Consider the following 57,671-nt stretch of genomic DNA (forward strand, 5'->3'; position numbering starts at 1 on the left):
GCAGATTGACCCCCATTGAATTCGAGACCATCATCAACCACGAGGCCCCTCAGGCCGCGTGACTAACCCTGTCACCTATCCGTGCACCAGGCCCATGTGATCATGATCGGCACTATGAACACCGCCGACCGATCTATCGCACTCGTCGACGCCGCGATGCGACGCCGCTTCGCCTTCCTGCCACTCCATCCTTCGGAGCCACCCACCGACGGAATCCTGCGCACATGGCTCGCGCGCACCAACCGTCCAAGTGAGACCGCCGACCTACTCGACGAACTGAATCGGCGTATCGACGATGACGACTTCAAGATCGGGCCGTCGTACTTCATGCGGGACGCCGTGTTCGAACCCCAAGGTCTCGAACGTGCGTGGAAAACTGCGATCCTCCCGTTACTTGAAGAGTTTCACTACGGAGACCGCGGCATGGACGTTCAAGCGACGTACGGCCTCGACGCCATACGTAAGTCCATCGCGCCGTTGAGCGCCGAAGACGTGCCATACAACGAGTCAGATGACAGCGATGCCGCCGCCCCTGATCCTGACTGAGGGCGCGCCACCACAGCGCTTCGAACTATCGCCCGCAGAGTTCGAAGCACTTGGCCAGCTGGCGATCGCCGACGTCAGATTGACACGGGAGAGCGGTGTCTACGAGGTTGCCGCGGGACGCAAGATCGGCGCGGTCTCGATTGGTGACCGGCAAGTGGTCGTACGCCCGAAAATCGTCGACCTCAACCGACTCGTCTTCTTGCTGGGTTTCTCGGTCAATCGCGACATTTGGCGAGACGATGTCGTCAGGTTGACCCAAGCCGACGAGCTGTTGCCGGCGCTTGCCGAAGCGTTCTCGCGATTGGCGTCGAGGGCAACCGAGCAGGGTCTGATCCAGGGCTACCGGACTGTGCAGGAATCGTTGCCGGTCCTACGTGGCCGGCTGCTTGTCGGCGAGCAGATAACTCGTAGGTTCGGCCTTCCCGTGCCGCTCGCCGTCGAATACGACGATTACACCGTCGATGTCGCCGAAAACCGACTGCTGCTCGCGGCTACGCAACGATTACTGAAAGTGCCGGGCTTGTCGCGGCCCGCGCGACAGCATCTTCAACGGCTGCGAGTGACCATGGCCGACGTTGGTTCGCTCACCCGTGGACAGCCACTCCCAATCTGGCAACCCACCCGCCTCAACCATCGCTACCACGATGCACTCCGGCTCGCCGAGGTGGTGCTGGCAGCCCAGTCGTTTGAACACCGTGTCGGCGACCTTGTCGTCACGGGCTTCATGTTCGACATGTGGCGGATCTTCGAGGACTTCGTGTGTTCAGCTCTCGGGGAGGCGCTCGATCGCAGAAATGGTCGAAGTGTGGCGCAGTGGAGGACCTTCCTGGACATCGCCGATGAGGTCCGGATGAAGCCCGATCTGGTGTGGATGGGTGAGGGTCGGGACGTGCGTGCGGTCATCGACGCCAAGTACAAGGCCGAGCGGCCCGAAGGCTTCCCTGACGCCGATCTCTACCAGGTGCTGGCCTACTGCACTGCGCTCGGACTCGGTGATGGTCATTTGGTGTACGCGCAGGGCAATGAAGTCGGCCGCGTCCACACCGTGCGACGCGTCGGGATTACGATTCACTGTCATACTGTCGACCTCGCGCAATCTCCTGCCGACCTTCTCGCGCAGATTGAAACCATTGCAAACAAGGTCGCGACGAGCAGCACCCGCCCGCCACGTTGACAACAATTACCGAGTAACAGCCGGGTCACTATCCCCCAGTCGCACAAGCCATTAGGAATCAGCCACCCCGGCGAATTCGAAGCGATCATGACCACCCCGGCCAGTCAGGCCGTGTGACCGAATCTGTCACCTATCTGTGCAGCAGACCCGTTCGTCCTGATAGGGGTTGTCGACAAACAGCAGCGATTTTCACTCCACTTGGCGATGGGCAGGTCAGTGAATCTCCTCACTCCCCTTGCTCATTTAAAGATGGTCATTGTGAACGGTCAGCCAGGTTGGCGACCATCTGTCACACCTCGATCACGTCGACTAGGTCATCGAGGCCAACAAGGTCCGATGCATTGCGGGTGTAGAGGCGGGCGGAGTGGGCGTGCGCGGTCGCGGCGATCAGCAGATCCATCGACCGTGCACGCGGTTGTCGACCCGCCGCAACAACTGCTGCGGCGACGATCCCGTAACTTGCGGACACTGCCTCGTCAACGGGCAATGCGTCAAACATCTTCTCGATCAACAACAATCGTCGCAGTCGCTCGGCGCGGACAGCGCCGGTCTTGGCCACCAGCACGCCAAAGTGCATCTCCGCGAAGGTGATCGAGCTAAGCGCCAGTGATCCCGCGATCGGTTCGACATTGTTCGCAACGATCACACTCGTGTCGAGGATGCCTCTCAACGACGTTCCCACGGATCTGCGATCGTGTGATCAAGCATGTCGCGATCATCAGCCCAGGCGGGGTCTGCGGAGCCGACGAATAGCTGCTGCACGTCGGCCCACTCCCGCCAGATGCGTGGGGCCGCGGGAACAAGCCGGGCACTCGGGCGACCAGACACGGTGATAACGATCTCGGCGCCCGCCTCAACCCGACGCACCAATTCGGATGCATCTTGACGCAGTTCGCGCAGCCCTACGGTGTCGCTGCCCATGACGCCATGGTAGCACCTGTGCTACAGAAGTGGCGCGCGGCGGCACGGTGGAGTGCGTCGATACTCCTTCGTCGGGGGTGAGGGCGTCGCCATTCGCCACTCCCGTTGCTGATTCACACGGGCTGTGAACAGTCACGCCGCACCTACGGGTTTGTGACCCGCTTGCTACCCAGATTGCGGCGAGCGTCGGTGCTCCTGCACAAGTTCTTTGGTGCGGAGCAATCGCAAGGCGGTGACCAGCACAATGCCACCGATCAAGTTGAACACCACGGCATACCAGAACCACGACAGCCAGTCTGTGTAAGTCACATCGGCATGCACTTGGATTGCACCGAAGACGAGCAGCGAGTCCAGGACCGAATGAAACAGCTGTAGTCCGGCAAGCAAGAATGCGGCGCCCACCGCTGCCGCGATTTTGGCCGGGTCGGACGTGGTCCCCTGTTGCATCCGAGTCAGCAAGGTCATGGTGCTTCCGCCGAGCACCGCCAGACAGATGCTCTGTAGCGATAGCGGCGCGTCGACAAAATGATGCGCAGAATCCGACAGCGTCTTATTCCATTCGGGAAACGACCGGGTGATCAACCACATGATCGCCCAGCCGCCCACAAGATTCGCGAGTAGCGTCCCGCTCCAGAGCTTGATCAACTGCGGTACGGAACCGTGTCGAGCCGCTACGGCGGCGATGGGCATGAGGAAATCCTCGGTGAACAGTTCGCTGTGTGCGAGGTAGATCGCGATGAGTCCGATGCTGAACGCGAGACCGGCAAGGAGATGGTTGCCGGTCTCGTGCAGCACGGCAAGCATCGCCATCACGCCTAGACCGATTTCGAGCCCGCCGAACAGTCCGGTGATCAGTACCGTGCGAACCGTGCGGTGCAGGCGTTGGGCTCCTTCGGTCACTACCTCGTCGAAACTCTCCTCGAGTTCCTCCTCGACGGGGCCGTCGTTCTTGCCCACTTCGCGACGGACATCCTCCGGGTCTCGTTCGTTCGCGTTAATCCGATCCCCTTCATTTCGTGGCTGACTCGGCGTGTCAGAGGTCGAGCACAATTCGCAGCGCCTGATCAATCGCTTGCATGCGTTCTGGGCCGAGGATAGTTAGTTGAGACGACAATCGTTCAACGGATACGACTCGCAATTGATCGCAGCGTGCGTATGAGGTGTGGTCGAGTCCGCTGCTGTCTGGGTCGAGTTCGACGTGGCTTCGCAGACCGTAGCCTACGGTGGTGATCGGAACGACCACTACCAGGCCGCCGGGTCCGTTGTTGAGGATATCTACTGACACCACGACCGCCGGGCGGCCGAAGGCCGGCTCGTGGCCGGCCGGCTTGCCGAGATCGATGAGGTAGACCTCCCCTCGCCAGATCACGCCAAGCGGTCCCATTCTTGGCGTTCGTCTAGGTACTGTTCCCACAGTTCGGGATTGCTGCGCAGTCGCTGGTAGTCGCCGTTGAGTCCGCGAAGGAACTCCTGTCGTTCGAGGGCGTCGATTGCCGCGTGCACGACGTCGACAACGGCGGTCTGGCGGGCCTTGGCCAGTGATTGGAGGCGCTCGGAATCTGGTCGACGTACGCGGACGGTCGTGGTTTCGGCAGCCATCTCGCCAGTGTAGACGAATTGTAGACACGGAGATGGATCGCCGGTCGTGGCGGATCGCTCGGCATACGTCCTCAGCCGGGCATCACATATGCGCCGTCGAGCCCTTTGACCTGCTGCCAGACGCGGTCGAACGAGTCGGCATCGGCGACTGGCCGTCGAACGGCGCCGAGTGCCCATGACTGCTGCTCCGTTGTGGCCGTCGGCTTGCCGTACAGCGACACGGCGTAGCCGGAGAAGTCGCGGATCTGGAAATCGAAGATCCGGTTGAGGAGATCGGAGTCGAGTCCGGTGATCGCGGCCTGTTCGAGGATCAACTGCCCGTAGACGACCAGCGAGAACAGATGTCCGACGGTCAGGACGAAGTCCAAGTCCTTCTGCTGCTCCGCGCTCGGTGCCGCAGTCTGCAACAGCGTTCGCAGGGCTTTCGCCTGCTCGTAGAACACCCCGACGTTCGGCACATCGGTGCGAGCTTCATACGGCGTCGTCCAGTCGGCAAAGCGGACTTTACCTGCGCCGCCGACGGGCCCCTGTGCGAAGAAGAACGTGTCATCGGTGGCGTCGAGTCGAGTCCCGATCTCCGGGTATTCGACCGGCCCGAACAGGTAGTTCGGCATGAACTTCAGGATCTGGCCGACGTTGACGTGCACCGTCCCCTCCAGCCGCGGTAACCAGCCGATGAATCGGTTGGCCTGATGGAAGTAGGTGTTCTTCTCGTATCCCTTGGCCGCGACAACGTCGAGCAGCAGCGTCATCACCGTCTCACCCTCGGAGGTCACCTTCGATTTCGTGACCGGGTTGAACAGCAGGTAGCGGCGGTCGTCGAGGCTCGCCGACCGGAAGTAGTCGACGGCGCGGTCGCTGAACAACTTCATCGCCGACAACCGCGCATACGCGTCGACAAAATTGCCCTGCACGTGCGAAAAGTCGGTGACCGGTTTGCCGTACAGAATTCTGTTGTTGGCGTGGGTGATCGCCTCGAACAGCGAATGCGTGCACATGCCGACCGACCCGTGACACAGGTTGAACTTGCCGACGTTAACGGTGTTGAGCGCGGCGGAAAACGCCTCGGGGCCGGTGTGCAGGATGTCGTCGGCACCGATCGGATAGTTGTCGAGTTCGAAGGTCGACACAAACATCTGCCCGTGCACCACGTTGTCGATGAGGCGGTAGTTCTCGTGCCGAGAGTCGACGGCGAAGAACACGTAACCGTCCGGCCCCTCGACGTCGGCGCGGCGGCCGAACACCGACACCATGCCCGCCACGTTGCCGTTACCGATGTAGTACTTGGTGCCCGACGCGGTGAAACCGCCTGCGCGATCGCCCGTGAGAACCATGTCGGTGCTGTACACATCCGCGCCATGCGACCGTTCGGACAAGCCGAAGGCCATCACTTCGCCGTCGAGAAGCTGCTGTGCCGCTTTGGTCTTCGCGACTTTGTTGTCCGACATCCAGATCGGCCCGAGGCCGAGGATGGTCACCTGCTCGGCGTACCAATAGGACAGGCCGTAGAAGCCGAGGATCTCGCTGAGCGCGGCATTGCGAGACCCGTCCCAGCGACGGTTGTCGTCACCGTCGGCATAGGCGGCCGGCGTGAGAAATGTCGCGAACAGTTTCTCCTTCTTCTCGAACTCGAGGAAGTCGGTGACCCACTCGGCGTTCAGGTCGGCCTGCAGCAGGCGCTGCTTCCCGTAGGACTCGAAGAAGTCGATCGTCGCGCGCAGCAACCTGCGTGTCTCGGCGTCGAACCGTGAGTAGTCGTCGGTGGCGGGGTTCAGTAGCAGGCCCATGTGGCAAAGCGTAGTCAGTGGAGCGTTGCCCGGAACCACGTCCCTCAGATCGTCCTCGCCCGCGTCGACAAATTTGTGACGTACAACGCCGAATAGCGTGCCGACGACTCGGATTTCTACAAAAGGCAAGGCTTCCTTTTCGAGTGGATCTGAACGAGATCTCGGCTGTCACCTGATCGGACTAATTGCCGAAATCGGGCACATTTTTGTTCACATGACGCGGATTTGTTTGCTTAACTATCTGGGCAATCCGGCTCGCGAGAGGACATGAATCATGCTGACCGACAACCGAACACAACGTCGCGCACGCGAACGCGCAGAGGCACGCAAGTCTCGCCGTTTGCAGAAAGCCGTCGTCGCGCTCGGTGCAAGCCTGGTAGTGGGGGCGGGAGGTGCGGGAGCCGCATTTGCCGAATCCCTCGATTCGCAACAGATTGCGGAAAACAGCTACAGCACGGCCGAGAACCTGATCGCGATTGCCGACAACCTGGGTCGCACCCAGATCGCGCTCCTCGCGCCCGCCGGCAAAGCCCTCCCGGACGGCTGGGTTCCCGTGGTGACCAGCGACCGCACAACAAGTTCCCGCCAACTCAGTTTTATCGACGCGCTCACCGAAGGCGGCAAACTGCTCCTTGCGGTTCCCGACACCAGTTCGATTCCCGGGGCGTCGACCACTCTCTCGGGGGTCAGCCCTCAGGCCGCGCAGGCGCTCGCAGCCCTCCCCGTTCTCGACACGGTGGGCTCGGGTGCTCAGGTATACGTGAAGATGGGCTCGGCGCTGGTCAAGCTCAATGCGATCAACCTGCAGACCGTGCTCAAGAACGGAGTGGCAGACGTCACACAGGGACTCGGGGGCGACAAGGTGTCCCAGCATGCCGGCGATCTGAAGGGTATTCCGACGATCGATGACGCCCTCGGATTCTGGACAGGGACGCAAACGACGTCGCAGTGGACCGGAACCGTGAATTACCTAGGTGCCAAATCGAATTCCTGGATCAGCCAGGACCGGGTCACCATGAACGGCATCGACTCCGATCAGCTCAAAGCGCTGTTCGCACAGAATCTCAACACTCCTGACGCGTTGATCGTGGCCAACGGACAGAAGCAGCTGGTGCAGACCGGCACGAAAAAGGTGTGCACGATCTTCGGGTGCGTCACGGTACCCGTGTACGACACGCAGTGGGTCGGCGAGACGGACAGCAACGGAAACCAGGTCTACACCACGACCTATAACCCGAATGACGCCATTGCGGGCGCTCTGTCGTCGCTCGACGGCATTGATGTCGCCGGTTTCTCGGTGATCTCGCGCCAGGTGGGGAGCACTTTCACCGGTCCGAAGGGCGGGACCGCGGCCTGGCAGGGTGCGGCCACGCAGGTCATCGTGCCCGGGGTCGACGGCGCGGACGATTACGTGGCGACCGTGCCGCTGTTCGCGGCGGGCGTCGCACTGCCCGATGACCTCTTCACGACCGGGATGCAGCTGACTCCAGGTCTGGTCACCGCCAGTGGACAGTCGGTGAACACGGTGCTCGGTAGCCGATCGGCAACCGCATCGCTTCCGATGCTGGAATTGTCCGCCGAGAGGACATCGCTTCTGGAGTCGAGTCATCTCGGACCCGACGGAATCGCCTACAACTCGGGGTGGACGATCGCGATGATCAAGGTCGGGGACACCACGGTGCCGCTGGTGTACTCGCGCGGATCGTTCAACGCCGGGCCCAACGGGTTCGGATTCACCGGTCCGTCGTTCCTGGGTGTCGGATTGCCGGGCTTCCAGGTGGGAACGGGTCCAAACACCTCGTCGACACTCCCCGATGCCGTGTCCGGACTGTTGGGCGATATTCCCACCTCGGTCATCACCCTGACACCGTCGCTGCTCTTCCAGCTTGCCCAGATCGAGGACCCGTCCGGCGGAGTGCTCAGCGATCCCATCGGCACGCTGGAAAAGGTCCTCACTCCCCTGTTCAGCAAGTACGTGACGCCCACCGCCACCCAGATCTCACAGGCCATCGCCGACGCCACGACCAAGGCCGTCAACGACGTCTCGGACGGGGCGAAGGCGCTGTCCGACGAGGCGGTCGACGCGTCTGACTCTCTCGCCGATACCGCAGAACAAGCTGCAGTGGACATCGAGTCGGTGGGGACACAGACCCCGTCGGCCTATGGGGCCGAGACGGAATCGGTCGATACGGCGGACACGTCCCGCGGTCGTCACGCGCTCCCCGAGGGTTCCGCGCCGCAATTCGCCCCCAAGTCGCCGACCCTACCGCGGCACGCGGCTCCACCCTCGAACTCGAAGAAGTCTGAGGACGCGACGCCAGGCAGCGACGACTCGCCGGAGCCGAACACCACGACCGCGGGTTCACACTCCGGGCCGACCCTTGGCGGCACAAAGGATTCGGGGTCGAAGGCCTCGGAGGCCTCGGACTCAAATGACTCGACGACCACCTCGGACTCGACGGACTCGACAGACACCTCATCTGATACGTCATCGAGCCCGTCAAGCCCTTCAGAATCGTAGGCGAGTGCCGGTGCCGAATCGGGGTTCTGCACCGGCACCACCTGGTGGTCACGCATGACCACCGGTAGCCGCGGATGTTCGCTGCCCGTCACTAGTGTGAGAGATGAGAACTGATCTCGCAGACGCCGTGAAGGGTGGACCGCATGGACCTACCGAACGAACTCGTCGAACTGTTGCGCACTCCGGCGCTGTGTTACGTCGCCACCGTCATGCCCGACGGGTCGCCTCAGCTGACTCAGACATGGGTCGACACAGACGGCACGCGGGTGGTGATCAACATCGTTGCGGGCATGCAGAAGGCGCGGAATCTCGCTCGAGATCCACGGGTGGCCGTCGCGGTCTCCGATCCCGGCACACCGGCGCTGTTCACTCAGATCCGTGGCCGGGTGGTCGAGATGACCAGCGACGGTGGAGTCGACTCGATCAACGCATTGGCCAACAAGTACACCGGCAAACCGTACGCGTGGTACGGCGGTCGGGAGCAGACCAGACTGATCGTGACGATCGAAGCGGACCGCATCGCTGCCGTGCCGTGAAAGCGTGACGCGCTCTGTCGGGATAGCGTGTGAACTTGCATGCCCAAACCACACCTCTAACGGGCGATGTCGGCGTCCCGCGTCGCCATTTCCTTCCCGCGTCGGTAATTCCATGCGCGAGAAGGAAATGGCGCAGCGGGAGGGTCGAGCCGGGGTCTCGGGCGTGCATCGCCACCGTGCCGTGAGAGCGTGACGCGCTCTGTCGGGATAGCGTGTGAACTTGCATGCCCAAACCACCCTGGGAGCCGCTGTGACCGTCAAGCTCATGATCATCCTCGGCAGCGTCCGCGAAGGACGTATCGGATTGCCCATCTCGGAATGGGTGAACAACGCGGCCGAAGCCGACGACAGATTCGACGTCGACTTTGTCGACCTCGCCGAACTGGCCCTGCCGTTCATGGACGAACCCAACCATCCGCGCCTCAAGAGTTATGTGCACGACCACACCAAGGCTTGGAGTGCGCGTGTGGACTCGGCCGACGGCTTCCTTTTCGTGTTCCCCGAGTACAACTACAGCTACTCCCCCGCGATCAAGAACGCCCTGGACTACTTGCACAACGAGTGGATTCGCAAACCGGTCGGATTCGTGAACTGGGGTGGGATTTCCGGCGGCACACGCGCCCAGGTGGCGCTGCGGGTGGTGGTGACCGCGCTCGGGCTGGTGCTCACACGCGGCAACGTCGAGATCAACTTTCCGCAGAAGCAGTTGACCGACGACGGCGTCTTTGAACCCAGCGACCAACAGACCGCTGTGCTGGCCGCGCAGCTCGATGAAATCGCCGCTGTAGCAGAAGCGTTGCGTCCCTTCCGTAGTTGACGTGTGTTGTCGGCAAGAGTTTGCCGAGTGTTCAGCCACACCACGTGGGGCGCGTCCGATGCCGCGGTCGATGACCACGGGTATCTGCGTACCGGTTGCGCAGGTGCCCGGGGATCGTAATCCTCGTAGCCAGAGAACCTGGCAGACGGGTTCTGCCGAACGAGAAGCGCGAGGTACCGATGACAACCACGTACCCATCCAGTGGCGGGACCTCATCGGATCACCGTCATGGTTGAGCAGCACGCAGCGCCCACCAGTATCGGCGTACTGACCAGCGGTGGCGACGCATCGGGAATGAATCCCGCAGTCCGTGCGGTAATCCGCACCGCGCTGCATCATGGCCTCGACGCGTACGCGATCCACGAGGGCTACCAGGGTCTCGTCGAGGGCGGCGATCTCATCAAACGGATGTCCATCTCCGACACCGACGGCACCCTCCACAAAGGTGGCACCGACATCGGTACCGCTCGCTCAAAGGAGTTCCGCACCCGGGAGGGTCGCCGCGCGGCCGCCCGGCACATGCTCGAGCGTGGCATCGACGCCCTGGTGGTGATCGGCGGAGATGGCAGTCTCACCGGCGCGAACATGTTCCGGGCCGAATGGCCCGAACTGCTCGCCGAGTTGGTCGATGCCGGCGAGGTCGCCCCCGACGTCGCGCAGGCTCACCCGTTCCTCCGCTTGGCGGGCATCGTCGGCTCGATCGACAACGACATGTCGGGCACCGACATGACCATCGGCGCCGACACCGCGTTGCATCGGATCGTCGAGGCGATGGACGCGCTGCGCAGCACTGCGTCGAGCCACCAGCGTTCATTCGTGGTGGAAGTGATGGGACGCAACTGTGGCTACCTCGCGCTGATGTCGTCGCTGGCCACCGCAGCCAACTGGGTGCTGATTCCCGAGCAGCCCCCCGAGGACGGTTGGCAAGACCGGATGTGCCACGACATACGAACCGGTCGTCTCATCGGCCGGCGCCAATCGGTGGTGGTGGTCGCCGAGGGCGCCCACGACTGTCACGGCAACCCGATCACCGCCGAGCAGATCAAGAAACTCCTCGAGGACGAACTGGGTGAGGACACCAGGATCACCACCTTGGGCCACGTCCAGCGCGGCGGCCCGCCGAGTGCGTTCGATCGCTACCTGGCGACGCTGATGGGCAACGCCGCGGTGGAACGCCTGCTCACCGACGATCCCGAAGCGCCGGCCCAGTTGGTGGGTCTGCGTGGGAACCGCGTGGTCACCTCGCCCCTGATGGAATGCGTCGAGCAGACACGTGCCGTCGCCGACCGCATCAAGAATCATGATTACGAGGGTGCGATGCTGTTGCGTGGCGGCAGTTTTCGCCATTCCCACCGCATTCTCCAGACGGTCCAGCAGGCCGCCGCGCGCCCGACACCGCACGGTCGGCGCCGATTCCGACTCGCGATCGTGCACGCCGGTGGCCCGGCACCGGGCATGAACACCGCGGTGCGCGCAGCCGTTCGCCTGGGTCTGGACCGTGGCTACACCGTGGTGGCGGTGAAGAACGGTTTCCGTGGACTTCGCCGAGGCCAGATCCAGGAGATGGACTGGATGGACGTCAGCGGCTGGGTGTCGGACGGTGGTGCCGAGATCGGCACCGATCGATACGTCCCGTCGGGCGAGGCGATCGCGCAGATCGCCGAGCAGATCACTGCCCACCGCATCGACGGCCTGCTGATGGCCGGCGGATGGGCAGGATACGAGGCCGCCTACGAACTGCACAGGCATCGAGAACGGTTCTCGGCACTCGACATTCCGATCGTGTGCCTACCGATGACCATCAACAACGACGTGCCCGGGACAGAACTGAGCATTGGCAGCGACACGGCGCTCAACAGCATCGTCTCCGACGTCGACAAGATCCGACAATCCGCGGTGGCCACCCGGCGGGTGGTGGTGGTGGAGGTGATGGGGCGCAACTGCGGATATCTCGCGTTGCTCTCGGGAATCTCCTCGGGTGCCGAACGGATCTACATGCCCGAGGACGGCATCACCATCGACGACCTGACCACCGACATTCACAACATGGCCGACCGCTTCCGGTCCGGCAGAAGACTTGGCCTGATCATCCTCAGCGAAGGCGCCGACCCCGTGTACAACACCTGGTTCATCACGTCGTTGTTCGAGAAGGAGGGCGGAGAACTGTTCGACGCCCGACAAGCGGTTCTCGGCCATCTGCAGGAGGGCGGAGATCCCTCACCGTTCGACCGCATCCACGCCACCAGCATGACCGCGCGCTGCGTCGAGTTCCTCTCCGAGCAACTGGAATCCGGTGGCCGTGCCAGCGCGATGATCGGGTTCCAAACCGGCCGACTGCAATTCACCGACCTGACGTCGTATCCGACTCTGATCGAGCCCGGCGCCAGAAGGCCCGTCGAGCAACGGTGGATGGAAGGCAAGAGGATCGCCGAGATCATGCGTCATTGATCCGACTCACCCGGTGGTGCTGCTGCCCCCGTGCGGTGCCGGGCGCAATGCCCATGCCGGAACCCAATGCGTGACCTGCTCCTCGCGGCTGGTGGTCTTCACGGTGTAGGTGACCCGCCCGAACCAGCAGCCCCAATCGTCCATGGACCACGCCGTCAGAACTCCCAGATGTACCGAACGGATCTGCAATCCGTCGGGTTGATAGCGACCCTCGAAATGCGGTGGCGTCGGAAACAGGGCGGCCAGGTCGATCAGCACCGCCCGGTGTCCGACGTGATGGAAAGCCGATGCGTTGCCCGGCCGTCCACTGTCGCCGCCGATCGCCCGCATCTCCATGCGTCGAGTCTATCGCTCATACGTTCGATATGAGTGTCCGGATCGCACATCGTGGATCAGCACGGCCACGTGCAGTGACAGCATCGATTCGCCGTCGCCGAGGTCGGCCCCCAGCGTCGCCTCCAACGCGCGCAACCGTTTGTACAGTGCCGGCCGGCTGATGTGCAGCCGCTGCGCGAGCGCCGCCTTGTTTCCTTGCACACGAAGGTATTCCCGGAGAAGGTCGAGCGAATCGGGAGTCCCGGCCAGTACCGGCCGGAGCTCGGTTTCGGCGAAGGCCTGAACACGTGGATCATCCTTGAGCACGGCGATCAATCCGCGGAGTCGGACATCGGCGGCGCGATAGAGCGAACGGCGGGGGCCGCTCATCGCGGTGGCCACCTCGGCGACGTGGGCCGCATCGTCGAGACCGAGGATGGCGTCGGCCACGTGCCCACGCGGCGTGCCCGCCGCGACCACGCAGTCGGCCGCATCGTCGATGCGGTGTGCGGCAGCACGAATCGATTCGGCGACTCCGAGGAGTGGGTCACCGGTTGTCGGGGTGGTCGCGGAGACCGCGGCGATCGCGCCGATGTCGCCATTGGAGCGGCTCGTGAACAGGGCGCTGTGTCCGGCGGCGTGCACGCCGTGGGCAATGGCCTCCAGGTCGGCGGAATGGCGCCGTTGAGCGTCGATGGGATCGGTGTCCGGTCGAGTACTGCCGATCCGGATCGCCAGGGGCACATACGCTTCGGCGTGACGCAGACCCAGCGCGTGCGCGCGGGCGGAGATGTCGCGTTCGGCGGTGATGCGGCCGTCGAGGACGTCGTCGAGCAGCCCGCTCTGGGCGCGCTGTTGCAGGCCTGTCCGGTCTCGTTCGATCATCCGATGCAGAGCCAGGGCCACGGCGGCGCGTTCGAGAACCGTGCGTGCGCGGCCGGCAGACGACGGCGTGCGTGGAATGATCAGCCGGCCCCACGACTCCCCGCTCGGACCGACCGTGGTCGAGAGCCAGCGCTCGGCGACACCGGTTGCGCCGGCCACCCGTCGGGAGCGACGCTCCCAGTCGGTCAACACCGACGCGGTGTCGCTCTGCCCGGACGCCGCCACGGCGAGAACGCGATGTGCGAGGTCTTCGAGGACCACGGGCTCGTCGAGCATGCGGGATGCGGCGTCGACGATCGCTGCTACGGAGGCGCGTTTCATGCTCAGTTCGGTGAAGGTCTCGTGCGCGCGCCGGTCGAACTCGACGGCGTCGTACTGCTCGGCGACGATGCGGCGGTGTACCGCTTCGGTGACCTCGACGAACCGCACCGTGCGATGCAGCACGACCAGCGCGAGGTCCTGTGCGCGTGCGATTCGGGCGACCGCGGGTGGAAGCCTCGGCAGCATGGTGCCCAACTCCACGACTACCCCCACCGCCCCGGATTCCGCGAGACCCTCCAGATAGCGCTGCGGCCAGTTCGCCAGCGCCGCGCCGGTGGTGAGCACCAGTTCCCCACCTTGGAGCAATCCGGTCAGGTCGGGCACGTCCCCGATGTGCACCCACCGGATCTCCTCGTCGAAGCGGCGGTCGCTCAGTATCTCGGGGTCACCCCGTTGCAGTTCGGGCAGCGAGACGGCATCCGCCACGGTGATCGGCATTTACAGAGTGTAATTCCAGTCGCCTCATTGGTTACAGAACGTAGCGCTGTTCGGTGTCCGCCGAGCCTGACACTGGAGGAAACACCGCGGGTCACGAGCGTCGAACGAAAGGGTGCCGCATGTCAGCCACCATCTGTCACTGGGCCAACAACAAAGCATTTCCCGGCACATCGACCGCCACCGCCCCGGTGACGAACCCGGCCACCGGCGTGGTGACCGGCCAGGTCGCCCTCGCCGGCGCGGAGGATGCGCGAGCGGTGATCGCCGCCGCCGCCGCTGCCTTCCCGGCCTGGCGTGACACGAGTCTGGCCAAGCGCACCGAAATCATGTTCGGATTCCGCGAGCTGCTCAACGCCCGCAAGGATGAACTCGCCGCCATCATCACCGCCGAGCACGGCAAGGTGACATCCGATGCGCTCGGTGAGATCTCGCGCGGCCAGGAGGTGGCCGAGTTCGCCTGCGGGATTCCCCACCTGCTCAAGGGCGGTTTCAGCGAGAATGCGTCCACCAAGGTCGACGTGCACTCGGTGCGCCAACCGCTGGGACCGGTCGGCATCATCTCGCCGTTCAACTTCCCGGCGATGGTGCCGATGTGGTTCTTCCCCATCGCCATCGCCGCGGGCAACACCGTGGTGGTCAAGCCGTCGGAAAAGGATCCGTCCGCCTCGCTGTGGCTGGCCGAACTGTGGCGCGACGCCGGGCTCCCCGACGGTGTGTTCAATGTGCTCCAGGGAGACAAGACCGCCGTCGACGAACTGCTCACCAACCCCAGCATCAAGTCCATCAGCTTCGTCGGGTCCACGCCGATCGCCCAGTACGTCTACGCCACCGGCACCGCGGCCGGCAAACGGGTCCAGGCCCTCGGCGGCGCCAAGAACCACGCGATCATCCTTCCCGACGCCGACCTCGATCTGGCCGCCGACGCCATGGTCAACGCCGGCTTCGGTTCGGCGGGCGAACGATGCATGGCGATCTCGGTCGCCGTCGCCGTCGGTGACATCGCCGATGAACTCGTGGCGAAGATCGCCGAGCGGGCGTCGACCATCCGCACCGGCGACGGCACACGCGACGCCGACATGGGCCCGCTGGTCACCGCGGCACACCGCGACAAGGTCGCCTCCTATGTCGATGCCGGCGAAAAGGACGGGGCCACCATCGTTCTCGACGGTCGGGGCGTGGAAGCAGATGGTGGTGCCGACGGATTCTGGCTGGGCCCCACCCTGTTCGATCATGTCAGCACCGACATGAGCATCTACACCGACGAGATCTTCGGACCGGTGCTGTCGGTGGTGCGGGTGGACTCCTACGACGAAGCGCTCGAACTGATCAACAACAACCCCTTCGGCAACGGCACCGCGATCTTCACCAACGACGGGGGTGCCGCCCGGCGGTTCGCCAACGAGGTCGAGGTGGGCATGGTGGGCATCAACGTTCCGATCCCGGTTCCCATGGCCTACTACAGCTTTGGTGGATGGAAGGCCTCCCTGTTCGGTGACACCCACGCCCACGGCACCGAGGGCGTGCACTTCTTCACGCGCGCCAAGGCGATCACCACGCGCTGGCTCGATCCCTCACACGGCGGCCTCAATCTCGGCTTCCCGCAGAACATCTGATCAGGGCGGAACGCCTGATTCATTCCCACGAGACGAGAGGTGACCACACCATCGTGACAGCCACGGTTGACCGCCACACCCTGCCCAACGGCCTCACCGACGCGCAAGCGCGCGCGGAGGCGGCCCGCGCGTACGAACTCGACCGCGCCCACGTCTTCCATTCGTGGTCGGCGCAGGCCGAGATCGCGCCGATGACCGTCACCGCATCGCAGGGTTCCTACGTGTGGGACGGCGATGGGAAACGATTGCTGGACTTCTCCTCTCAGCTGGTGAACACCAACATCGGCCACCAGCACCCGAAGGTCGTGTCGGCGATCGCCGGCCAGGCCGCGAAGCTGTGTACCGTTGCGCCGCAACACGTCAACGCCGCCCGGTCGGAGGCGGCCCGCCTGATCACCGGCCACACACCGTCCGGACTCGACAAGGTGTTCTTCACCAACGGCGGTGCCGACGCGGTGGAACACGCCGTACGCATGGCGCGGCTGCACACCGGACGCTACAAGGTGCTCTCGCGGTACCGCTCTTACCACGGCGGCACCGAGACGGCGATCAACCTGACCGGAGATCCGCGGCGCTGGCCCAACGATCACGGAAACAGCGGTGTGGTCCACTTCTTCGGGCCGTTCCGCTACCGGTCCCGCTTCTTCGCCGAGACCGACGAGCAGGAGTGTGCGCGCGCCCTCGATCACCTCGACGAGGTGATCCGAATGGAGGGACCGTCGACCATCGCCGCGATCATCCTGGAAACGATCCCGGGTACCGCGGGCATCATGGTGCCCCCGCGCGGTTACCTGCAGGGCGTGCGGGACCTGTGCGACCGCTACGGCATCGTGTACATCGCCGACGAGGTGATGGCGGGATTCGGCCGCACCGGAGAGTGGTTCGCCGTCGACCTCTTCGATGTCACGCCGGATCTGGTCACCTTCGCCAAGGGCGTCAACTCCGGATACGTGCCGCTCGGCGGCGTGGCCATCAACGAGGCGATCGCCGAGACGTTCGCGCACCGCGCGTATCCCGGCGGACTCACCTACTCCGGGCATCCGCTGGCGACCGCTGCCGCGGTGGCCACCATCCGGGCGATGGAGGACGAGCGCATCGTGGAGAACGCGGCGCGGGTCGGCAGGGAGGTCATCGGACCGGAACTGCACCGCCTCGCCGATGCGCACCCCAGTGTCGGCGACGTGCGGGGTGTCGGCGTGTTCTGGGCGATCGAACTGGTCTCCGACCCGGTCACGAAGGCGCCGCTGGCCCCGTACGGGTCGAGCAGCCCCGCGATGACGGAGGTGATCGGCGCGTGCACATCCGCAGGCCTGCTGCCGTTCGCCAATTTCAACCGCATCCACGTCGTGCCGCCGTGCACGGTCACCGACGACGAGGTCCGCGAGGGCATGGCTATCCTGGATCAGGCCCTCGAGATTGCCGACCGGCACGTGGGGGCGTAGACACGACACATGCGACGACCTCCCTCCCCGCTGATCGCGGCGGCCATCGTCGGTGCGGCACTGACCGTCGGCTGCGCGACGGGGAGTCCGTCGCAGGCGACGCCGTCGGAGGCGTCGTCGGACCTTCCCACTGCGAGCCCGGTATCCCGGGAGGCCATCGCCCCGGTGTCGCCCGCTGCCCGAGCCGAGGGGTTCGTCGACATCCGGACGGTGGTGCCCGACGCCCTCGTCGACTTGCGGTATGCCACGCCGCACAGTTTTGTCGGGGTACGGCTCTACCCCGTCGATGCCCGATGCCTCGTCCACGAGTCGATGACCGCCGGACTGCGCACGGCCGCACGTCAGTTGCGCACCACCGGCGACACCCTGGTGTTCTGGGACTGCTACCGGCCGCATTCGGTGCAGGTGCGGATGTATCAGAAGGTGCCCGATCCGGCGTGGGTGGCGGCGCCGGGGCCCTACTCGCGTAGCCACGAATCGGGCCGGTCGGTCGACGTCAGCCTCGCCACCCGCAACCCCACATGCCCGGCGCCCCACCGAATCGGTGACCACTGCCTGGTCGACATGGGGACCGACTTCGACGACTTCTCCCCCGCCGCAACCGCATTCGCGGTCGATGGGGTGTCACCCACCGCGCAGCGCAACCGTGCGCGACTGCGCACTGCCATGGCATCGGGAGGATTGTCGGCGTACTCCGGCGAGTGGTGGCACTTCGACGGCGCCGGGGCCGGCGTGCGTCGCCCGATCATCGACGTCCCGGTGAACTGACGACCCGCACCGCGAGATACCCCGACTCGGGCGCACCCGGCGAGGGCCGGTCGGCGGGACAGGTACCGATCAGCACGGTTTCGGCCGGTCGCGACGAAAGACAGGTAGCGCGCTACGCCACAGTTCGAGAGCACCCGTGCCTAGCGTCACTGCCATCAGCCCGCACACTCACACCAGGGGGCACCGATGCCCAAGAAGCTCATCTACTGCGCAGACGGAACATGGAACGGTCCCGCGACCCACACCAACGTCTCGCGGCTCTACTCGGTCCTCGCACGGTCGCAGACGCAACTGACGTTCTACGACCAGGGCGTCGGACGCACCGGTGGGATGCTGCGGCGGCTCACCGGCGGGGCCTTCGGCGACGGCCTGATCGACAACGTACGCCGGGGATATGACCGCATCGCCACCAGTTACGTGCCCGGCGACACGGTATATCTGTTCGGGTTCAGTCGCGGCGCCTACACCGCGCGCAGTCTCGCCGGCATGATCGCCTACTGCGGACTTCCCGCCGACGCCCCCACATCAGACGACGTCGACGCAGCATTCCGTGCCTATCGCCGTCGCGACGGAGCGTCGTCCTGGGTCGACCGGCCGGCGGGATTCGTCGACGCCCACATCGAGATGATCGGGGTGTGGGACACCGTCGGTACGCTCGGCGTCCCCGGTGCACTGTTCGGACATCAGGATCAACAGCGGTACGGATTTCTCGACACCGCGCTGCATCGTGACGTCCGGGCCGGTTATCACGCGCTGGCCATCGATGAGCGCCGCCGACAGTTCCAGCCGTCGCTGTGGGATTCCCCGGCACCCGGACAGATCATCGAACAGGTGTGGTTTGCTGGTGTCCACTGCGACGTGGGCGGCGGCGGAATGGCAGACGAGCCTTCACTTTCCGACATCACCCTGGCATGGATGCTGGAGCGGGCCGATCGGCACCGAATCGCATTGACCACGGACGCAACGACCAATCGACTTCTTCTTCCGAAGAGCAGTGCGTTGGCCGCAATGCGCCGGTCGTGGCGACCCTACTGGGGTCCGCCGGTCACCCGCACCATCCCGGTGGGCGCGACGATCGCCAATTCGGTCGCCGTGCGAATGGAGTCGGATCCGCAGTATCGCCCGGTGCGCCTGGCGGCGTTGACTGCCCCACGGGCGGTGAGACCACACGCCTTCGACGAGGTGGTCGAGGCCGCATGAGAAGGTGCTGATCGGGCCGATCAGGCAGCGGCGCGATACACTCACGGGTGTCGCTCACCGAACGCATCGACGGCTTCCAGCGTCGGCATCCCCGTTCGGGCTACCCCCTGGCCGTCGCGTACAAGTTCTTCGACGACCAGGGCGGTTATCTGGCCGCACTGATGACCTACTACGGGTTCGTGTCGCTGTTTCCGCTGTTGCTGGTGTTCACCTCGGTGCTCGGTTTCGTGCTGCATGACAATCCCGAACTCCAAGCGCGCATCATCGACTCCGCGCTCTCCCAGATTCCCGTGATCGGATCGCAATTGGGAGAATCCGGCAAGCTGTCGGGCAGTGGCGTGGCGGTTGCCATCGGCGTGGTCACCGCCGTCTACGGCGGACTGGGAATCGCCGTCGCGGCGCAGAACGCGATGAACATCGCATGGACGGTGCCACGTAACAGTCGGCCGAACCCCATCCAGGTCCGGATCAAGGGTGCGATGCTGCTGTCGACGGTCGGGGTCGCGATCATCGCCCTCACCGTCCTCAACGGGATCGGGGCCGCCATCGAGCTGGGCTCCCTGAGCCACTGGCTGACACTGGCCGGATCGGTACTGCTCAACACCGCCGTCTTCGCGACCGCGTTCCGCCTCGGCACCGCACGTGCCGTCGGGCTGCGTGACGTGCTGCCCGGGGCGATCGTCGCCGGCATCGGATGGCAGGCGCTGCAGAAGTTCGGGTCCATCTACGTCGAACGCGTCATCGGCAGGGCCAGTGAAACCTACGGGGTGTTCGCGGTGGTGCTCGGTCTGCTCGCGTTCCTCTACCTCGCGTCGGTGCTGATCGTGGTGTGCCTCGAACTGAACGTGGTGCGTGTCGACAAGCTCTATCCGCGGTCACTGCTGACCCCGTTCACCGACAACGTAGTGCTGACCGCCGGCGACAAGGCGGCCTACACAGCGCAGGCGCGGGCGCAGCGCAGCAAAGGCTTCGAGAAGATCAGCGTGAGTTTCGACAAGCGCGCTGCCGCCGGCGACCCGGGCACGTCTTCGGACACGCGCCCCGCGACGCCCGGCGACCCCACGATTCGGCGCGCCGGGGTCCCCGATGCCGGCGACGTGTCGCGACTGCTCTATGACTTCAACACCGAGTTCCACGCTCCGACGCCCACCGCGGCCGAGTTCGGTGAGCGGTTCCGCATCCTGCTCGACCGCGACGACGTCGTCGTGCTGCTCGCCGAGCAGTGCGGCGCGGTGGGCTTCGCGCTGATCACGTTGCGGCCCACACCTTATGGAGAGGGTTCGATCGCACAACTCGAAGAACTGTACGTGCAGCCGGATCTCCGTGACCAGGGTGTCGGGGCGGCGTTGCTCGATGAGGCGCTAGCGGCGGTGACGGCCCGCGGCGCCCTGGAAATGCACATCAACGTCGACGAAATCGATGTGGAAGCGCGGCGCTTCTACGAGCGGCACGGGTTTGTGAACATCGAACCCGGCGCCGACCACCGGATGCTGTGCTACCTGCGTGCGTTGTGATCGCCGGAGTGGTCGTCGGATGCGGGCACATCGGCCGCCAACGCTGCGACGCCGACGCGGTACACCTGGCGACCGAGCCTGATGACCACGGCGCCCGGCACCACGATCCACACCAGATTCGGAAGCACCGCCACCATGAGGAACCCGCCGAGGTCGCCACGGTCGAGCGATTGCCTGGTCATCTCCAGTCCGCTCGCCGCTTCCACCAGGAAGTAGATCACCGTCTTCCAGAACGTCGCGACCGACACCAGCAACCCGACGATCACCGCCGACCACCGACGCGCATGACTGAGCACCCAGACCAAGGCGATCACCTCGAGCAGATTTGCCCAACTCTGGGCGCTGCCGAAGGCGTCGAACCCGGCATAGCGGTGATCGAAGGAGGAGTAGAACACGTGCCCCGGCCACAGCCAGGCCAACGACCCACCCCGGTGCGAGATGGACCCGAGGAGCACATAACAGGCGTCATAGGTCTGGATGGCCGCGGTGACGGCGAACCACACCACCACCCATCGCGGAAGCCGGAGATCTCTTGATTCCACCGTCGTCATCTTCCGATCGCCTCCTCGCGCGCAGACATACGAGCAGGGTAGAACGCGTGTTGTGGTTGCGAGGCACGGTCGCGGTGATGAGGATGGTGTGGTTGCCTCCGGCGGTTCACCGCTCGCCGCCGAAACACGCCGACGCCGCCGTCTCGAGGAGTAGCCGCAGATGGATCTGGACCGGACACACACCACCCACACCACATCCCCGGGGGCGCCCGCGCCGCATGGCGCAACACTGACCCGCACCGGGGTGAACTTCGCGCTGCACTCGGCCACGGCGTCACGCGTGGTGCTCGAGCTGTATCCGGACGCCGACGACGAGCCGACCGACGTGATCGAGCTGTCCGGTCCCACCGAGGGGACCTGGCACGTCCACGTCGAAGGGGTTGGCGCCGGACAACTGTACGGCTACCGCGTCGACGGCCCGTACGAGCCCGCATCGGGACTGCGTTTCAACCCCGCGAAACTGCTCCTCGACCCGTACGCCAAGGCGGTGACCGGGAAGTTCCGCAACACCGACAATCTGCTGCTGGCCTACGATCCCGAGCAAGGAGATGCCGATCTCTCCCCCGATCACCGCGATTCGGGCCCGATCGTCCCGAAGGCCATCGTCATCGACGACGACTCCTTCGACTGGCAAGGGGTCACCAGCCCGGAACTGGCGCTCGAGGAACTCATCATCTACGAGGTGCACACAAAGGGATTCACCGCCCATCCCTCGGCGCAGGTGGACGCTCCGGGAACCTATCTCGGGTTCGTCGAGAAGATCCCCCATCTCACCCGGCTCGGAATCAACGCGGTGGAACTGCTGCCGATTCACGAGCACTACGTCGACGACTTCCTGGTGGACAAGGGACTGACCAACTACTGGGGCTACAACACGATCGGGTTCTTCGCCCCCGAATCGTCCTACGCGTCCGGCGACACCCCCGGCAGCGCGGTGCACGAGTTCAAAACGCTTGTCCGTGAACTTCATCGCAACGGCCTCAAAGTGATCCTCGACGTCGTGTTCAACCACTCCGGAGAAGGCAACGAGATGGGCCCCACCATGTCGTTTCGCGGTATCGACAATCCCGCCTACTACATGCTGACCGGAGCCGACGACGCGCCCAAGCGGTACTACATGAACTTCAGCGGGACCGGAAACACCCTCGACTTCTCCAGTCCCACCGTGATCGGCATGGTGCTCGCCTCGCTGCGGTACTGGGTGCAACACATGCATGTCGACGGATTCCGGTTCGATCTCGCGGCGGTCCTCGGCCGCGCTGGCAGCGACGATAGCTTCGAGGGGCATGCGCCGTTCTTCGAAGCCGTCAGCGCCGATCCGGTGTTGTCCAACACGGTCCTCATCGCCGAGCCGTGGGACACCGGCACCTATCAGGTCGGCAACTTCCCGGTCGACTGGTCGGAATGGAACGGCAGATTCCGCGACACCATGCGCCGCTTCGTCAAGGGCGACGACGGCCAGCTACCCGACCTCGGCCGGCGACTCACCGGTTCGGCGGACCTCTACGCCGACGACGGCCGAACCCCGTACAACAGCATCAATTTCATCACCTGCCACGACGGCTTCACGCTGCACGACCTCGTCTCCTACGACCACAAGCACAACGACGCCAACGGCGAGGACAATCGGGACGGGTCCGATGACAACAACTCGTGGAACTGTGGTGCCGAGGGCGACACCGACGACCCGCAGGTGATCGGGTTGCGTCATCAGCTTGTCAAGAACCATCTCTGTCGGCTCATGTTCTCCGCAGGCACGCCGATGCTGCTCGGTGGCGACGAGTTCCTACGCACCCAGGGCGGCAACAACAACGCGTACTGCCAGGACAACGAGATCTCCTGGTTCGACTGGACATTGGCCGAGCGCAATCGTGACATCCTCGAGTTCGCCTCGAAGGCAATCGCTCTCACGCGTCGATTCAAGGCGCTGCAGCACCGCAAGTATCGGCTCGGTGCCGACAACGACGCGGGAATGGTCGCCGAACTCACCTGGTTCGGCCCCGACGGCAATTCGCCGCACTGGTCGGATCCCGCCGCGCACACGCTGTGCTACCGCCTCGACACCGAGGACGCCTACCCCGACAACCCGGTCTCCTCGCTGTACTTCATCCTCAACGCCGACTACAACAACGCGTGGATCGTGCTGCCCGAGTTGCCCGATGGGCATTCATGGCATCGGGTCGTCGACACATGCCTGCCCGCCGGTGAGGACTTCGCCGAACCCGGTGCCGAGGTGCTGATCGACCCCGACGACCACTACCTGGCCAGCGCCCGGACCGCAGTGATCCTGGCCGGACGAAAGACGTAGCCGGTGGAGATCGACGGTCGCGAGATTGCCGTTTCGGGCAGTCTGCTGCAACCGCTGACCCGGCGCACCAGCGACATCCTCCGGTTGACTCTGGCCGGACTCTTCCTCGCCATCGTGATCGTGGGTTCGCTGATCACGCGCGCCGACTGGGTGGGGCTGGAGAAGTCGATCTCCGACATCGTCGGCGTGCTCACCCCGCGGCAAGCGGATCTGGTGTATCTCGCCTACGGCATCGCCCTGTTCGCGCTGCCGTTCGTCGTCCTCGTCGGTCTGGTGGCGGCCCGGCAGTGGCGCATGTTGTGGGCATACTTCGCGGCTGCGTCGATCAGCTTTCTCGCACTCTCGGTGACCGAGAACGGAATCGCCGCGCCGCAGTGGCATTTCGATCGGGGCGAACGACTGGACTCGGTGTTGTCGCAGTTCCTCGACGATCCGCGATGGATCGGGATGCTCGCCGCGGTGCTCACCGTGTCGGGGCCGTGGCTTCCGGCGCGGTGGCGGCGCTGGTGGTGGGCGTTGTTGCTGGCGTTCGTTCCCATTCATTTGTTCGTGAGCGCGGTGGTCCCCGCGCGTGCATTGTTGGGATTGGCGACGGGATGGTTCGTCGGTGCACTGGTGGTGTGGGTGGTGGGTACCCCGGCGCTGGCCGTGCCGCTCGAGCAGATGGTCCGGGCGCTGGCACGTCGTGGTGTCGTGGTCACCGGGCTCACCGTGCTGCGTCCGGCGGGGGCCGGGCCGTTGATGCTGTCGGCGGAAACCGGCGCGCCGGACCCGATGGGAACGCCGTCGACGGTGATGATCTCGCTGTACGGACCGAATCAACGCAGTGCGGGTGCGTTGCGTCAGTTCTGGAACAAGATCCGGTTGCGCAGCCAGGAGACCGCCCCGCTGCAATTGTCGGTCCAGCGGGCTGTCGAGCATCGCGGGTTGATGGAGTTGGCGGTGCGGCGCCTGGACCTGTCCAATGCCGACACCCTGGCGGTGGCCCAGCTCGACCTCGGCTGGACTCTGTACGCGCACACGCCGACCCGCGGATGCACCGTGAACAAATGCACCGACCCGGATCCCGCGCCGCGTGTGTGGCGGGCGCTGGCCACGCTGCACGAGCACGGCATGACACACGGCGACCTGCGCGTCACCGAGATCACCGTGGACGACGGGCACGTCCGCTTCGGGGGATTCGGTTATGCGGAGTTCGGGGCCACCGACGTGCAGATGCAATCGGACATCGCGCAGTTGCTGGCCACCACGACCGACCTCTACGGGGCACACACCGCGGTGGTCGCGGCCATCGACGCCTTCGACGAGGACAGCGTGCTGTCCGCATCACGACGGCTGACCAAATCCGCTCTGCCGCGCAGGATTCGGGAGCCTCTCGGCGAACCCGAGGCGGTGATGAAGGCGGCACGCGACGAAATCCGCTCGCAGACCGGAGCCGACGCCATCCCGGGAGAGGTGGTCACCCGCTTCTCGCGCAGCCAGGTCATCCAATTGGTGCTGCTGGTGGCACTGGTCTACGTCGCCTACCCCTTCATCAGCACGGTCCCGACATTCTTCAGCGAACTGCGTACCGCCAACTGGTGGTGGGCCGCAGTGGGACTCGCCGTGTCGATGCTGACCTACGTCGGGGCCGCGGCAGGACTGTGGGCGTGCGCGAACGAGATCGTCAGTTTCCGCAGTCTCACGCTCATGCAGTTCGCCAACACCTTCGCCGCCACCACCACCCCCGCGGGCGTGGGTGGACTGGCCCTGAGTACACGCTTTCTGCAGAAGGCCGGACTCGGCGGTGTGCGTGCCACCACCGCGGTGGCACTGCAACAGGCGGTACAGGTGATCGTGCACGTGGTGCTGTTGGTCTTCTTCACCACGCTCGCCGGCACGTCGACCAACCTCTCCCACCTCGTTCCGTCGACCACCGTCTTGTATCTCATCGGCGGAATCCTGCTCGGTGTGATCGGGATCTTCCTGTTCGTCCCCACCCTTCGGCATTGGCTTCGGACCGCGGTACGTCCCAAACTCAGCGAGATCCTCACCGACCTCGTCGAGGTGTCGCGTGAACCAAAGAGACTATCAATCATTGTGCTCGGTTGTGCGGCAACAACTCTCGGCGCAGCCCTGGCGCTGTGGGCCAGCGTGAACGCCTTCGGTGGCACCGCCACCTTCGTCACGGTGACCGTGGTGACCATGATCGGTGGCACGCTGGCGTCGGCGGCCCCCACACCAGGCGGTGTCGGCGCCGTCGAGGCGGCGCTGATCGGAGGCCTGGCGGCATTCGGGGTGCCCTCGGCGATCGCAGTACCCGGGGTGCTGCTCTACCGGGTACTGACCTGCTGGCTGCCGGTCTTCATCGGGTGGCCGGTGATGCGCTGGCTGACCCGTAACAACATGGTCTGAGACTGCGTCGCGGCAAGAGTCGCCTTAGGCTCGAGCGCATGGATCTTCCGCGCATCCCGACCCCCGATTTCGTCGCCGGACTGCCCAAGGCCGAGCTCCACGTCCACCTCGAGGGCACCCTCGAACCGGATCTGAAGCTCACCCTGGCCCAACGCAACGGCGTCGAGCTCGCACAAACCACTGTCGACGAGGTACGCGCAACCTACGAATTCGACTCGTTGGCAAGCTTTCTGGCCATCTACTACCCGGCGATGGAGGTGTTGCGGACCGAGCAGGATTTCTACGATCTGGCCTGGGCCTACCTGGAACGGGCCGCAGTCGACGGCGCGGTGCACGTCGAGATGTTCTTCGATCCGCAGGCCCACACCTCACGCGGGGTCGCCTTCGCCGATGTGATCACCGGTTATCACCGTGCTGCCGTCGACGCCGCCCGGCTCGGCATCGATGCCGGGCTGATCATGTGCTTCCTGCGTGATCTGCCTGCCGACGGCGATCCCGATTCGGCCGAGGCCACCCTGGATGCACTGCTTGCCTCGACCGAGTTCACCAGCTGGGTGCTGGGTGTCGGCCTGGACTCCGACGAGCGCAACAATCCGCCGTCGAAATTCGCCGCCGTGTTCGCACGGGCCCGGGCCGCGGGACTGCATCTCACCATGCACTGCGACATCGACCAACCCAACAGCATCGAGCACATCAGGCAGGCGATTCACGAGATCGAGGTGGAACGCATCGACCACGGCACCAACATCGTGGAGGACCCGGCGCTCGTCGACGACGCTCTGGCACGCGGTCTCGGATTCACCTGTTGCCCGGTCTCGAACAGCTTCGTCACCGACGACATGAAGTCCGACGAGATCACCTACCTGCTGGGGCGTGGTGCCGCGGTCACCGTGAACAGCGACGATCCCTCGTATTTCGGCGCGTATCTGGCCGGGAACGTGACCGCACTGGCCGAGCACGCCTCGCTGTCGACCGAGCAGGTGATTGCGCTCGCGCGCAACTCTTTTGTGGCGTCCTGGATCAGCGACGAGCAACGCCGCGACTACCTCGATCGGATTGATGCCTACGTGGCCGGGTTCGGCGGCTGACGCGGCCGCCCGGTTCGTCGGCTGTGCCCTGCCGCAAGGCGCGGCGGCGCACCGTCTAGGCTGACCACGAGCCATCAATCGAACAGCGGAGGATTGCAATGACACAGCTCGGAGTGGTCGGCGGCGGCACCATGGGCGCCGGGATCGCCGAGGTGGCGATCCGCGCGGGCGACGACGTCCTCGTCCTCGAGCGCGATCAGGCGGCCGCCGACGCCGCCCGCGCCCGGATCGAGAAGTCACTCGGCCGTGCGGTCGCGAAATCCAAGATCACCGACGACGACGCGCAGCAGGCGCTTGCGCGACTTCGGCTCACCACCACAATCGGTGACTTCGGCGACCGTGAGCTGGTGATCGAGGCACTCCCGGAGATCGAATCGCTCAAGATCGGGTTCTTCGCCGAACTCGACAAGGTCACCGCGCCGGAGGCGATCCTGGCGACCAACACGTCGTCGTTGCCGATCATCCGGATCGCCAAGGATGTCGCCGACCCCTCACGCGTGGTGGGCGTGCACTTCTTCAATCCGGTACCGGTGATGCCGCTGGTGGAGATCATCTCGAGCCTGGCGAGTTCGCCGCAGGCCATCGAGACCGTCACCGCGTACGCGCGCGACCACCTCGGCAAGCACACCATTGCGGCCGGCGACCGCGGCGGATTCGTGGTCAACGCACTCCTGATCCCGTACCTGGTGAGTGCCATCCGCATGTACGAGAGCGGGTACGCCACCAAGGAGGACATCGATGCGGGCATGGTGAAGGGCTGCGCCCACCCGATGGGACCCCTCACCCTGTGCGACCAGGTGGGCCTCGACGTGGTGCTCGATGTGTCCGAATCGCTCTACCAGGAGTTCCGCGAACCGCACTTCGCGCCGCCGCCCGTGCTGCAGCGCATGGTGGAGGCGGGCTACCTGGGCAAGAAGTCCGGCAAGGGCTTCTACGACTACAGCGCTTAGGGATTAGTCAGGGAACACCGGCAGTCCGATGATGGTGTTGCAGGCGGTGGCACCGCGTCGTAGGCCCGCATCGAACGCGGCCACGCGTTGTGCTCCGATGCCGTGCCCCGTATCGGAGCGGTTGCCACCCGAGGCCCGCAGCAGGTCCCGGGCGACGCCGAGATCGCGCCACGTCACGATGTGCCGCGCGATGTACCAGCGCATGGCCATCCCGGCCCAGCAGTCGGCGGACTGTTCGTAGCGGAACAGGTCGGGTGAATTGACCACCGTCACCCACACCGGGTCGAGTCCGGCCTTTTCCTGCAGGCCGTGGGCACTTTCGTGACTCAACGCGACCAGGGCGGTGACATCGTTGCGCAGCAGCTCCGTGTCGGTGCGGGGGTTGATGAACGTCGTCCCTTCACAGTGGTGAAGACCGAGCCCGATCGAGGAGAACCCGCAGATCCCGCGGGTGCTGCTGCTGCGCCACACGCCGACGGCGACGCTGTTGATCCACACGACCTGCTTGACCGCGGCGGATTCCTTCATGTGTGCGAGCCATTCACCGGAACGGGCGGTGGCACAGGCGGCGATGTCTTTCATATTGCTCGAACCGCAGGCCTCGAGCGATCCTGTCACCAGCGTGGTTCCCGGCGGTGGTGCCGCGGATGCGGTGCCGGCCTCGGTGGCGAACCCCGCGGTGAGGCCGAGTGCCACGACCAATAGCGGTATCGCGAGTACACGCAACGCACGAGACCCGGGTGCCGGGACTCGGGACCGGCCCCACAAACGTGTGGTGCGCGTGTGACTCATGGGGTCATTCAACCACCGTCACCCCGGAAGGTGTCCGGTATTGGTGCGGCGCAGATCCGAGAACGTCTGGATCGACGTGGAAATCGCGGTCGCCACCGGGCGATTGTCGGCGTCCTGCGTCTTCGACACCATCACCACATTGTCGATGTAGGGCTGGATCGTGCTCGTGTTCTGCACGGTCGCGACGATGATGAGCTGGAATCCGAACTTGCGGAACGCCGCCAGCGCCTGCTGGGCGAACTGAGGGTCCGATTTCGAGAACGCCTCGTCGAGCATGAGCTGCGCGAAGATCGGCCGGGTACCGCCCGACGGGTGCGACAGGTTGAAGCTCAGCGCTCCGGCGAGACAGAACGCCATCAGTTTCTCCTGCTCACCGCCCGAATTGTCGCCGGCATTGCTGTAGGTCCGGATTGTCTCGCCGGTGTCGGAGTCGCGTTCTTCGCAGTAGAAGTCGAAGCGATTGCGCACGTCGAGTGCGTCGCGCGTCCACTGCCGATCCTCCGGGGTGGAACCGGCCAGGCGTTCGCGCAGCAGCAGGATGTCGGTGTACTGCTCGAGGATCGCCTGTTCGTCACCGAAACTCACCGCGGCGGTCCGCGCGGAGATCTGCCGTGCCTTCTCGGTCAGTTCGGCGACCGCGGGCAGGTGCTTGCGGCCCGGGCACAATCGCAGCCGGGTGCCGCGGTTGAATGCCACCGCGGCCAGCCCGGTGTTGACCCGTTCGATCTGCGCCAGGATGCGCTTCTCCTCGGTCTCGGCGGCCATGTGCAGGCCGAGAATCGCGCCGGGCGCCTGCTCGGTGATCAGTCGTCGCATGCGCTCGTACGCGGCGGGTAATTCGCGCTCGTCGATACGGCGGCACAGCGCCACATAATCGTGGAGGCGCTCGTCGAGATCGTCGCTGTCATTCGGGATGGCGTCGGGGAACTCCCGGTCGTAGGCGTCGAGAATCCGGGTCAGTTCGTCGCGGGACCGGCGGGTGTCGGCTCGCATCCGGTCACGTTCGCGCGCAACGGTTTTGCGTAGTTCCTGCCGATACGGCTCGGGTGCGAGCACGTCGAGGGTGATCGCCGATTGCTCCCGGAAACCGTCGAGCGAGTTTTCCGCGTGCGCCGAGATCGGTTCGGGGGTGAGGCTTTCGACCAGTTCGAGCAGATCGGTGCGGCGGCGATCGTGGGTGGCGATCTTGTCGCGCACCAGCGCCGCCTGCGAGATGGCGGCCCGCACCTGCTCCCAGAGTTCCTCGGCCTTGCGTCCGAGCGCCTCGGTGTCGGGATGCTCCTCCATCAGCAGTTCGTACTGCTCGGTGAGGGCGTCGACTCGCCCGTCCGCGGACTCGACGTCGATCTCGCTCCATGTGGTGAACTGTTCGCAGATCCGCCGGTAGGCGTCGCGGCGTTGTTCGTGCGCGGTACGGTCGGCGTCGAGTGCGCCGCTGGCCGCGCGCGCGGCCTCGTACGAGCGGTTCTCGTGGTCGAGTTCGTCGCGCAGCGCGGCGATCTTGGCGTCGACATTGCCGACGAAGATGTACTGCGACGGACGCAGGCGCTGGCGGTCGTCCTTGATCGCGAGTTTCGCCGAGTCCTTGCGCAAACCGGTGTCGGTGACCGCCCGGGTGTGATCATTGAATTCGGCAGTGGAGTCCACGCAGACGTGGTTGCCCAACTTCGCCAGGATGGTCAGCGCCTCGTTGGCGCATGGATGATCCGGGTCGGCCGCGCGCAGCGTGGCACCGAGTGTCCCTGGTTCCGTCATCGGCGCCGGCCGGTTGTCGGCGTGGTGCAGGGCCACCCGGCCACGCATGTCGTGGTTGTTGACGAAACGTAGGGCTGCGCCGAAGTGCTTGTCCGGGACGAGGAGTCGCAGACCCGCGTGGCGCAACACCTTCTCCACCGCGACCCGCCAGCGCTCGGCGTCGGGACGCAACTCCACCAACTCGGCGACGTAGCGTAGGTCGTTCTCGTCGATGCCCAACGCACCCGCGATGGTGCGGCGGATCTCGTGCTCGGCGCGTGGAAGCGCGGACCCGGCCTGCTCGACCCGGGTGAGTTCGTCGTGTGCGGCATCGCGGTGAGTGCGGGCGGCCACCTCGGCGGCAAGGGTCTGGGCGTAGTGCGCCTTGCCGGCCTCGAGCACACCGTCGATTCGCGTGGCCTCCTCCATCAACGTCTGCCGCAGAGACCAGAACTCCTCGGCATCCTCCGGAATCTCGAATCCCAGTGCGCCGACACGGTGTTCGTATCCGGCACGCCGGATCGACGCTTCGTTGCTCACCTTCTGGGCGGTGGCCAACTGCTCCTGCAACGGCGCCAGATCCCCGGTCGAGGTGGCGACGCGCGCGAGCAGATGGCTGTGGTCCTGTCGCAGTTGGTCGTGCTGGACGTTGAGGGCGGCGAGGTCGCTGTCGAGGCGCGCGATCTGATCGTCGAGGTCGGCGATCTCTGGCTCGGCGTTGCGCAGCCGCAGATTGGTGACGTACGCGCGCACCACGTCGGGTTCGATCGTGTCGAGTACGTCGAAGCCGGCGGCCTCGGTGGCGTAGCGCTCGTGGAGTGCCTCGATGTCACCGAGAATGGTGCGTTTGCGTCGTGACACGTCGAGCAGTTCGCGGGCCTCGACGAGCGGATTGATCTGTTCGAGCGCATCGGTGATTCCGGTGATGCTGCTCGGTTCGTCGAGCATGAACTCCCGCACGAACTGCGCGAGTCCACCAACACTCTTGAGCGACTTGGCCTTTCCGAGTAGCTGTTGCGCGGCGTCGGACCCGCGGATGCCGATCAGGGAGTAGAGGGTCGAGAGGTACCGGCCCTCCCCTGGCCCGCCCTGCCAGCCGGCCTCCCGGAAACGGGCGGCGCTGTACCCCGACGACGCCCAGTCGTTACAGGGATCGACGATGTCGACGTCGCCGTCGTGGATGAAGTAGGCGCTGTGGGCGTCGGTGAGTTTTCCCGCGGCGAGCCACTTGAGCACCAGACCGGTGATGGCCGTGCCCGACGTCGACGTGTAGGTGACCGCGATGGCTGCCCATGCCGGTCCCCCGCCCCGCAGGTACATGACCTCGCGGTGCGCGCCGGTGGCGTCACGCCGTTCCCCCCACGCCCCACGCACGTACTTGCCCACGGTGCGCTTGCCGCCGGAGGAGCCGGCCGCGGTGGCGTCGCCGGAGGCGTTGAAGTTGCGACGGTTGTCGGGCAGGAACGCCAACGAGATCGCGTCGAGCAGCGAGGATTTGCCGCTGCCGGACGAGCCGGTGATGAGTGCGCCGCCGGCGCTGAATCCGATGGAGTGATAGCCGTCGAACACGCCCCAGTTGATCAGCTGCAACCGAGACAGGTAGTACTGCTCGGTCGCGTCGCTCACCATTGGTCTCCTTCGTCCCCGGGCTCGTCCTCTGCCTCGTCCTCTGCGTCGCCGGGGCCATCGTGGGCATGTGCCTCACCGGGCCCGGGTTCGGATTCGAGGTCACCACCGGCACCGATGAATTGCTCGAACTGGCGTTGCAGGTCGGTGATCACCGACGCGGTCATCACTGCCGAGATCACCGGGCTCACGGTGAAGGTGTCGGGGTCGTCGCGATGTCGCCGCAGGAAGTCGAGTTCGCAGAGCTTGTCGATCGATCGTTCTATGCGCTTGTCGAACAGGGCGAGATCCCGGTCGATCGTGTTGGACACCCCGGCGAACATCTCGTGGATCTCCTCGCGGGTGATCAGGACGGTCTCGTCACGGGCGGAACGGAAGAACTTCGCGAGGTGCAGCGCGAGGATGGCGTCGTAGGTGTCGATGGTCTCCCGCTTGAGGATCCGGCGTCCCCACCGCGAGTCGTAGCCTGCCTGCTCCACGAATGCGACCTGCAGTTCGTCGACGAGCCGCAGCCGCAGGTCGAGTTCGGAGAGCCGGGTGCGCAGCAGATCCTGATACTCCGACACCCATGCCCAGAGCTGAGGTTGCTGATCACCGCTGAGATGCCGTCGCGTCAGGAGATTCTGGAGCGCCCAGCAGGCACGGTCGGGCATCTCGGACACGTCCCCGTCGAACCGCGGGCTGCGGGGGGTGTCGTCGCGACCACGCGTCGGGGCGGTCGGCAGCTCGTCGAATCCGGCGAACTCGTTCGGCAAAGGGGCCGCCGACGGGGTGTCGGTATCGGTCATCAGACGTCGGTCTCCATCAGCTCAGCGGGTTCGGATGCGCCCGCACCGGTCGGGATCGGGTCGGAGAAGCTCGCCACGGGCACCTCGATGGCCCTGTCCTCACCTTCCAGGGAGCGGAACCGGACGAACACCGACTCCGCACCGTGTGGTCCCGGCTGGGTCAATGCCCACGACCACAGCACGATCACGTGTGCCAGGTAGGGCTCGTCGAGAGCGGCGATCAGGTCGTGCAGGAGTGCCGGACCCGAAGCGAGGGCGTCGTTGACCAGTTCGGCGAGTTCAACGGTGTCGACCTGGCCGGCCAGCGAGGCGAAAGAGGTGAGGTCGCCGCGGCCGTCGGCGGCGCGAGCCCGGGCGGGTGCCGAGGGTTCACGGATCTCGAAGGCCAACCGGCCCACCGACGTCACCGCCGGCGTGGCCAGGGGCAACTCGTAGCCGAGACGCCGGTCGGCCAGCGACTGCTTCAGCAGGTCGTTGCCGGCGGCAAGCGCGGCGTTGAGCTGACGTGCGACACCGCGACTGTCCTCGAGGGTTCCCGCAGCCACGAATCGCCGGATACGTCGGGCGCAGCGTTGCCGGGTACGGCCGACCTCGGCCATCTGATCGGCCACCAGGGTGAAGAAATTCTCCATCACGGCGCGCAGCCCCACATCGGCGGGCGGGAGGTGCTCGGCGACCACGGCGATGTCGGAGGTCAGGCGTGAGCGCCGGTCCGGATCCTGGATCATCTGTGCGAACGCGTGATACGAGGCGCTCTGTGCCGATTGCAGCAACGACTCGTAGTCGTCGAACAATTGACGCTGGGTGTCGCGGTAGGCCAGATCCGAATCGTGCGGGTCGTCGAGCAGCGCGGTGGTGATGCGATCGAGCATGGCCCCGTACTGGCCGATGTCGGTGATGATCTGTTCCATCTGATAGGCGATCGCCCGGGCCTCGTCGGTTGCTCCGCGCAGATCGGCGGGCGGGCGGCGGCCCTCGTCGAGCTCGGTGAGTTCGGTGTCGAGTTCCTCGATCTGCTGCTCGAGTTCGGCGCGGATCAATTCGGGATCATCGGTCACGCGGGTGGCCACCCGCCGCAGACCGGCGGCCACCCCGTTGATGGACCCGCCGGTGGCGACGCTGTCTTCGCGCCGCAACCGGCGCATGTAGTCGATCACCGACCTGGCCTCGGTGGTGAGGAAACAGATGTTGGGCGCATCGGGGGTGGCGGTGTCGGTGACGCGATGCACCCAGCCCTGCTTGGCCCACGACTTGATCAGGTCGAGACCGGGCGGCTGATCGGCGGCACCCTGATCGACGGCGGCGAGTTCGGTCAGGTCGCGGTCGAGGCGGATGGCGAGGTCGGATTCGGTCAGGCGGGCGCCGAAATCGAGGTGACGCTCCATCAGCGTGACGTAGAGGGCCGAGTTCGTCGCGGCGAACAACCGCACCGAGGCCGAACGCGCAATGCTGCGATTGGCCGCCCACGAGTCGGCCAGGGCCGACGACACCGCAGCGGTCGTCATGGTCACCTCACAGGTCGGCTCGGATCACGGGACCCGACGTAGTCTGCCATGCCCGTCGGACCGCGAGCCGGGGGCGTCGTGCCACCGCGGCGCGATTGCGCGCCGGGTTCACCAACAGGGGCGGCATCCGATCCGCCGACGAATTAGGGTTGATTCCGGACGCGCGGACCCGTGTGGCCGACGGTCGGACACGAAACCAGTGTGTGGCGACCGAACCCGAGAGCGAAGGCAGGTTATGAGCGAAACGCAGCCGACCATCATCTACACCCTGACAGACGAGGCGCCGATGCTGGCGACCTACGCTTTCCTCCCCGTCATCCGGACATTCGCCGATGCCGCCGGCATCGACGTCGACACCAGCGACATCTCCGTGGCCGCGCGGATCCTCGCCGAGTTCGACGACTACCTGACCGACGACCAGAAGGTCGACGACAATCTCGGTGAACTCGGGCGGCTCACCCAGGACCCCGACACCAACATCATCAAGCTGCCCAACATCAGCGCGTCGGTTCCCCAGCTGGTCGCGGCCGTCAAGGAGCTGCAGGCCAAGGGCTACGCCATTCCCGACTTCCCCGGCAGCCCGAAGACCGACGAGGAGAAGGCAATCCGCGACCGGTACACCAAGTGCCTGGGCAGTGCGGTGAATCCTGTTCTGCGTGAAGGCAATTCCGATCGTCGCGCCCCCAAGGCGGTCAAGGAGTACGCGCGCAAGCATCCGCACAGCATGGGCAAGTGGTCGATGGCGTCGCGAACCCACGTCGCACACATGACCGAGGGCGACTTCTATCACGGCGAGAAATCGATGACCGTCGACGGTGACCGTGAGGTCAAGATGGAACTCATCACCCGCGGCGGCGAGACCAAGGTGCTCAAGCCCAAGGTGTCGCTGACCGACGGCGACGTCATCGACAGCATGTACATGAGCAAGACGGCGCTGATCGAGTTCTACGAAGAGCAGATGCAGGACGCCTACGAGACCGGCGTCATGTTCTCGCTGCACGTCAAGGCGACGATGATGCGTGTGAGCCATCCGATCGTGTTCGGCCACGCGGTGCGCACCTTCTACAAGGACGCCTTCGCCAAGCACGGCGAGCTCTTCGACGAACTCGGCGTGAACGTCAACAACGGACTCTCCGACCTCTACAGCAAGATCGAATCGCTGCCGGCCTCCAAGCGCGAGGAGATCATCGACGATCTGCACAAGTGCCACGAGCACCGGCCCGAACTGGCCATGGTCGACTCGGCCCGCGGCATCTCGAACTTCCACTCCCCCAGCGACGTGATCGTCGACGCGTCGATGCCCGCGATGATTCGCGCCGGCGGCAAGATGTACGGCGCCGACGGCCGCACCAAGGACACCAAGGCGGTGAACCCGGAGTCCACGTTCTCCCGCATCTACCAGGAGATGGTCAACTTCTGCAAGACCAACGGGGCCTTCGATCCCACCACGATGGGCACCGTCCCCAATGTGGGCCTGATGGCGCAGAAGGCCGAGGAGTACGGCTCCCACGACAAGACCTTCGAGATCGAGGAGGCCGGTACCGCCAACATCACCGACCTCGCGACCGGTGAGGTGCTGCTCACCCAGGAAGTGGAGGAGGGCGACATCTGGCGGCTGTGCATCGTCAAGGACGCACCCATCCAGGACTGGGTGAAGCTGGCCGTCACCCGCACCCGCGAATCCGGTATGCCGGTGGTGTTCTGGCTCGACCCCTACCGCCCGCACGAGAACGAACTGATCAAGAAGGTCCACAAGTACCTGCCCGACCACGACACCGAGGGACTCGACATCCAGATCATGTCGCAGGTCCGGGCCATCCGGTACACGATGGAACGCCTCATCCGCGGAATGGACACCATCTCGGCCACCGGCAACATCCTGCGCGACTACCTCACCGACCTGTTCCCCATCCTGGAGCTGGGCACCAGCGCGAAGATGTTGTCGATCGTGCCGCTGATGGCCGGCGGCGGCCTCTACGAGACGGGTGCGGGCGGATCGGCGCCCAAGCACGTCAAGCAGCTGCTCGAGGAAAATCACCTCCGCTGGGATTCGCTCGGTGAGTTCCTGGCGCTGGCGGTGAGCCTGGAGGATCTCGGCATCAAGTACGACAACCCGAAGGCGAAGGTGCTCGCGAAGACGCTGGATGCCGCGACCGGCAAGCTGCTGGAGAACAACAAGGGCCCCTCGCGGAGCACCGGTGAACTCGACAACCGGGGCAGCCAGTTCTATCTGGCCATGTACTGGGCGCAGGAACTGGCCAACCAGACCGACGACACAGAGCTGGCGGAACACTTCGCGCCGCTGGCCAAGACCCTCGCCGACAACGAGGACACCATCGTCGCCGAGATGAACGAGGCCCAGGGCGGTGCCGTCGACATCGGCGGTTACTACGCACCCGACGCGGAGAAGCTGTCGGCCGTGATGCGCCCGAGCAAGGTGTTCAACGAGGCGCTGGCCGCGACGAACAGCTGACCTCGCACACTGCCCGGTGCTTATCTCTGGTGGGGACGGCTGTCCGCGCGCACCGCGGCGTCGGGCCACATCGGCGGGCACGGCGTGCCGGGCAGTGTCGCCAGCTCGAAGTGCCACCACTCGTTGGCGAACGTGCGGCACAACCCCCATCGGGAACCGTGTGTCTCCAGCCACGCCGCGCCGGCACGCGGGCCGACATCGATGGCATGCCCGCCGACATGGGTTGATTCCTCGGGCGGCAACACCCAGTGACGCGCAGCCGCCGGAGATCCGTAGGTCGCGATGCCCTCTCTCCACAGCCGGCGCTGCTCTGCGGCGGTTCTGGCGCCGGAGGTGATCCACAGGTCGACACCCTGCGCGTGTGCACGTCCGGCCGCCTGGGAGTAGGCGGCCGCGATGGCGGGATCGAGTCCGTCCGGACCCGACACCGCGTGCGCGGGTGACGCCCCCACAGCGGCGGCGCCCACCGTCATCGCCGCGGCGATCGACACCAGTGCCCCTGTCCGAAGGCCCGCGGGGAGGATTCGCATCTCACGTGCCTACCGGAATCGGACCGCCCGCGCCACCGTCCCGCGCCACCGTCATGACCAAAGACCCATCCGCGCTGCCCGCCGGTGCCCTACCGTGAAGTGCGATTTCGCTTTGACACAGGAGGCAGTGATGAGTGATCACGAGGTCCGGATGATCGTGTTGTCCACCGATGACCTGGACGAGTCGATCCGCTTCTACGGCGACACCCTCGGAATGGGACTGAAGTTCCGCGACGGCGCGCATTTCGCCGCGCTCGACGGCGGATCGGTGACGCTGGCACTGGCCACCGATGTGGATCACCCCATCCCGGGGAAGGTGGTGGTGGGTATCAAGACGACCGACGTCGACGCCGCGGCGAAAGAGGTCGAGGCAAGTGGAGGCGCCATCATCAAGGGGCCCTACGACGACGCCCACGAGCGACGTGCCGTGGTCTACGACAACAAGGGCAACGGGCTGGTGTTCTACAGCCCCCTCAAACGGTGATCCGCGGCGGCGACCCAGCCGCCGTTGGGTAGCGTGGCGCGGATGAACATTCGTCGCGCACTCGTCGTCCCGGTGACCGCAGCAGCGATCGTGGGGTTGGCCGCGTGTGGTTCGGACTCGGGCACGACCGGGGCGGCCGCACAATCGTGTCCCTCGGCAGCCCCTGATCACGCCGACCCCAACTGGACCTTGACGGGAACCACCGGTCGCGTGGCGGTCACCGGATCGACCGCCACCACCGCACCCCAGATCACCGTCACCACCCCGTTTACGGTGTCGGCGACGCAGGTGCATGTGATCAAGCCGGGTGACGGCGCCGAGGTCACCGCGGCATCCACGGTCGACGTCTGCTATGCGGGTGTCGACGGTCGCACCGGCAAGACCTTCGACAGCAGCTACGAGCGCGGCGTCCCCGCACCGTTCCCGGTCAATGGCGTGGTTCCCGGATTCCAGAAGGCGCTGATCGGGCAGCGCGTGGGCGCCGTCGTCGCGGTGGCGATGACATCGGCCGACGGATATCCCGAGGGAAACCCGGACGCGGGGATCGACAAGGGCGACACCCTCGTCTTCGAGCTCTCGATCCTCTCCGCGGAGGGCTGACCGGAGCACACCGTCACCGCACGCACCGTGCGAGCGTGTCGATGAGCGGGCCGGTCTTGCCGGTGAGGGCCGACACCGATATTCCGCGCCGCTCCAGGCCGCCATGCAGACGCTGCTGGACTTGTGCGGCGCGCACGGCAAACGCGACCATCGGTTCTTGATCGATCGGCGCGACGGTGGTCGACAGTTCGAGGGTCTCGACGTCGCGCACCGACCACAACTCCGCGGTCACCGGGAGACCGTCTATGTCGAGGCAACGCCACAGTGCCGAGCGAATGGGACCGAGCGTGATCAGCCTGTCGATGGGCACTCCCCCGGACGTGCATCCGACCACGAAGAGCCGTTGGGTGACGTCGAGCAGATGGGTGGGGTCACCGGTGGCGTCGATCGCGGCCGCCAGGGTTCCCGGCGGACGCCTGCTCATCGCCGATGCGGTGAACCACCGGCGGTCGTGACACCAGTCGTGCTTGAGGTGGAATGCGAAACCGTCGGGATCGATTCGGCCCGCTCGCTGCGCTCCCGGCGCCGGATTCATTCGGCCCGCTCGCTGCGCTCCCGGCGCCGGATCGATTCGGCCCGCTCGCTGCGCTCCCGGCGCCGGGACCTCGAACGGCTGCTGCCACGAGTCGGGCAGTTCCCGGGGGACACAGGGGGCCACCTTCACCGTCAGGTCGTCGAACTCACCCGATCGCAACCGGATGATCATGCCGCTGTCGAAGAGCGGCGCGGGTATCCCGGGCCTTGCGTCATGTGCCTCGGCGAACCAGATGTTTCGTCGGATCGGATCAGTACCGGTGCAGTCGAGTGCCGCCATCGCGGGCGCGACATCCTGGTCGATGTTGACCTTGATGCTGATGGGTGCGCTCGCCACCGAACCGCCTTTCCGGATGCACGAATCGTGCGCTGGCCGCCGACGATCCCTCTCACGCGATCTTCCGGCAGTCCGCCGGTCATTCCACGAGTACGGCACTACTCGATTCGGTGTGCCATGTCGTTCGTACCGGTGAGGTAGTCCGATACCCGGTCCGTTCGGGCCCGGTTCCCTCATAGTGTTATGGGGTCAGTGTTATCGGGTCAGTGTTATCGGGGTCGAAGTGTTATCCGGCTGGGCGCGTCCGTGCGCGGAGGAGGAATGGTGACCGATAGTCGGAGTGACCTCGTACGCGGCTTGGGTTGGGTGGCGCAGACCATCGATCGACGCGTCGGTTGGGCGCGGCTGCCCACACCGATCGCCTTGGCCGTGCTGGTGGGGCTGCGCAGCCAGTTGCGCGCGCTGAATCTCTTCGACACCGATCCGCAGCCCGAGCCACCGGCGGACCCTCCGTTGTCGTCGGCGGACCATCCCTTCCGCACCATCGACGGTAGATACAACAACCTGGAACGACCCGACATGGGCGCCGCAGGCGCACGCTTCGGACGAAACGTGCCACTTGCGGACACCGAGCCCGAGACGGGACAGCGATTCACCGAGCCCAACCCGCGCCGAGTGAGTCGAAATCTTCTCACGCGCAACCAATTCGAACCGGCGACCACTCTCAACCTCCTCGCGGCGGCCTGGATCCAGTTCCAGGTGCACGACTGGGTGAGCCACCTGACCCCCGCCGAGACCGACCCCGTCACCGATACCTGGCCGATCGCCCTCGACCCCGACGACCCGTGGCCCAACGGGAATCCGATGAGGGTCCGTCGCACACCGCAGCTGCCCGGGGCGCCCGGGCAACCGCCCACCTACGCCAACCGCGACACCCACTGGTGGGACGGCTCCCAGATCTACGGCGACGATCCCGTCTATGCCAGGGCCATCCGCGACGTCGCCGAGGACGGCACACCGTTGGCCACCATCGCGCTGGACGACGCGACGGGTTTGCCCCCCGCCGGGACCGACGACCTCCTCGATCCCAACGGGCCGGTCGCCAACTTCTGGGTGGGTCTGGGATTGATGCACTCGCTGTTTCTGCGCGAGCACAACATGATCTGTCGGCGACTGGCGTCGGCCTACCCGGAACTGATCGCAGACCAGGACCGCCTCTACAACACCGCACGGTTGGTGAACACCGCGTTGATGGCGAAGATCCACACCGTCGACTGGACCACGGCGATCATCGCGCACCCGACCACGGTGACCGGGATGCGCGGCAACTGGTTCGGGCTGCTGGGCGAGAATTTCAACGCGCGGTTCGGTCGGGTGATCGACAACGAGGTGCTCTGCGGAATCCCGGGCGGGCACACCGAACTCGACGGAGTGCCGTTCGCGCTGACCGAGGAGTTCGTCTCGGTGTACCGGATGCATCCGCTGCTGCCCGACGATCTGAAGGTCTGCGATCATCAGAGCCGCCGGGCGATCGGACGCTACGACCTCACCGGGATGCTCGCCGATCAGACTCGCGCGGTGTTGGCCGACCGGGACATGGCGGATCTGCTGTACTCCTTCGGGATCGCCAATCCCGGCGCCCTGACATTGCACAACTTTCCCACCGCGCTGCAGGATCTCGCGCGGCCCGACGGAATGCCCGTCGACCTGGCCACCATCGACGTGCTGCGCGGACGTGAACGCGGAGTCCCCCGATACAACGAGTTCCGCAGACGGCTCCGCCTACCGCCCGCGAAGTCGTTTCTCGACCTGACCCGGGACCCGAAGACCGCGGCCGAACTGGCCGCCATCTACCGGGATGTGGACGATGTCGATATCCTCGTCGGCCTCTATGCCGAGCCCAAGCCGCCCGGATTCGGCTTCAGCGAGACAGCCTTTCGTGTCTTCATCCTGATGGCCTCGCGCCGGATCGCTGCCGACCGCTTCCTCACCACCGACTTCGGTCCGCAGTTCTACACCGAGGTCGGCATGGCCTGGATCCGGGACAACACGATGCGCAGCGTGCTCCTGCGCCACCACCCCACCCTGGCGCCCGCGCTGGCCGACGTGAAGAATCCGTTCGCGCCATGGCCGGCCCCCTGAACCCCACGACCACAAGGACCCGAGAGGACTCGACCGTGCCGATGCAGCCTCCGTACGTGGAGTGGGAATCCCGATTCGAGAAGACCCCCGACGGTGAGGACGCGATCGTCGAGAAGATGGTCCGCGTGCTTCGCGACAACAACGAATACGCCTACCGCAAGTTCAAACGTGGTGTGCGCGACGCGCATGCCAAGAGCCACGGCATCCTGCGCGGCGAACTCGAGGTCCATGCCGGCTTGCCGGATGAGTTGGCGCAAGGCCTGTTTCGTGAACCGGCGACCTACCCCGTCATCACCCGGTTGTCGAGTACCTCCGGAACACTGCGCACCGACCAGATGCGCGGGGTACGAGGCCTGGGAATCAAGGTGATCGGGGTCGACGGCCCGCGGGCACTACCCGACGACACCGCCAACACGCAGGACTTCATCATGGTGACCCACCGTGAATTCCTGTTCGCCGACGCGAAGGAATACCTCGAGCGGGGCATGCCCACCGCGTGGGCGCTGGCGCACCTCACCGATCCGGTGCTGAAAGTGGGCGAGGATCTGCTGGCCGCGCTCAACGACCGCATCCTGCGGCCCCTCAAACGCCCACTGCCCGAGACGCTCGAGGTGTTCGTGCGGCCCAACACGCACATCCTGGGTGACACCTTCTACACGTCGGCTCCGCTGCGCTACGGCAAGTACATCGCGAAGATGCTCTACGCACCCTCGTCTCCGGAGGTGCGCGCCCTGGCCGGGCAACGCACCCCCGACTATCGCGGCATCAACGCCCTGCAGGACATGATGATCGACTTCTTCGGCTCACACGGCGCCGAATACGAACTGCGCGTGCAGTTGTGCACCGACGAGAAGCGCATGCCGATCGAGGACGCGACGGTCCCGTGGTCGGAGGAGGAATCGCCGCACCGCACCGTCGCCACCCTCAGATTCGCACCGCAGGACCCCTACACGCCCCAGCGACGTGCATATGGCGATGACATCTTGTCCTTCAACTCGTGGCGGGGGTTGGCGGAGCACACGCCGCTCGGTTCGATCAACAGACTCAAGCGCCGCGTGTACGACGCCTCCAGCCAATTTCGCCATCAACGCAACAATGCACCCATGATCGAGCCCGCCGGCGTGGCCGACCTTCCCGATTGACGGCGTTCTCGGCGCGGAGTGTCGGGTCGCAGCCGTATACTTTTGCGCCATGGGCGGACGTTGGCAACTGCTCGGCCGTCCCGCCGAACAGCATCGGGTCCGTTCTGCACTGACCGATGCGCGCAGCGGGGGTGTCGTGATCGTGGGCCCGGCGGGGGTCGGAAAGACCACGCTGGCGCGCGCCGTCACGGAGTCACTGAACTCACCGGTCCAGTGGGCGGCATGCACCGAATCGTCCCGGGCGATCCCGCTCGGGGCCTTCGCCCCCTGGGTCCAGTCCACCGCGTCGCGCGATCCCATCGCAGCGTTGGTCTCCGCGCGCGAGGCACTGATCGCCGAGAAGCACACGGTGATCGGGGTCGACGACGCCCACATGCTCGATCAGTTGTCGGCGACGCTGCTGCACCAGATCGCGGTGGACCGCAACGCCCGGATCGTGGCCACGGTCCGCACCGGTGAACCCGTGCCCGACGCGGTGACGTCGCTGTGGAAGGACGGGCACCTCACCCGCCTGGAACTGACGTCGTTGACCAAGAGCCAGAGCACCGAACTCGTGGAACTCGTCCTCGGCGGACCTCTGGAAGGCCTCAGCGCCGACGTGATCTGGGACTCGTCGGGCGGAAACCCGCTGTTCCTGCGCAACATGGTGGAGGGCGCCGTCGACGCGGGCACCTTGTCGGAGGTCGACGGCGTCTGGCAGCTGCGTGGACCCACCGCGGTGCCGTCGGGTCTGGTGGCGCTGCTCGACGACAGGCTCGATCGCGCGGGAGAGAGCGTGGTCGAGGCACTCAAGGTACTGGCCCTCTACGAACCGCTCGACATCGATGTGATGATCGAACTTGCCGGTGAAGCGGAGGTGGAGGCGGCCGAGAACCGCGGGCTGATCCGCATCACGCAGGACGGCCCGGCGGTCAACGCCCGATTCAGTCACCCGCTCTACGGCGACGTGGTGCGTCGACGGATCGGCACGGTGACCGGACGGCGGCTGCGGGCCAGCATCGTCGACGTACTGCGCGACCGACCGATCGATTCGCCCGCCGAGCGGATCCGGCTGGCGCGGCTGTGCGTCGACGGAAACCAGGACATCGACATCCGGTTGCTCATCTCGGCGACCAAGGACGCGATCTTCCTCGCGAATCTGCCGCTGGGCGAGCGTCTCGCGCGTGCCGCGGTGGACCGAGGTGGCGGATTGGCTGCCGCGGAACTGCTTTCGCGCGCTCTGCTGTGGCAGGGCCGGCCGCACGAGGCCGACGACGTCCTCGCCGGCTTCGACCCCGAGAACCTCGACGAACTGCAACTGGTGTTGTGGGCATTGCCCCGAATGAGCTTGTTGTTCTGGTCTATCGGCGATGTCCCCAAGAGCCGGCGCATCCTCGATCTGCTCCACGAGGAGATCGAACATCCTGTTCTGCGGCAGGTGGTCAATGCGGTCGGCGCCGCGATGGCCGTGCACGAGAACAGATTGGACGAGGGAATCGCGGACGCGGAGAAAATCCTCGCCATCCCCGACGCTCCCAAGCAGGCGGTGGATTTCGCCGCATTCGCGGCAGGGCTGGCCATGCCCGTGGTCGGCCGCGGCCACGACTACGCCCCGTATGCGGCGCGGTGCCGCGCCGAGCAGAAGGCCACCGACGGCATGGTGCGAGTCATGGTGCGCTACTGCGACGTTCTCGCGCTCACCATGCTCGGCGAAATCGAAACAGCCCGCAAGCGGGCCACCGAGTACACCGAATTCTCTTCTGCGGGACAGTTTCTGGGGTGGGCGATCGCCAAGATCATGACCGGCCTGGCCGCCACCTACCACGGCGCGTTCCGGGAGGGCATCAACGAGATCGAACAGGCACTCGCCGCACTCAATGCCGAACAATCACTGCCGTGGCGACTACCCGCGCGCCTCATACTCGTTCGGGCCTACGCCGCGTTGAACGAAGCCGACGAGGCGGAGCGGGTGTTGCGCGAGGCCGACGAGCACACCGGGCAGCAAGTGGCGATCCACGAACCGCAGCGGGTGATCGCCCGTGCCTGGTTGGCCGCCGCGCAGGGCAGCCAACGCGACGCCATCGCACACGCCCGGGAAGCGAGCCGTATCGCCCGTGAATCGGGTCAGTTCGCGCTGGAAGCCGAGGCCCTGCACCACGCAACGAGATTCGGGGACACGAGCACTGCGGACCGGTTGGCCGAACTCGCTCCTCGGCTGCAAGGCGTCGCGGGGCGTCTGTTCGCACGGCACGCCGCCGCGGTCGACGCCTCCGACCCTGATGCGCTCGACGCGGTGAGCCACGACTTCGAGGAGATCGGGCTGCTGCTCTCGGCCGCCGACGCGGCCGCGCAGGCGGCCACGATGTACCGACACGCGGGACGTCGCAAGGAGAACGCCGCCACCGCCGCCCGTGTGCTGCGGCTGTCGACCGCGTGCGACGGGGCCACCACCCCCGCGATCCGGGCCACCGCGCGTCCCCTTCCGGTCACGGCACGCGAGCGGGAGATCGCCGCCCTCATCTCGCGGGGACTGACCAACCGGGAAATCGCCGATCGGCTCACGGTGTCGGTGCGCACCGTCGAGGGACACATCTACCGCGCGTGTATCAAACTCGACGTCGCCGACCGCGACGAGTTCGCGCAGCTGGTGTGGGATTCCGATGCCGGGGGTGCACGCGCCTGATCGGGCGCGTCGGATCACAGACCGAGATAGTCGGCGAGGTGAGTGGCCGTCAGCGTTTCGCGCGCGGCGACGAGGTCATGCGGGGTGCCCTCGAACACCACCGCGCCACCGTCGTGTCCGGCGCCCGGACCGAGATCGATGATCCAGTCGGCATGCGCCATCACCGCCTGATGGTGCTCGATGACGATGACCGACTTTCCGGCGTCGACAAGGCCGTCGAGGAGATCAAGCAGATGTTCGACGTCGGCGAGGTGCAAGCCGGAGGTCGGCTCGTCGAGCACATATACGCCGCCGCGCTCACTCATGTGGATGGCCAGCTTGAGGCGTTGGCGTTCGCCTCCCGACAGTGTGGTGAGCGGCTGGCCGATGGTGAGATAGTCGAGCCCCACCAGGCTCAGATTGCGCAAGAGCTTCTGTGCCGCAACGACCTTGGTGTCGCCGGAACCGAAGAAGTCGAGCGCGGCGGCCACCGGCATCGCGAGAATCTCGCTGATGTCGCGGCCACCGAGTGTGTAATCGAGGACCTCCGGGGAGAAACCCTTACCCCCGCACAGCTCGCAGGTCACCGCCACCCCGGCCATCACCGCGAGGTCGGTGTAGATCACCCCGCTCCCCTTGCAGTTGGGGCAGGCGCCTTCCGAATTCGCGCTGAAGAGACCAGGTTTGACACCGTTTGCCTTGGCGAAGGCCTTACGGATCGGCTCGAGCAGTCCTGTGTAGGTCGCGGGGCTGCTGCGGCGGGAACCGCGGATCGGGGTCTGGTCGATGAGCACCACGTCGTCTCGCTGTGCCACCGCCCCGCCGATCAGTGAGCTCTTGCCCGATCCGGCGACCCCGGTGATCACACAGAGCACACCAAGCGGGATGTCGACGTCGACGTCGCGCAGGTTGTGCGCGTTGGCGTTGCGGATCGGCCACGCACCCGTCGATGCGCGTACCGAGTCCTTCACTCGTGCGCGGTCGTCGAGATGCCGTCCGGTAAGGGTGTCCGCGGCTCGCAACCCCTCGACGGTCCCCTCGTACATCACCTCGCCACCGTCGGCCCCGGCGCGCGGACCGAGATCGACAATGTGGTCGGCGATCGAGATCACCTCCGGCTTGTGCTCGACGACGAGTACCGTGTTGCCCTTGTCGCGCAGGCGCAGCAGCAGCCGATTCATCCGTCCGATGTCGTGCGGGTGTAGCCCGACCGTGGGCTCGTCGAAGACATAGGTGACGTCGGTGAGGGCCGATCCCAGGTGCCGGATCATCTTGGTGCGCTGCGCTTCTCCGCCCGAGAGGGTGCCCGCGGGACGGTCGAGGGAGAGGTAGCCGAGGCCGATCTCGACGAACGAGTCGAGTGTTGCGGCGAGGGTGTCGCGCAACGGCGTGACCGACGGGTCGGTGATCTCCCGTACCCAGTCGGCGAGATCGCTGATCTGCATCGCGGACGCGTCGGCGATACTGTTCCCGCTGATCAGGGACGACCGTGCCGCTTCGTTGAGACGCGTCCCTGCGCAGTCCGGGCAGGTGGTGAACGTGATCGCGCGGTCGACGAATGCGCGGATGTGCGGTTGCATCGCGTCGCGGTCCTTGGCCAGGAAGGACTTCCGGATCTTCGGGATCAATCCCTCGTAAGTCACATTGATGCCCTCGACCTTGATCTTCGTGGGCTCCTTGTAGAGCAGATCGTCGAGTTGCCGTCGGGTGAACTCGGCGATCGGCCGGTCGGCGTCAAAGAAGCCGCAGCCACGGAAGATCCGGCCATACCAGCCGTCCATCGAGTAGCCGGGAATCGTGATGGCGCCGTCGCTGATGGATTTCGACGCGTCGTAGAGCGCGGTCAGATCGAAATCGGAGACACTCCCCCGCCCCTCGCACCGCGGGCACATGCCGCCGGTGATCTCGAAGCTGCGGCGCTCCTTGACGGTGCGCCCGCCCTTCTCGAGGGTCACCGCACCGGCTCCGCTGACCGAGGCGACATTAAACGAGAATGCCTGCGGCGAGCCGAGGCGGGGTTCGCCGAGGCGGCTGAAGAGGATCCGGAGCATCGCGTACGCGTCTGTCACGGTCCCCACGGTGGAGCGCGGGTCGGCACCGATGCGTTCCTGGTCGACGACGATCGCGGTGGTCAATCCATCGAGCACATCGACATCGGGCCGGTCCGGTGTCGGCATGAAACCCTGTACGAACGCGCTGTACGTCTCGTTGATGAGGCGCCGCGACTCGGCGGCGATCGTCCCGAACACGAGTGAGCTCTTTCCGGACCCGGACACACCGGTGAACACCGTGAGCCTGCGTTTGGGAAGGACGATGTTGACGTTCTTGAGGTTGTTGACGCGCGCACCGACGACGGTGATCGCGTCGTGCCGGTCGGCTGCGAGCACGCCGTCGCCTGTGGATCTGGCTGCGGGCATGGTGATGTGGACCTCGTTCCGTGTGGCTTTCGTCACCACGCTAGCGGGTCGATCTGACCCGGGGTGTCGTCTCTGTCGGCTCGTCCGCCTCGATGCCCGGGCCCTCGCCGCGACTCAGCGTGCGCCACAGCGGGATCACGCAGATATCGACGATCTCGTCGATCGTGGTGGGCGACAGCGCTCCGGAGATCAACATCTCATGGCGTGCGAGATCGAACGGTAACGACAGCGCCCGAGGGGGAAGCGTCAGCGCACCGAGTTCGCCGCGACGGCGGGCGCGCTCGAGCGTGGGGCCGAGGATCCCGTCGACGTGACTGCCGAGCAGGGTGCGGAAGGTCTCGGTGGTGCCTGCCGGGAGTTCGGCGATGAGGCTGTGAATCGTGGGGGTACCGATCTCGTCGAGTCGGTCGCGCATCGCGCTCAGGAGCACGCGCACATCACCACCCAGCGAACCGGTGTCCGATGTCACGAGGGCCTCCCTCGCCGATGCGGCGAGCGCAGCGAGCACCATGTCGGCGCGGGATCCCCATCGTCGGTAGAGCACGGTCTTCCCGGTGCCCGCGGCCGCGGCGACGCCCTCGTAGGTCAGCCCGGCGTAGCCGTGTTCGGCGAGCTCGCGCCGCACCGCATCGAACAGTTCGTCCTCGAGTTCCTGGCCCCGGCGTCGGCGCATCACGTCTCCTCCACATCCGATACGTTGCGTATCTTATACGATCGGCCTAGTCTTCTAGGAAACGTTGCGTATCTAAGGAGACAGGCTGATGACGACCAACGGTCCGACAACGGCATCGACATCGATGCCGAAGATCATCGCGGTGGTGGTGGGGACGTCGATCCTCTTGTCGGTGATGGTGTTGCTCTTCGCGCTGCCGGCGGCCCGGTCGGCGCCGCATCACGTCCCGGTCGGTGTGGTGGCGTCCGAGCAGGCGCAGTCGGCGGTGCGCCACGGCGGCGGCGACGGTTTCGAGTTCACGTCCTATTCCGACGAATCGGCCGCCCGCACCGCGATCGAGCACCGCGAGGTCTACGGTGCCGTGCTGATCGGGCCCACCGGCGACGTGACCACGCTGGTGGCGTCGGCGGCGAGTCCGACCGTGGCCACACTGATCCAGACGATGGGACAGCGCGTCGCGTCGTCGACCCGGGGCACCGCGACATCCCACGACATCCGCGCGTTCCCGGCGAAGGACCCACGGGGCGCGGGACTCTCGGCCGGTGCCCTACCCCTGGCCCTCGGCGGGTGGATCACCGCGATGGTGATCATGCTGGTGTTGCACACGCCACGAGCCCGCGTCGCCGCCGCCCTGGGCGTGTCGGTGATCGGCGGGCTGGCGCTGGTCGCTCTCCTGCAATTCGTGGTGGGGACGTTCGACGGCAACTATCTTCTGACGTCGGTCGCGGCGATGCTCGGCATCGCGGCGACGTGTTTCGCCGTTCTGGGATTGCGTGAGTTGCTCGGCGGACCGGGCATCGCCATCGCGGCGGTCGCCCTGATCCTGCTGGGCAATCCGCTGTCGGGACTCTCGAGCGCCCCGGAGATGTTGCCGACGCCATGGGGTGCCGTGGGACAGTTGCTGCCGCCCGGCGCCACCGGTTCCCTACTTCGTGACGTGGTGTTCTTCGACGGTCACGGCATCGCTCATGCACTGACGGTCCTGTTGTGCTGGCTGGTCGGTGGCCTGGCGCTCTACGCCCTCGGGGTTGCTCGATCACGGCGGGAACACACCACCGATGTCGATGTCATCGAGTTCGACAGTCGCCGCGAGACCGTCGAAGCCTGACCGTGCAGCCGGCGGTCACCGGCGCAGCACTGCGAGCGCCGCACGCGCCATGGCCTGCTGCCCCGCCGGATTGGTGTGCAGGAACGGATATTGGCGAGAACCGATGATGGGCTCCACCCACCGCTCGCCGGGTCCGGCGCAGGCGTCGTGTCCCGCCGAGGCCTCGGCGAGCGAGACGAATGTGCTGCCGGTGGCCGCCGCTGCCCGCGCGGCGGCGGCGTTGAGTGCGGTGATCGCCGAGTGGAGGTAGCCCACATCACCCCGCGCCGTCAGTAGGGACGCGGCGCAGGCGCGGTCGCCCTCGGCGGGAAACATTTGCGGGTAACCGAGCACCAGCAACCGGGCGTTCGGTGCGGCACGAAGGATCGCTTGGTATGCGCCCACGAGCGCGGGGTAGGTCGAATCAGAGATCTCCGCGGCCAGGGAGTTGCCGTAGCGGTCGCGGCACGGGTGAGCGGCACCCGGAGAGGCGAGGTGGGCGGTCATACAGCCATTGGTGGCGGTGGTGAACAGATCACCATTGTTGGCGCCGATGGTGATGGTCACCAGGCGGGTCCGCGCATCGAGTGCGTCGAGTTGGGGTGCCACCCACGGATAGCGGCTGCGGAACAGGTTGTCGGTATCCGCACCCCCGCAACTGACGTCACGAACCCGCACGCCGAGGACGGCAGCGACCTGACGGGGGTAATTGTGCGCGGAGTTCGAGCAGAGCGGCGCCGCGCCGGGAGCCGGAGGCATCACGCCGGACGCCGACGAGTAGCTGTCTCCGAGGGCGACGTACTCGACAGGTGGGACGGTCCGATCCGGTGGTACTGCCGACGCGGCGCCGCCGCCGAGCGCGAGCGCGGCCACTGCCGCGATTGCCACCAACATCGCCCGACCGGGGTTCATCCGTCCACTTTGACGCATTTGACCGCGCGTCGCGACCAGTAAACCCCGCGCATTTCGGTGTACAGGCGTACGCTCAAGTCGTGACGACGACACCTACGCCCGACGCCGACGAGGTCGCCGCGCTGACCCGACTCGGCCTCGTCGAACTCGCCTCCGCCACGCGCGGGGTGGGAAAGATGCACCGATCGATCTCGCGGGCCGTCTTCGGTGTCATGCACCGCGTGTTGGGGCGTCGGGCGCTGTCGGTGCGCGACGTGCACGATGCGGTCGCCGAGGCCACCTATACGTCGATCTGCGGTGTGCTCGAGGTGAGCGCGGTGGCCGCCGATCGTCTTCCCGACCCGTCACGGCCGGTGTCGCACTCCCCGCGCGGAGCCGGTGTCATCGCCGTGCTCGACGGCTTGATCGGCGACGCCCTGGCCGACGAGGGTTCGCCGCTGGCACCGGCGCTCTCGGTCCGCGTCGCCGGCGCCCCGGTGCCGCATGACCCGGACCGACTGGACGAGGCGTTTCCGCACGCCACGGGCCACCTGGTGGTGTTCCTGCACGGGCTGATGGAGTCCGAATTCGCGTGGCGAAGCGATCAGCGGCCGACGTACGGGTCCCGACTCGAGGCCGACATCGCGGCCACCGAGGTACAGATCCGCTACAACTCCGGCCGACACATCAGCGCCAACGGCGCCGATCTGAGCGCCACCCTCGAGGCACTCGTCGAACTGTGGCCCGTACCGGTGACCCGGATATCGCTGGTCGGGCACTCGATGGGTGGGCTGGTGATCCGCAGCGCCTGCCACCATGCGACCGAAAGCGAGGCCTACTGGCGCCACCTCGTCACCGAGACCGTGAGTCTGGGCACCCCGCACCTCGGTGCGCCCCTGGCCAAGGGCGTCCATGCGGCCACCACGGCGTTGCGTGCCACGCCGGTCACCGAGCCGTTGGGCAATCTGCTGGGGCGGCGCAGCGCCGGCGTGCGGGATCTGTTCCACGGCAGCCTCACCGACGACGACTGGCGCGACCGGGACCCCGATGCGTGGATACAGCCGGGCGTGGCCGACCCTCCGCTGCTGCCGACCGCACGGCACCTGTTCGTGACCGCCTCGGTGACGCGTAACCCCAACCACCCGCTCGGTCGTCTGATCGGCGACGGCCTGGTGCTCACACCGAGCGGCCGCGGATACAACAAGTCGCGCACCGTCGGTTTCCGGCTGGACCACGGCATGCACATCGGCGGCGCGAACCACTTCACCCTGTTGAACAACGACGACATCTACGACTGGCTCGTGGGACATCTGCGTCCGCGTCCGGCATTGACGACGGGCAAGCCCGAGGTCGGGGCGCTCGCGCCGTAGCCCGGACACGCGGCCGGTCGACCTGACAAGATCGTTTGTCATGGGGACAACTGCGTCGCTGGTCCGGATTGCGATGGCCTACCTCCTCGCCATCGGTGTCGCGCTGGTGTGGCTCATCTGGGGTCCCGGTACCGGCGAGCTCTGGGCCGACACCCTCGTCGCCGACGTGCTGGGCACGCTGGTGATCTTCGGATTCTCGCGCGCACACCACAATTCGAGCTTCTACGACGCCTACTGGAGTGTGGTGCCGCCGCTGCTGATGATCTATTGGTGGTGGTCCGGGGACTTCCGCGACGCTGGTACAGGGGCGTGGATCAGGTACGTGCTCGTTGCGACGGTCGTCATCGTGTGGGCGATCCGTCTCACCGTGAACTGGCTGCGGTCGTTTCCGGGACTCCATCACGAGGACTGGCGGTATCCGTTGCTGCGGGAGCGGGCGGGCCGTGCCGAGTTCTGGGCGGATCTCGTCGGCATCCACCTCTTTCCCACGTTGCAGGTCTTTCTCGCGATGATGCCGGTCTACGTCGCGGTGACCCGATCCGACGACGGCATCGGATGGCTGGCGTGGGTGGCCTTCGTCATCGGCATGGCCGCCATCGTGACCGAATCTGTTGCCGACCGGCAATTGCGTGCCTTCCGCGCGTCCGCGCGTCCGGGCGAGGCCATCACGGCGGGGCTGTGGGGATGGTCGCGACACCCGAACTACTTCGGCGAGTTCGGATTCTGGGTGTCACTCGCGATCTTCGGGGTGTCGGCGGCCCCGGGTGACGCGTGGTGGATGTTCGCCGGCGCACTGCTCATGCTCGCCATGTTCTTGGGCGCCAGCATCCCCATGATGGAGGAACGCAGCCTCGAGCGACGACCCGAGTACCGTCATGTGATCGACCAGGTGTCCAAGTTCGTCCCGCTACCTCCGCGGGTGCGCGCGTGACCGGTCGGCGAGTGGTGATCGCCGGACTCGGTGACTCCGGCCTGCTCACCGCCATTCACCTCGCCCGTCATGCCCAGGTCGTGGGCGTGAGCCTCACACCCGCAATGGTGAGCGGGCAGGAACTCGGACTGCGGCTCAGTGATCCCGACACCTGGGCGCAGCACTACCGCGTCGACTTCTCCCGGTACCGCGGCCTGGACCGCGTCGAGACGCTGCACGCCGAGGTGGTGGGCCTGGATCCCGGGGCGCACACCCTCACGGTGCGACGCCCCGGCAGCACCCGGGCCGGCGCGTCGATCGACACTCTGCCCTTCGATGTTCTGCTCATCGCCACCGGCGTCCGCAACGGTTTCTGGCGGCACCCGGAGCTGCGGTCGACGGAGGAGGTGGACGAGGCCCTGCGTGATGCGCACATACGCGTTGCGAACGCCCGGTCGATAGCCGTCATCGGGGGAGGCGCCGCGGCGGTGAGCGCGGCCGCGCAACTCGCCGCGCGATGGCCCGACACACGCGTCGACCTCTATCACCCCGGCACCGAGCCCCTGCCGCGGCACCATCAGCGGGTTCGCCGCGCCGTGGTGCGCCGACTGGGTGCACTCGGCGTGGTGGTGCATCCCGGGCACCGGGCGGTGCCGCCCGCTCCCACCTGCGCCCCGGCCATCACCGACGCCCCCATCGAGTGGCGCACCGGGCAACCACCGGTAACGGCGGCGGCGGTCATCTGGGCGATCGGCGCGGGCAGGCCCAACACCGAATGGTTACCGCCGGAGATGCTGACCGACGACGGATTCGTCCGGGTGGGTGCGGATCTCGCGGTTCCGGGCCACCCCGGCATCTTCGCGGTGGGTGACGTCGCCGATACCGACCCGCTGCGCGGATCGGCCCGCAATCGCGCCGACCGACTGGCGGCCCACAATATCCGGACCCACCTCGACGGCGGGACGCCGCGCCGCTACCGTGCGCGCAATGTTCGCTGGGGCTCGGTGTTCGGACCACTCCCCGACGGCCTCGACGTGTTCACGCCGCAGGGTGCGCGTTTCCGTTTCCCGGCGTGGACCGTCGAGGCGATCCTCTACCGGTGGATCGTCGCGCGCGGCATCTACCGCGGGATTCGGCCCGAGGTGTCGCGCACGTCGGCGATCACATCGGATCGAGCGTGATCCGTACGGCGACGCGCCCCTCGCCGTCGCGTTCGGCCACCGCGTGTCCGGTGTGGCTGCCCCCGTCGAGTGTCAGTGACAACGGTGCTCCATCGCCGGTGAAGTTCTTCCACCAGGTCTTGCGGTCGGGCATCGCCACCCCGACGACCACCTCGTCCCCACGGCGCGAATACCCGACCGGCAGTTCGACGGTCTTGCCCGAGCGGCGGCCCGTGTAGGTCAGCACGGTCATGCTGCGCCCGACGATCGGAGCGAGGAACGGGGCGCGAACCATGGGGCGCACCGCCGTGTTGAGCACCGCGGCCGACTTCTGCAGTATGTTCACATCTCCATGATGGCGGCAGGAGGGCGCACTGGACACCATCGACTGTGTCATCGTCGGCGCAGGAGTGATCGGACTCGCGATCGCCCGCGAACTGGCGACCGCCGGACGCGAGGTGCTGGTGCTCGAGGCCGCAGACTCCGTGGGAACCGGCACGAGCTCGCGCAATTCGGAGGTGATCCACGCCGGCATCTACTACCCGCCGGGATCCCTCAAGGCCCGGATGTGCGTGCGCGGGCGGGACATGCTGTACCGCTACTGTTCCGATCGCGGCGTCGACCATCGTCGGGTCGGCAAGCTCATCGTGGCCACATCCGACGATCAGCGGCCCACCCTGGCGACCCTGGCCGATCGTGCCCGGGCCAATGGTGTCGACGACCTGCGGGAGGTCACCGGAACCGAATTGGCCCGCACCGAACCCGCCCTCAAGGCGACGTCGGCGCTGTACTCCCCGTCGACGGGGATCGTCGACTCGCATGCCCTGATGCATGCGTTGGGTTCCGACGCCACCGCGGCAGGCGCCGACATCGCGTTACGCAGTGCGGTCATCGGCGGCAGGGTCGGTAGCGGCCCGACGCCGCATGTGCTCCGGGTCGCGAATGTGGGAGAGCTCGGATGTCGGGTACTGGTGAACGCCGCAGGACTCGGTGCGTGGGACGTGGCGCGCTCGCTGGCCGGTTTCCCCGAGCAACAGATACCGCAGCAACGCCTGGTCAAGGGCAGCTACTTCTCCCTCGGGGCCCATCGGGCGCCGTTCTCGCACCTGGTGTATCCGGTGCCCGAGCCCGGCGGCCTGGGGATACATCTCACGCTCGACCTCGCCGGCGCCGCCCGTTTCGGACCCGACGTCGAGTACGTCGACCACATCGATTACGCGGTCGATCCTGCGCGGGCAGGCATATTCGCCGAGTCGGTGCGCCGGTACTGGCCCGGACTGCCCGACGACGCTCTGGTCCCCGACTACGCCGGGATACGTCCCGCGATCTCCGGGCCGGGACCCTCGGCCGACTTCCGCCTCGCCGGACCCGCCGACCTCGGCATCGCCGGCCTGGTGTCCCTCTTCGGTATCGAATCGCCCGGCCTGACATCGTGTCTGGCCATCGCTGCTGCCGTGCGCGAGATGCTCGACGCCTGAGCAGCACCGGCCCAGTGCGTAGACTCGTGCCATGGCCATCGTCAACCGGGGATTCGTCGGTCGGCGTGACCGCGACGCCGACCGACTACCACCGGGCCAGTACACCACCCTTGACTTTCCGGTGCTCTCCGCCGAACCGACGCCGGTGATCACGCCTGCCACATGGTCGCTGACGCTGCAATCGTCGGCTCACCGCGCCCACACTCTCGACTGGGCGGCTTTCCGGGCGTTGCCGCACACCGACATCACCACCGACATCCACTGCGTCACCCGCTGGTCGAAGTTCGGAACACGCTGGCGTGGAGTGTCATTCGACGCCATCCTGGAGATTCTTCCGTGGCCTGCCGACCATTTCGTGATGGCCCACTGCTACGGCGGTTACACCACCAATCTGCCTCTCGCCGACCTCCGGGACGGCCAGGCGTGGCTCGCCGACACCTACGACGGCGAGCCGCTGGCCCCCGAACACGGCGGTCCGGTACGGCTGCTGGTGCCGCATCTGTACTTCTGGAAGAGCGCGAAATGGGTTCGCCGACTTCGGTTCATGCCGCACGACACCGCCGGTTTCTGGGAGAGTCGTGGCTACCACATGTACGGCGACCCCTGGCGCGAGCAGCGCTACTCCTGACCGTGCACTGGCAACTGACCACCGTGATCTCCTCGGTGCACCAGACACCGAGCGCCCGTTCGCTGCGGCTCGCGCTCTCGGAGCCGATGACGGCGCTACCTGGACAGCATGTCGACATCCGGCTGACCGCCGCCGACGGGTACTCCACAGCTCGCACCTACTCGTTGTCGGACGTGCGTGAGCAATCGGTGGTGGAGGTGACGATCGAACGACTCGAGGACGGGGAGGTGTCGCCCTACCTCGTCGACGAGGTACGCGACGGCGACCCATTGGAGATCACCGGTCCGAACGGGGGCTGGTTCACCTGGGATCACCGCGATGGCCGTCCGGTGCAGCTCATCGCGGGGGGCTCGGGCATCGCGCCCCTCATGTCGATGATCCGCGACCGCGAAATCCTGTCCCCTGCAACACCGTTTCGGCTCCTGTACTCCGTCCGGAGTCCCGAACGGAGATACTTCCGGGACGAGTTGGACCTGCTGACCACACATCGGCGTCTGCCCGTGGATCTGATCTACACCCGTACCGCCGCATCCGACGAGTCCCGCCCACCCGGCCGGATCACGGAGGAGGAGGTCGCAGCGCGGACGTTGCCCGCCGATGTCTCCCCCACCGTGTTCATCTGCGGTCCGACGCTCTTCGTCGAGCAGTGTGCGTCGTGGATGGTGCGCGCCGGCCACGATCCGGGACGGATCCGGACCGAGCGGTTCGGCTGAGCCAGCTCATCTGTGGACGACGGTAAGGCCACCCGTCACCGCCGCCGTCGTCGCCTGCCGGGATCGGGGCGGTCGGCAGCGGGGCGAGCCAGATCCGGACTGCTCGTGATATGCCATGCGCCGCAGACACACTCGTAGGACCGCAGCCGGGGCGCGGTTGCCCGGAGCGCGCGGATGCGGGCCGCCGCAGCGTCCGCGGCGGACACGGTGTCGAAGGCGTCCTTGTCCGGGGTGGGGCATACGCCGGGGGTCGGTTTCGTGGGACGCGAACGCGGCGTCGCCCGGAGGCTGGTTCGGTGTTCGATGCGGCGATAGAACTCGTCGAGATCGTCGTCGGAGAACGCTGCCATGGTCGGTGCCCCGGCATCGGCCCGGCCGGGCGATGCGCCGGAGTTCGCTCAGCGGGCCATCCAGAGCCTGCGCCGGATGACCTCGTGCATCCGGGCGAGCTGCGTGCGAGTCAGCGTCGACGGCGGCGCGGTGTCGATGAGGCGTTTGATCTCGGTGAAAAAGTCACGATCGGAAAGGCCGAAGCGTTCGGTGATGGCCCGTGAGGAGCCGCCGCCGAGGGCGTACCAATTCGTCTCGAAGTCAAGCATCTGCTTCTGCTTGGTGTCCATGCGGAACTCAATTCACCAGAACGTGCGGGGGGAAGCGATACGAGTGGAGGTGCCCACCATTTGCTCGTCGCCGTATGAGTCCTTTGTACACGGGGATTCCGACTTGTTCGGGCTTATTACGCAGCGTTCGCCAAAACGAAACCCGCAAGCGTGGTCAGTAGATGATCGCCCGGAACCCGGCGTGTCGCGATCACTCGTCCGCGCTCGACCGACGCCCCGGAACCCTACACTCGGACCCATGGCAGACCATCCCGTCGCGAATCCGGGCAAACCGGATCATTCGCCCACCGAGGTCCCCTCCGCGAGCGGTTCGGCCGCCG

49 protein-coding genes and 1 pseudogene are annotated in these 57,671 nt (G+C 66.1%); 29 read left to right on the plus strand and 21 right to left on the minus strand.

Going from position 1 to position 57,671, the window contains the following annotated elements:
* Nucleotides 1–114 precede the first annotated feature (114 nt).
* Together ACWDTD_RS06355 and ACWDTD_RS06360 are read left to right on the plus strand one after the other, a co-directional pair.
* Nucleotides 115–546 (plus strand): hypothetical protein, encoded by a 432-nt coding sequence (locus ACWDTD_RS06355; protein WP_449746245.1) that lies wholly within the window; start codon nt 115–117, stop codon nt 544–546.
* Entirely contained in the window at nt 512–1,720 is a 1,209-nt protein-coding gene (locus ACWDTD_RS06360; protein ID WP_449746246.1) for an McrC family protein, read from the plus strand. The genes ACWDTD_RS06355 and ACWDTD_RS06360 overlap by 35 nt, the downstream gene beginning before the upstream one ends.
* Nucleotides 1,721–2,009: 289 nt before the next feature.
* On the opposite strand, the gene ACWDTD_RS06365 is transcribed toward ACWDTD_RS06360, so the two are convergent.
* From ACWDTD_RS06365 to ACWDTD_RS06390, 6 genes are all read right to left on the minus strand, one after another.
* The gene (locus ACWDTD_RS06365) at nt 2,010–2,402 is read right to left on the minus strand and encodes a PIN domain-containing protein (protein ID WP_449746247.1); all 393 of its coding nucleotides are present in this window, start codon (nt 2,400–2,402) and stop codon (nt 2,010–2,012) included.
* Entirely contained in the window at nt 2,387–2,641 is a 255-nt protein-coding gene (locus ACWDTD_RS06370) for a type II toxin-antitoxin system Phd/YefM family antitoxin (RefSeq protein ID WP_449746248.1), read from the minus strand. The genes ACWDTD_RS06365 and ACWDTD_RS06370 overlap by 16 nt, the downstream gene beginning before the upstream one ends.
* Nucleotides 2,642–2,806: 165 nt before the next feature.
* On the minus strand, nt 2,807–3,598 hold the full coding sequence (locus tag ACWDTD_RS06375) for a formate/nitrite transporter family protein (RefSeq protein ID WP_449746249.1): 792 nt from the start codon (nt 3,596–3,598) through the stop codon (nt 2,807–2,809).
* Between the two features lie 76 nt (nt 3,599–3,674).
* Complete coding sequence (locus ACWDTD_RS06380; protein ID WP_449746250.1) at nt 3,675–4,025, minus strand: type II toxin-antitoxin system PemK/MazF family toxin; 351 nt, start codon at nt 4,023–4,025, stop codon at nt 3,675–3,677.
* Nucleotides 4,007–4,240: a hypothetical protein gene (locus ACWDTD_RS06385; protein WP_449746251.1), complete on the minus strand. Its 234-nt coding sequence runs from the start codon at nt 4,238–4,240 to the stop codon at nt 4,007–4,009. The genes ACWDTD_RS06380 and ACWDTD_RS06385 overlap by 19 nt, the downstream gene beginning before the upstream one ends.
* Before the next feature lie 71 nt (nt 4,241–4,311).
* Entirely contained in the window at nt 4,312–6,027 is a 1,716-nt protein-coding gene (locus ACWDTD_RS06390) for an acyl-CoA dehydrogenase family protein (protein WP_449746252.1), read from the minus strand.
* Nucleotides 6,028–6,301: 274 nt separating this feature from the next.
* On the opposite strand from ACWDTD_RS06390, the gene ACWDTD_RS06395 reads away from it, so the two are divergent.
* The 4 genes from ACWDTD_RS06395 (at nt 6,302) to ACWDTD_RS06410 (ending at nt 12,349) form a co-directional block, all read left to right on the plus strand.
* Nucleotides 6,302–8,548 (plus strand): hypothetical protein, encoded by a 2,247-nt coding sequence (locus tag ACWDTD_RS06395; protein ID WP_449746253.1) that lies wholly within the window; start codon nt 6,302–6,304, stop codon nt 8,546–8,548.
* A gap of 143 nt (nt 8,549–8,691) precedes the next feature.
* Nucleotides 8,692–9,084, plus strand: coding sequence for a PPOX class F420-dependent oxidoreductase (locus ACWDTD_RS06400; RefSeq protein ID WP_449746254.1), 393 nt, complete (start codon nt 8,692–8,694; stop codon nt 9,082–9,084).
* A gap of 250 nt (nt 9,085–9,334) precedes the next feature.
* Nucleotides 9,335–9,901, plus strand: a complete 567-nt coding sequence (locus ACWDTD_RS06405) for an NADPH-dependent FMN reductase (RefSeq protein ID WP_449746255.1) — start codon at nt 9,335–9,337, stop codon at nt 9,899–9,901.
* Nucleotides 9,902–10,129: 228 nt separating this feature from the next.
* Complete coding sequence (locus tag ACWDTD_RS06410) at nt 10,130–12,349, plus strand: 6-phosphofructokinase (RefSeq protein ID WP_449746256.1); 2,220 nt, start codon at nt 10,130–10,132, stop codon at nt 12,347–12,349.
* 6 nt (nt 12,350–12,355) lie between these two features.
* Here ACWDTD_RS06410 and ACWDTD_RS06415 read toward each other — a convergent pair whose 3' ends face one another.
* On the minus strand, nt 12,356–12,679 hold the full coding sequence (locus ACWDTD_RS06415; RefSeq protein ID WP_449746499.1) for a hypothetical protein: 324 nt from the start codon (nt 12,677–12,679) through the stop codon (nt 12,356–12,358).
* A gap of 15 nt (nt 12,680–12,694) precedes the next feature.
* The gene (locus ACWDTD_RS06420; protein ID WP_449746257.1) at nt 12,695–14,308 is read right to left on the minus strand and encodes a PucR family transcriptional regulator; all 1,614 of its coding nucleotides are present in this window, start codon (nt 14,306–14,308) and stop codon (nt 12,695–12,697) included.
* Between the two features lie 119 nt (nt 14,309–14,427).
* Between ACWDTD_RS06420 and ACWDTD_RS06425 the strand changes: the two genes are divergently transcribed.
* From ACWDTD_RS06425 to ACWDTD_RS06450, 6 genes and pseudogenes are all read left to right on the plus strand, one after another.
* Nucleotides 14,428–15,921 carry a CoA-acylating methylmalonate-semialdehyde dehydrogenase gene (locus ACWDTD_RS06425; protein WP_449746258.1) on the plus strand — a complete coding sequence of 498 codons (1,494 nt, stop codon included), beginning with the start codon at nt 14,428–14,430 and terminating at the stop codon, nt 15,919–15,921.
* Nucleotides 15,922–15,974: 53 nt separating this feature from the next.
* Complete coding sequence (locus ACWDTD_RS06430; protein WP_449746259.1) at nt 15,975–17,363, plus strand: aminotransferase class III-fold pyridoxal phosphate-dependent enzyme; 1,389 nt, start codon at nt 15,975–15,977, stop codon at nt 17,361–17,363.
* A gap of 9 nt (nt 17,364–17,372) precedes the next feature.
* Nucleotides 17,373–18,131 (plus strand): M15 family metallopeptidase, encoded by a 759-nt coding sequence (locus ACWDTD_RS06435; RefSeq protein ID WP_449746260.1) that lies wholly within the window; start codon nt 17,373–17,375, stop codon nt 18,129–18,131.
* A 186-nt stretch (nt 18,132–18,317) separates the two neighbouring features.
* The gene (locus ACWDTD_RS06440) at nt 18,318–19,331 is read left to right on the plus strand and encodes a DUF2235 domain-containing protein (RefSeq protein ID WP_449746261.1); all 1,014 of its coding nucleotides are present in this window, start codon (nt 18,318–18,320) and stop codon (nt 19,329–19,331) included.
* Nucleotides 19,332–19,378: 47 nt separating this feature from the next.
* Nucleotides 19,379–20,365: pseudogene (locus tag ACWDTD_RS06445) on the plus strand (YihY/virulence factor BrkB family protein); the annotation flags it as partial.
* 30 nt (nt 20,366–20,395) lie between these two features.
* Nucleotides 20,396–20,845 carry a GNAT family N-acetyltransferase gene (locus tag ACWDTD_RS06450; RefSeq protein ID WP_449746500.1) on the plus strand — a complete coding sequence of 150 codons (450 nt, stop codon included), beginning with the start codon at nt 20,396–20,398 and terminating at the stop codon, nt 20,843–20,845.
* Here ACWDTD_RS06450 and ACWDTD_RS06455 read toward each other — a convergent pair.
* Entirely contained in the window at nt 20,827–21,396 is a 570-nt protein-coding gene (locus ACWDTD_RS06455) for a hypothetical protein (protein WP_449746262.1), read from the minus strand. The genes ACWDTD_RS06450 and ACWDTD_RS06455 overlap by 19 nt on opposite strands.
* A 160-nt stretch (nt 21,397–21,556) precedes the next feature.
* On the opposite strand from ACWDTD_RS06455, the gene glgX reads away from it, so the two are divergent.
* The 4 genes from glgX (at nt 21,557) to ACWDTD_RS06475 (ending at nt 28,136) form a co-directional block, all read left to right on the plus strand.
* Complete coding sequence (gene glgX / locus ACWDTD_RS06460) at nt 21,557–23,704, plus strand: glycogen debranching protein GlgX (RefSeq protein ID WP_449746263.1); 2,148 nt, start codon at nt 21,557–21,559, stop codon at nt 23,702–23,704.
* Between the two features lie 3 nt (nt 23,705–23,707).
* Nucleotides 23,708–26,098 carry a lysylphosphatidylglycerol synthase domain-containing protein gene (locus tag ACWDTD_RS06465; protein WP_449746264.1) on the plus strand — a complete coding sequence of 797 codons (2,391 nt, stop codon included), beginning with the start codon at nt 23,708–23,710 and terminating at the stop codon, nt 26,096–26,098.
* A gap of 38 nt (nt 26,099–26,136) precedes the next feature.
* The gene (gene add / locus ACWDTD_RS06470) at nt 26,137–27,186 is read left to right on the plus strand and encodes an adenosine deaminase (RefSeq protein WP_449746265.1); all 1,050 of its coding nucleotides are present in this window, start codon (nt 26,137–26,139) and stop codon (nt 27,184–27,186) included.
* 98 nt (nt 27,187–27,284) lie between these two features.
* Nucleotides 27,285–28,136, plus strand: a complete 852-nt coding sequence (locus ACWDTD_RS06475; RefSeq protein WP_449746266.1) for a 3-hydroxybutyryl-CoA dehydrogenase — start codon at nt 27,285–27,287, stop codon at nt 28,134–28,136.
* Nucleotides 28,137–28,139: 3 nt separating this feature from the next.
* Here ACWDTD_RS06475 and ACWDTD_RS06480 read toward each other — a convergent pair whose 3' ends face one another.
* The 4 genes from ACWDTD_RS06480 to ACWDTD_RS06495 all read right to left on the minus strand — a co-directional run bounded on the left by ACWDTD_RS06480 (nt 28,140) and on the right by ACWDTD_RS06495 (nt 34,581).
* Nucleotides 28,140–28,832, minus strand: a complete 693-nt coding sequence (locus tag ACWDTD_RS06480) for a hypothetical protein (protein WP_449746267.1) — start codon at nt 28,830–28,832, stop codon at nt 28,140–28,142.
* 114 nt (nt 28,833–28,946) lie between these two features.
* Nucleotides 28,947–32,288 (minus strand): ATP-binding protein, encoded by a 3,342-nt coding sequence (locus ACWDTD_RS06485; protein ID WP_449746268.1) that lies wholly within the window; start codon nt 32,286–32,288, stop codon nt 28,947–28,949.
* On the minus strand, nt 32,285–33,076 hold the full coding sequence (locus tag ACWDTD_RS06490; protein ID WP_449746269.1) for a DUF4194 domain-containing protein: 792 nt from the start codon (nt 33,074–33,076) through the stop codon (nt 32,285–32,287). Before ACWDTD_RS06490 ends, ACWDTD_RS06485 begins: the two co-directional genes overlap by 4 nt.
* Complete coding sequence (locus ACWDTD_RS06495) at nt 33,076–34,581, minus strand: DUF3375 domain-containing protein (protein WP_449746270.1); 1,506 nt, start codon at nt 34,579–34,581, stop codon at nt 33,076–33,078. Before ACWDTD_RS06495 ends, ACWDTD_RS06490 begins: the two co-directional genes overlap by 1 nt.
* Nucleotides 34,582–34,816: 235 nt before the next feature.
* On the opposite strand from ACWDTD_RS06495, the gene ACWDTD_RS06500 reads away from it, so the two are divergent.
* Entirely contained in the window at nt 34,817–37,054 is a 2,238-nt protein-coding gene (locus ACWDTD_RS06500) for an NADP-dependent isocitrate dehydrogenase (RefSeq protein ID WP_449746271.1), read from the plus strand.
* 20 nt (nt 37,055–37,074) lie between these two features.
* Here ACWDTD_RS06500 and ACWDTD_RS06505 read toward each other — a convergent pair whose 3' ends face one another.
* Nucleotides 37,075–37,527 (minus strand): M15 family metallopeptidase, encoded by a 453-nt coding sequence (locus ACWDTD_RS06505; protein ID WP_449746501.1) that lies wholly within the window; start codon nt 37,525–37,527, stop codon nt 37,075–37,077.
* A 187-nt stretch (nt 37,528–37,714) separates the two neighbouring features.
* On the opposite strand from ACWDTD_RS06505, the gene ACWDTD_RS06510 reads away from it, so the two are divergent.
* Together ACWDTD_RS06510 and ACWDTD_RS06515 are read left to right on the plus strand one after the other, a co-directional pair.
* The gene (locus ACWDTD_RS06510) at nt 37,715–38,068 is read left to right on the plus strand and encodes a VOC family protein (RefSeq protein WP_449746272.1); all 354 of its coding nucleotides are present in this window, start codon (nt 37,715–37,717) and stop codon (nt 38,066–38,068) included.
* A gap of 42 nt (nt 38,069–38,110) precedes the next feature.
* On the plus strand, nt 38,111–38,668 hold the full coding sequence (locus ACWDTD_RS06515) for an FKBP-type peptidyl-prolyl cis-trans isomerase (RefSeq protein WP_449746273.1): 558 nt from the start codon (nt 38,111–38,113) through the stop codon (nt 38,666–38,668).
* Between the two features lie 13 nt (nt 38,669–38,681).
* Here the strand turns inward: ACWDTD_RS06515 and ACWDTD_RS06520 are convergent, their stop codons facing one another.
* Nucleotides 38,682–39,539: a hypothetical protein gene (locus tag ACWDTD_RS06520; RefSeq protein ID WP_449746274.1), complete on the minus strand. Its 858-nt coding sequence runs from the start codon at nt 39,537–39,539 to the stop codon at nt 38,682–38,684.
* Nucleotides 39,540–39,800: 261 nt separating this feature from the next.
* On the opposite strand from ACWDTD_RS06520, the gene ACWDTD_RS06525 reads away from it, so the two are divergent.
* The 3 genes from ACWDTD_RS06525 to ACWDTD_RS06535 are packed head-to-tail and all read left to right on the plus strand — an operon-like array spanning nt 39,801 to nt 45,425.
* Nucleotides 39,801–41,621, plus strand: coding sequence for a peroxidase family protein (locus ACWDTD_RS06525; RefSeq protein WP_449746275.1), 1,821 nt, complete (start codon nt 39,801–39,803; stop codon nt 41,619–41,621).
* A gap of 41 nt (nt 41,622–41,662) precedes the next feature.
* Nucleotides 41,663–42,763 carry a catalase family protein gene (locus ACWDTD_RS06530; protein WP_449746502.1) on the plus strand — a complete coding sequence of 367 codons (1,101 nt, stop codon included), beginning with the start codon at nt 41,663–41,665 and terminating at the stop codon, nt 42,761–42,763.
* 49 nt (nt 42,764–42,812) lie between these two features.
* Complete coding sequence (locus tag ACWDTD_RS06535) at nt 42,813–45,425, plus strand: LuxR C-terminal-related transcriptional regulator (protein WP_449746276.1); 2,613 nt, start codon at nt 42,813–42,815, stop codon at nt 45,423–45,425.
* A gap of 14 nt (nt 45,426–45,439) precedes the next feature.
* Here ACWDTD_RS06535 and ACWDTD_RS06540 read toward each other — a convergent pair whose 3' ends face one another.
* Nucleotides 45,440–47,821 carry an ATP-binding cassette domain-containing protein gene (locus ACWDTD_RS06540; RefSeq protein WP_449746277.1) on the minus strand — a complete coding sequence of 794 codons (2,382 nt, stop codon included), beginning with the start codon at nt 47,819–47,821 and terminating at the stop codon, nt 45,440–45,442.
* A gap of 40 nt (nt 47,822–47,861) precedes the next feature.
* Entirely contained in the window at nt 47,862–48,494 is a 633-nt protein-coding gene (locus ACWDTD_RS06545; protein WP_449746278.1) for a TetR/AcrR family transcriptional regulator, read from the minus strand.
* An 88-nt stretch (nt 48,495–48,582) separates the two neighbouring features.
* Between ACWDTD_RS06545 and ACWDTD_RS06550 the strand changes: the two genes are divergently transcribed.
* Nucleotides 48,583–49,602 carry a hypothetical protein gene (locus tag ACWDTD_RS06550; RefSeq protein ID WP_449746279.1) on the plus strand — a complete coding sequence of 340 codons (1,020 nt, stop codon included), beginning with the start codon at nt 48,583–48,585 and terminating at the stop codon, nt 49,600–49,602.
* A 15-nt stretch (nt 49,603–49,617) separates the two neighbouring features.
* Here the strand turns inward: ACWDTD_RS06550 and ACWDTD_RS06555 are convergent, their stop codons facing one another.
* Nucleotides 49,618–50,493, minus strand: a complete 876-nt coding sequence (locus tag ACWDTD_RS06555) for an SGNH/GDSL hydrolase family protein (protein WP_449746280.1) — start codon at nt 50,491–50,493, stop codon at nt 49,618–49,620.
* Nucleotides 50,494–50,573: 80 nt separating this feature from the next.
* Between ACWDTD_RS06555 and ACWDTD_RS06560 the strand changes: the two genes are divergently transcribed.
* From ACWDTD_RS06560 to ACWDTD_RS06570, 3 genes are read left to right on the plus strand one after another with little or no spacing between them, the layout of a single operon-like run.
* A complete protein-coding gene (locus tag ACWDTD_RS06560; RefSeq protein WP_449746281.1) occupies nt 50,574–51,842 on the plus strand; it encodes an esterase/lipase family protein in 1,269 nt (422 codons plus the stop codon).
* Between the two features lie 40 nt (nt 51,843–51,882).
* Entirely contained in the window at nt 51,883–52,773 is an 891-nt protein-coding gene (locus ACWDTD_RS06565) for a DUF1295 domain-containing protein (protein ID WP_449746282.1), read from the plus strand.
* A complete protein-coding gene (locus ACWDTD_RS06570; protein ID WP_449746283.1) occupies nt 52,770–53,933 on the plus strand; it encodes an FAD-dependent oxidoreductase in 1,164 nt (387 codons plus the stop codon). Before ACWDTD_RS06565 ends, ACWDTD_RS06570 begins: the two co-directional genes overlap by 4 nt.
* Here ACWDTD_RS06570 and ACWDTD_RS06575 read toward each other — a convergent pair.
* Nucleotides 53,914–54,258: a nitroreductase/quinone reductase family protein gene (locus ACWDTD_RS06575; RefSeq protein WP_449746284.1), complete on the minus strand. Its 345-nt coding sequence runs from the start codon at nt 54,256–54,258 to the stop codon at nt 53,914–53,916. The two genes, ACWDTD_RS06570 and ACWDTD_RS06575, sit on opposite strands and share 20 nt — an antisense overlap.
* 28 nt (nt 54,259–54,286) lie before the next feature.
* Here ACWDTD_RS06575 and ACWDTD_RS06580 point away from each other — a divergent pair, with 28 nt between their 5' ends.
* From ACWDTD_RS06580 to ACWDTD_RS06590, 3 genes are read left to right on the plus strand one after another with little or no spacing between them, the layout of a single operon-like run.
* Complete coding sequence (locus ACWDTD_RS06580) at nt 54,287–55,390, plus strand: NAD(P)/FAD-dependent oxidoreductase (protein WP_449746503.1); 1,104 nt, start codon at nt 54,287–54,289, stop codon at nt 55,388–55,390.
* 31 nt (nt 55,391–55,421) lie between these two features.
* Nucleotides 55,422–56,018: a sulfite oxidase-like oxidoreductase gene (locus ACWDTD_RS06585; RefSeq protein ID WP_449746285.1), complete on the plus strand. Its 597-nt coding sequence runs from the start codon at nt 55,422–55,424 to the stop codon at nt 56,016–56,018.
* 2 nt (nt 56,019–56,020) lie between these two features.
* Nucleotides 56,021–56,731, plus strand: a complete 711-nt coding sequence (locus tag ACWDTD_RS06590) for a ferredoxin reductase (protein ID WP_449746286.1) — start codon at nt 56,021–56,023, stop codon at nt 56,729–56,731.
* Between the two features lie 35 nt (nt 56,732–56,766).
* Here the strand turns inward: ACWDTD_RS06590 and ACWDTD_RS06595 are convergent, their stop codons facing one another.
* Together ACWDTD_RS06595 and ACWDTD_RS06600 are read right to left on the minus strand one after the other, a co-directional pair.
* Nucleotides 56,767–57,081, minus strand: coding sequence for a hypothetical protein (locus ACWDTD_RS06595; protein WP_449746287.1), 315 nt, complete (start codon nt 57,079–57,081; stop codon nt 56,767–56,769).
* A gap of 48 nt (nt 57,082–57,129) precedes the next feature.
* Nucleotides 57,130–57,351, minus strand: a complete 222-nt coding sequence (locus tag ACWDTD_RS06600) for a DUF3263 domain-containing protein (RefSeq protein ID WP_449746288.1) — start codon at nt 57,349–57,351, stop codon at nt 57,130–57,132.
* Nucleotides 57,352–57,671: the final 320 nt, after the last annotated feature.

It is taken from the genome of Gordonia sp. NPDC003425, from assembly GCF_053588635.1.

Coding starts and splice junctions, on each gene's coding strand:
- ACWDTD_RS06355 (WP_449746245.1), top strand. CDS start 115: ATGAACACCGCCGACCGATCTATCGCACTCGTCGACGCCGCGATGCGA.
- ACWDTD_RS06360 (WP_449746246.1), top strand. CDS start 512: ATGACAGCGATGCCGCCGCCCCTGATCCTGACTGAGGGCGCGCCACCA.
- ACWDTD_RS06370 (WP_449746248.1), bottom strand. CDS start 2,641: ATGGGCAGCGACACCGTAGGGCTGCGCGAACTGCGTCAAGATGCATCC.
- ACWDTD_RS06380 (WP_449746250.1), bottom strand. CDS start 4,025: ATGGGACCGCTTGGCGTGATCTGGCGAGGGGAGGTCTACCTCATCGAT.
- ACWDTD_RS06385 (WP_449746251.1), bottom strand. CDS start 4,240: ATGGCTGCCGAAACCACGACCGTCCGCGTACGTCGACCAGATTCCGAG.
- ACWDTD_RS06390 (WP_449746252.1), bottom strand. CDS start 6,027: ATGGGCCTGCTACTGAACCCCGCCACCGACGACTACTCACGGTTCGAC.
- ACWDTD_RS06395 (WP_449746253.1), top strand. CDS start 6,302: ATGCTGACCGACAACCGAACACAACGTCGCGCACGCGAACGCGCAGAG.
- ACWDTD_RS06400 (WP_449746254.1), top strand. CDS start 8,692: ATGGACCTACCGAACGAACTCGTCGAACTGTTGCGCACTCCGGCGCTG.
- ACWDTD_RS06410 (WP_449746256.1), top strand. CDS start 10,130: ATGGTTGAGCAGCACGCAGCGCCCACCAGTATCGGCGTACTGACCAGC.
- ACWDTD_RS06415 (WP_449746499.1), bottom strand. CDS start 12,679: ATGCGGGCGATCGGCGGCGACAGTGGACGGCCGGGCAACGCATCGGCT.
- ACWDTD_RS06420 (WP_449746257.1), bottom strand. CDS start 14,308: ATGCCGATCACCGTGGCGGATGCCGTCTCGCTGCCCGAACTGCAACGG.
- ACWDTD_RS06425 (WP_449746258.1), top strand. CDS start 14,428: ATGTCAGCCACCATCTGTCACTGGGCCAACAACAAAGCATTTCCCGGC.
- ACWDTD_RS06435 (WP_449746260.1), top strand. CDS start 17,373: ATGCGACGACCTCCCTCCCCGCTGATCGCGGCGGCCATCGTCGGTGCG.
- ACWDTD_RS06440 (WP_449746261.1), top strand. CDS start 18,318: ATGCCCAAGAAGCTCATCTACTGCGCAGACGGAACATGGAACGGTCCC.
- ACWDTD_RS06455 (WP_449746262.1), bottom strand. CDS start 21,396: ATGACGACGGTGGAATCAAGAGATCTCCGGCTTCCGCGATGGGTGGTG.
- glgX (WP_449746263.1), top strand. CDS start 21,557: ATGGATCTGGACCGGACACACACCACCCACACCACATCCCCGGGGGCG.
- add (WP_449746265.1), top strand. CDS start 26,137: ATGGATCTTCCGCGCATCCCGACCCCCGATTTCGTCGCCGGACTGCCC.
- ACWDTD_RS06475 (WP_449746266.1), top strand. CDS start 27,285: ATGACACAGCTCGGAGTGGTCGGCGGCGGCACCATGGGCGCCGGGATC.
- ACWDTD_RS06490 (WP_449746269.1), bottom strand. CDS start 33,076: ATGACCGATACCGACACCCCGTCGGCGGCCCCTTTGCCGAACGAGTTC.
- ACWDTD_RS06495 (WP_449746270.1), bottom strand. CDS start 34,581: ATGACGACCGCTGCGGTGTCGTCGGCCCTGGCCGACTCGTGGGCGGCC.
- ACWDTD_RS06500 (WP_449746271.1), top strand. CDS start 34,817: ATGAGCGAAACGCAGCCGACCATCATCTACACCCTGACAGACGAGGCG.
- ACWDTD_RS06505 (WP_449746501.1), bottom strand. CDS start 37,527: ATGACGGTGGGCGCCGCCGCTGTGGGGGCGTCACCCGCGCACGCGGTG.
- ACWDTD_RS06510 (WP_449746272.1), top strand. CDS start 37,715: ATGAGTGATCACGAGGTCCGGATGATCGTGTTGTCCACCGATGACCTG.
- ACWDTD_RS06515 (WP_449746273.1), top strand. CDS start 38,111: ATGAACATTCGTCGCGCACTCGTCGTCCCGGTGACCGCAGCAGCGATC.
- ACWDTD_RS06525 (WP_449746275.1), top strand. CDS start 39,801: ATGGTGACCGATAGTCGGAGTGACCTCGTACGCGGCTTGGGTTGGGTG.
- ACWDTD_RS06530 (WP_449746502.1), top strand. CDS start 41,663: ATGCAGCCTCCGTACGTGGAGTGGGAATCCCGATTCGAGAAGACCCCC.
- ACWDTD_RS06535 (WP_449746276.1), top strand. CDS start 42,813: ATGGGCGGACGTTGGCAACTGCTCGGCCGTCCCGCCGAACAGCATCGG.
- ACWDTD_RS06540 (WP_449746277.1), bottom strand. CDS start 47,821: ATGCCCGCAGCCAGATCCACAGGCGACGGCGTGCTCGCAGCCGACCGG.
- ACWDTD_RS06545 (WP_449746278.1), bottom strand. CDS start 48,494: ATGCGCCGACGCCGGGGCCAGGAACTCGAGGACGAACTGTTCGATGCG.
- ACWDTD_RS06550 (WP_449746279.1), top strand. CDS start 48,583: ATGACGACCAACGGTCCGACAACGGCATCGACATCGATGCCGAAGATC.
- ACWDTD_RS06555 (WP_449746280.1), bottom strand. CDS start 50,493: ATGAACCCCGGTCGGGCGATGTTGGTGGCAATCGCGGCAGTGGCCGCG.
- ACWDTD_RS06565 (WP_449746282.1), top strand. CDS start 51,883: ATGGGGACAACTGCGTCGCTGGTCCGGATTGCGATGGCCTACCTCCTC.
- ACWDTD_RS06585 (WP_449746285.1), top strand. CDS start 55,422: ATGGCCATCGTCAACCGGGGATTCGTCGGTCGGCGTGACCGCGACGCC.
- ACWDTD_RS06595 (WP_449746287.1), bottom strand. CDS start 57,081: ATGGCAGCGTTCTCCGACGACGATCTCGACGAGTTCTATCGCCGCATC.
- ACWDTD_RS06600 (WP_449746288.1), bottom strand. CDS start 57,351: ATGGACACCAAGCAGAAGCAGATGCTTGACTTCGAGACGAATTGGTAC.